General features: G+C 55.6%; 48 protein-coding genes and 2 tRNA genes (2 of these 50 only partly in view). 21 read left to right on the top strand and 29 right to left on the bottom strand.

What is annotated here, in order from left to right; translation table 11 throughout:
- Nucleotides 1-76 carry the 5' end (the start) of a glycosyltransferase family 2 protein gene (locus AMUC_RS11830; RefSeq protein WP_012419685.1) on the bottom strand. The gene continues 962 nt to the left of window position 1, outside the view, so the window shows 76 of its 1,038 coding nt (coding positions 1-76); its start codon is at nt 74-76; its stop codon lies beyond the left edge, outside the window.
- 555 nt (nt 77-631) lie between these two features.
- On the opposite strand from AMUC_RS11830, the gene AMUC_RS11825 reads away from it, so the two are divergent.
- Complete coding sequence (locus AMUC_RS11825; protein WP_012419684.1) at nt 632-1,696, top strand: glycosyltransferase family A protein; 1,065 nt, start codon at nt 632-634, stop codon at nt 1,694-1,696.
- A 307-nt stretch (nt 1,697-2,003) separates the two neighbouring features.
- Here the strand turns inward: AMUC_RS11825 and AMUC_RS03435 are convergent, their stop codons facing one another.
- From AMUC_RS03435 to ruvB, 3 genes are all read right to left on the bottom strand, one after another.
- Nucleotides 2,004-3,134 carry a sulfite reductase subunit alpha gene (locus AMUC_RS03435; protein ID WP_012419683.1) on the bottom strand — a complete coding sequence of 377 codons (1,131 nt, stop codon included), beginning with the start codon at nt 3,132-3,134 and terminating at the stop codon, nt 2,004-2,006.
- A 28-nt stretch (nt 3,135-3,162) separates the two neighbouring features.
- Complete coding sequence (locus AMUC_RS03430) at nt 3,163-4,182, bottom strand: beta-ketoacyl-ACP synthase III (protein WP_012419682.1); 1,020 nt, start codon at nt 4,180-4,182, stop codon at nt 3,163-3,165.
- 121 nt (nt 4,183-4,303) lie between these two features.
- On the bottom strand, nt 4,304-5,323 hold the full coding sequence (gene ruvB, locus AMUC_RS03425; protein ID WP_012419681.1) for a Holliday junction branch migration DNA helicase RuvB: 1,020 nt from the start codon (nt 5,321-5,323) through the stop codon (nt 4,304-4,306).
- 697 nt (nt 5,324-6,020) lie between these two features.
- On the opposite strand from ruvB, the gene AMUC_RS03420 reads away from it, so the two are divergent.
- Nucleotides 6,021-6,111 (top strand) — tRNA-Ser (locus AMUC_RS03420).
- 98 nt (nt 6,112-6,209) lie between these two features.
- On the opposite strand, the gene AMUC_RS12510 is transcribed toward AMUC_RS03420, so the two are convergent.
- Both AMUC_RS12510 and AMUC_RS03405 read right to left on the bottom strand, forming a co-directional pair.
- The gene (locus tag AMUC_RS12510; protein ID WP_012419680.1) at nt 6,210-6,935 is read right to left on the bottom strand and encodes an HNH endonuclease; all 726 of its coding nucleotides are present in this window, start codon (nt 6,933-6,935) and stop codon (nt 6,210-6,212) included.
- A gap of 640 nt (nt 6,936-7,575) precedes the next feature.
- Complete coding sequence (locus tag AMUC_RS03405; RefSeq protein WP_012419679.1) at nt 7,576-9,096, bottom strand: M60 family metallopeptidase; 1,521 nt, start codon at nt 9,094-9,096, stop codon at nt 7,576-7,578.
- A gap of 407 nt (nt 9,097-9,503) precedes the next feature.
- On the opposite strand from AMUC_RS03405, the gene AMUC_RS03395 reads away from it, so the two are divergent.
- A complete protein-coding gene (locus tag AMUC_RS03395) occupies nt 9,504-10,715 on the top strand; it encodes a sialidase family protein (RefSeq protein WP_042447674.1) in 1,212 nt (403 codons plus the stop codon).
- 109 nt (nt 10,716-10,824) lie between these two features.
- On the opposite strand, the gene AMUC_RS03390 is transcribed toward AMUC_RS03395, so the two are convergent.
- From AMUC_RS03390 to AMUC_RS03380, 3 genes are all read right to left on the bottom strand, one after another.
- Nucleotides 10,825-11,928, bottom strand: coding sequence for a substrate-binding domain-containing protein (locus AMUC_RS03390; protein WP_167525136.1), 1,104 nt, complete (start codon nt 11,926-11,928; stop codon nt 10,825-10,827).
- Between the two features lie 99 nt (nt 11,929-12,027).
- The gene (locus AMUC_RS03385; protein ID WP_012419675.1) at nt 12,028-13,338 is read right to left on the bottom strand and encodes a sialidase family protein; all 1,311 of its coding nucleotides are present in this window, start codon (nt 13,336-13,338) and stop codon (nt 12,028-12,030) included.
- Nucleotides 13,339-13,356: 18 nt separating this feature from the next.
- Complete coding sequence (locus AMUC_RS03380) at nt 13,357-14,070, bottom strand: PEP-CTERM sorting domain-containing protein (protein WP_012419674.1); 714 nt, start codon at nt 14,068-14,070, stop codon at nt 13,357-13,359.
- Nucleotides 14,071-14,382: 312 nt separating this feature from the next.
- Between AMUC_RS03380 and AMUC_RS03375 the strand changes: the two genes are divergently transcribed.
- Nucleotides 14,383-14,718, top strand: coding sequence for a DMT family transporter (locus AMUC_RS03375; RefSeq protein ID WP_012419673.1), 336 nt, complete (start codon nt 14,383-14,385; stop codon nt 14,716-14,718).
- Nucleotides 14,719-14,785: 67 nt separating this feature from the next.
- On the opposite strand, the gene AMUC_RS03370 is transcribed toward AMUC_RS03375, so the two are convergent.
- Entirely contained in the window at nt 14,786-16,720 is a 1,935-nt protein-coding gene (locus tag AMUC_RS03370) for an NAD(+) synthase (protein WP_012419672.1), read from the bottom strand.
- Nucleotides 16,721-17,038: 318 nt separating this feature from the next.
- Here AMUC_RS03370 and AMUC_RS03365 point away from each other — a divergent pair, with 318 nt between their 5' ends.
- Entirely contained in the window at nt 17,039-17,788 is a 750-nt protein-coding gene (locus tag AMUC_RS03365) for a class I SAM-dependent methyltransferase (protein ID WP_012419670.1), read from the top strand.
- Nucleotides 17,789-17,839: 51 nt separating this feature from the next.
- Here AMUC_RS03365 and AMUC_RS03360 read toward each other — a convergent pair whose 3' ends face one another.
- Nucleotides 17,840-18,235 carry a hypothetical protein gene (locus AMUC_RS03360; protein ID WP_143245834.1) on the bottom strand — a complete coding sequence of 132 codons (396 nt, stop codon included), beginning with the start codon at nt 18,233-18,235 and terminating at the stop codon, nt 17,840-17,842.
- A 333-nt stretch (nt 18,236-18,568) separates the two neighbouring features.
- Between AMUC_RS03360 and AMUC_RS03355 the strand changes: the two genes are divergently transcribed.
- Nucleotides 18,569-19,348, top strand: coding sequence for a PP2C family protein-serine/threonine phosphatase (locus tag AMUC_RS03355; RefSeq protein WP_012419668.1), 780 nt, complete (start codon nt 18,569-18,571; stop codon nt 19,346-19,348).
- A gap of 141 nt (nt 19,349-19,489) precedes the next feature.
- On the opposite strand, the gene carB is transcribed toward AMUC_RS03355, so the two are convergent.
- The gene (gene carB / locus AMUC_RS03350) at nt 19,490-22,684 is read right to left on the bottom strand and encodes a carbamoyl-phosphate synthase large subunit (RefSeq protein ID WP_012419667.1); all 3,195 of its coding nucleotides are present in this window, start codon (nt 22,682-22,684) and stop codon (nt 19,490-19,492) included.
- Nucleotides 22,685-22,938: 254 nt separating this feature from the next.
- Here carB and AMUC_RS03345 point away from each other — a divergent pair, with 254 nt between their 5' ends.
- Nucleotides 22,939-23,745: a hypothetical protein gene (locus AMUC_RS03345; RefSeq protein WP_012419666.1), complete on the top strand. Its 807-nt coding sequence runs from the start codon at nt 22,939-22,941 to the stop codon at nt 23,743-23,745.
- Nucleotides 23,746-23,757: 12 nt separating this feature from the next.
- Nucleotides 23,758-24,273, top strand: coding sequence for a DNA-deoxyinosine glycosylase (locus AMUC_RS03340; protein WP_012419665.1), 516 nt, complete (start codon nt 23,758-23,760; stop codon nt 24,271-24,273).
- 61 nt (nt 24,274-24,334) lie between these two features.
- On the opposite strand, the gene AMUC_RS11820 is transcribed toward AMUC_RS03340, so the two are convergent.
- A complete protein-coding gene (locus AMUC_RS11820; protein ID WP_012419664.1) occupies nt 24,335-25,303 on the bottom strand; it encodes a DNA polymerase III subunit delta' in 969 nt (322 codons plus the stop codon).
- A gap of 86 nt (nt 25,304-25,389) precedes the next feature.
- Between AMUC_RS11820 and hisI the strand changes: the two genes are divergently transcribed.
- From hisI to rsmI, 4 genes are all read left to right on the top strand, one after another.
- The gene (gene hisI, locus AMUC_RS03330) at nt 25,390-25,881 is read left to right on the top strand and encodes a phosphoribosyl-AMP cyclohydrolase (RefSeq protein ID WP_012419663.1); all 492 of its coding nucleotides are present in this window, start codon (nt 25,390-25,392) and stop codon (nt 25,879-25,881) included.
- 69 nt (nt 25,882-25,950) lie between these two features.
- The gene (locus AMUC_RS03325) at nt 25,951-26,895 is read left to right on the top strand and encodes an outer membrane protein assembly factor BamD (protein WP_167525135.1); all 945 of its coding nucleotides are present in this window, start codon (nt 25,951-25,953) and stop codon (nt 26,893-26,895) included.
- An 18-nt stretch (nt 26,896-26,913) separates the two neighbouring features.
- On the top strand, nt 26,914-27,429 hold the full coding sequence (gene lptE / locus AMUC_RS03320; protein WP_012419661.1) for an LPS assembly lipoprotein LptE: 516 nt from the start codon (nt 26,914-26,916) through the stop codon (nt 27,427-27,429).
- Nucleotides 27,430-27,458: 29 nt separating this feature from the next.
- The gene (rsmI, locus tag AMUC_RS03315) at nt 27,459-28,160 is read left to right on the top strand and encodes a 16S rRNA (cytidine(1402)-2'-O)-methyltransferase (protein WP_012419660.1); all 702 of its coding nucleotides are present in this window, start codon (nt 27,459-27,461) and stop codon (nt 28,158-28,160) included.
- A gap of 18 nt (nt 28,161-28,178) precedes the next feature.
- On the opposite strand, the gene AMUC_RS03310 is transcribed toward rsmI, so the two are convergent.
- Nucleotides 28,179-28,847: an endonuclease/exonuclease/phosphatase family protein gene (locus AMUC_RS03310; RefSeq protein ID WP_157738236.1), complete on the bottom strand. Its 669-nt coding sequence runs from the start codon at nt 28,845-28,847 to the stop codon at nt 28,179-28,181.
- A gap of 358 nt (nt 28,848-29,205) precedes the next feature.
- Here AMUC_RS03310 and AMUC_RS03305 point away from each other — a divergent pair, with 358 nt between their 5' ends.
- Nucleotides 29,206-29,508: a hypothetical protein gene (locus tag AMUC_RS03305; protein WP_012419658.1), complete on the top strand. Its 303-nt coding sequence runs from the start codon at nt 29,206-29,208 to the stop codon at nt 29,506-29,508.
- Between the two features lie 78 nt (nt 29,509-29,586).
- Here AMUC_RS03305 and AMUC_RS03300 read toward each other — a convergent pair whose 3' ends face one another.
- The 5 genes from AMUC_RS03300 to AMUC_RS03280 are packed head-to-tail and all read right to left on the bottom strand — an operon-like array spanning nt 29,587 to nt 33,408.
- The gene (locus AMUC_RS03300) at nt 29,587-30,651 is read right to left on the bottom strand and encodes a UvrB/UvrC motif-containing protein (RefSeq protein ID WP_042447666.1); all 1,065 of its coding nucleotides are present in this window, start codon (nt 30,649-30,651) and stop codon (nt 29,587-29,589) included.
- A gap of 39 nt (nt 30,652-30,690) precedes the next feature.
- Entirely contained in the window at nt 30,691-31,080 is a 390-nt protein-coding gene (locus tag AMUC_RS03295; protein WP_012419656.1) for a lysozyme inhibitor LprI family protein, read from the bottom strand.
- Complete coding sequence (locus AMUC_RS03290) at nt 31,061-31,591, bottom strand: hypothetical protein (RefSeq protein WP_143245832.1); 531 nt, start codon at nt 31,589-31,591, stop codon at nt 31,061-31,063. The genes AMUC_RS03295 and AMUC_RS03290 overlap by 20 nt, the downstream gene beginning before the upstream one ends.
- 11 nt (nt 31,592-31,602) lie before the next feature.
- Nucleotides 31,603-32,760 (bottom strand): MORN repeat-containing protein, encoded by a 1,158-nt coding sequence (locus AMUC_RS03285; protein ID WP_012419654.1) that lies wholly within the window; start codon nt 32,758-32,760, stop codon nt 31,603-31,605.
- 12 nt (nt 32,761-32,772) lie between these two features.
- Entirely contained in the window at nt 32,773-33,408 is a 636-nt protein-coding gene (locus AMUC_RS03280; RefSeq protein ID WP_012419653.1) for a hypothetical protein, read from the bottom strand.
- A 501-nt stretch (nt 33,409-33,909) separates the two neighbouring features.
- Between AMUC_RS03280 and AMUC_RS03275 the strand changes: the two genes are divergently transcribed.
- The gene (locus AMUC_RS03275) at nt 33,910-34,977 is read left to right on the top strand and encodes a tyrosine-type recombinase/integrase (protein WP_042447663.1); all 1,068 of its coding nucleotides are present in this window, start codon (nt 33,910-33,912) and stop codon (nt 34,975-34,977) included.
- 42 nt (nt 34,978-35,019) lie between these two features.
- Here the strand turns inward: AMUC_RS03275 and AMUC_RS03270 are convergent, their stop codons facing one another.
- On the bottom strand, nt 35,020-36,351 hold the full coding sequence (locus tag AMUC_RS03270) for a porin (protein ID WP_012419651.1): 1,332 nt from the start codon (nt 36,349-36,351) through the stop codon (nt 35,020-35,022).
- A gap of 143 nt (nt 36,352-36,494) precedes the next feature.
- Nucleotides 36,495-37,190, bottom strand: coding sequence for a ribonuclease III (gene rnc, locus AMUC_RS03265; RefSeq protein WP_012419650.1), 696 nt, complete (start codon nt 37,188-37,190; stop codon nt 36,495-36,497).
- A 163-nt stretch (nt 37,191-37,353) separates the two neighbouring features.
- On the opposite strand from rnc, the gene AMUC_RS03260 reads away from it, so the two are divergent.
- The gene (locus AMUC_RS03260; RefSeq protein WP_042448704.1) at nt 37,354-37,857 is read left to right on the top strand and encodes a flavin reductase family protein; all 504 of its coding nucleotides are present in this window, start codon (nt 37,354-37,356) and stop codon (nt 37,855-37,857) included.
- Between the two features lie 54 nt (nt 37,858-37,911).
- On the opposite strand, the gene recF is transcribed toward AMUC_RS03260, so the two are convergent.
- From recF to cmk, 3 genes are read right to left on the bottom strand one after another with little or no spacing between them, the layout of a single operon-like run.
- Nucleotides 37,912-38,967: a DNA replication/repair protein RecF gene (gene recF / locus AMUC_RS03255; RefSeq protein ID WP_012419648.1), complete on the bottom strand. Its 1,056-nt coding sequence runs from the start codon at nt 38,965-38,967 to the stop codon at nt 37,912-37,914.
- Nucleotides 38,968-38,983: 16 nt separating this feature from the next.
- Nucleotides 38,984-39,595 carry a lysophospholipid acyltransferase family protein gene (locus tag AMUC_RS03250; RefSeq protein WP_012419647.1) on the bottom strand — a complete coding sequence of 204 codons (612 nt, stop codon included), beginning with the start codon at nt 39,593-39,595 and terminating at the stop codon, nt 38,984-38,986.
- Nucleotides 39,592-40,233 (bottom strand): (d)CMP kinase, encoded by a 642-nt coding sequence (cmk, locus tag AMUC_RS03245; RefSeq protein ID WP_012419646.1) that lies wholly within the window; start codon nt 40,231-40,233, stop codon nt 39,592-39,594. The genes AMUC_RS03250 and cmk overlap by 4 nt, the downstream gene beginning before the upstream one ends.
- A 138-nt stretch (nt 40,234-40,371) precedes the next feature.
- Between cmk and AMUC_RS03240 the strand changes: the two genes are divergently transcribed.
- On the top strand, nt 40,372-42,213 hold the full coding sequence (locus AMUC_RS03240) for a bifunctional lysophospholipid acyltransferase family protein/GNAT family N-acetyltransferase (RefSeq protein ID WP_012419645.1): 1,842 nt from the start codon (nt 40,372-40,374) through the stop codon (nt 42,211-42,213).
- A 44-nt stretch (nt 42,214-42,257) separates the two neighbouring features.
- Here the strand turns inward: AMUC_RS03240 and AMUC_RS03235 are convergent, their stop codons facing one another.
- A complete protein-coding gene (locus AMUC_RS03235; RefSeq protein ID WP_012419644.1) occupies nt 42,258-43,154 on the bottom strand; it encodes a thiamine-phosphate kinase in 897 nt (298 codons plus the stop codon).
- Nucleotides 43,144-44,007 carry a CPBP family intramembrane glutamic endopeptidase gene (locus AMUC_RS03230; RefSeq protein WP_012419643.1) on the bottom strand — a complete coding sequence of 288 codons (864 nt, stop codon included), beginning with the start codon at nt 44,005-44,007 and terminating at the stop codon, nt 43,144-43,146. The genes AMUC_RS03235 and AMUC_RS03230 overlap by 11 nt, the downstream gene beginning before the upstream one ends.
- 200 nt (nt 44,008-44,207) lie before the next feature.
- On the opposite strand from AMUC_RS03230, the gene AMUC_RS03225 reads away from it, so the two are divergent.
- From AMUC_RS03225 to hflX, 4 genes are all read left to right on the top strand, one after another.
- Nucleotides 44,208-45,590 (top strand): ROK family protein, encoded by a 1,383-nt coding sequence (locus AMUC_RS03225; RefSeq protein WP_012419642.1) that lies wholly within the window; start codon nt 44,208-44,210, stop codon nt 45,588-45,590.
- 134 nt (nt 45,591-45,724) lie between these two features.
- Nucleotides 45,725-48,307 (top strand): serine/threonine-protein kinase, encoded by a 2,583-nt coding sequence (locus AMUC_RS03220; protein ID WP_012419641.1) that lies wholly within the window; start codon nt 45,725-45,727, stop codon nt 48,305-48,307.
- 208 nt (nt 48,308-48,515) lie between these two features.
- Entirely contained in the window at nt 48,516-48,647 is a 132-nt protein-coding gene (locus tag AMUC_RS13010) for a hypothetical protein (RefSeq protein ID WP_012419640.1), read from the top strand.
- Between the two features lie 9 nt (nt 48,648-48,656).
- Nucleotides 48,657-49,970, top strand: a complete 1,314-nt coding sequence (hflX, locus tag AMUC_RS03215) for a GTPase HflX (RefSeq protein ID WP_012419639.1) — start codon at nt 48,657-48,659, stop codon at nt 49,968-49,970.
- A gap of 103 nt (nt 49,971-50,073) precedes the next feature.
- Here hflX and AMUC_RS03210 read toward each other — a convergent pair whose 3' ends face one another.
- From AMUC_RS03210 to AMUC_RS03200, 3 genes are all read right to left on the bottom strand, one after another.
- A complete protein-coding gene (locus AMUC_RS03210; protein ID WP_012419638.1) occupies nt 50,074-50,643 on the bottom strand; it encodes a Maf family protein in 570 nt (189 codons plus the stop codon).
- A gap of 66 nt (nt 50,644-50,709) precedes the next feature.
- Nucleotides 50,710-52,269, bottom strand: coding sequence for a pyridoxal-phosphate dependent enzyme (locus tag AMUC_RS03205; protein WP_042448696.1), 1,560 nt, complete (start codon nt 52,267-52,269; stop codon nt 50,710-50,712).
- A gap of 143 nt (nt 52,270-52,412) precedes the next feature.
- Nucleotides 52,413-52,490, bottom strand: a tRNA-Asp gene (locus AMUC_RS03200).
- A gap of 375 nt (nt 52,491-52,865) precedes the next feature.
- On the opposite strand from AMUC_RS03200, the gene AMUC_RS03195 reads away from it, so the two are divergent.
- Nucleotides 52,866-57,146, top strand: partial view of an autotransporter domain-containing protein gene (locus tag AMUC_RS03195; RefSeq protein ID WP_012419636.1) — the 5' portion only. The gene runs 2,628 nt beyond the window's last position; 4,281 of the gene's 6,909 nt are visible here — the first part of the coding sequence; it begins with the start codon at nt 52,866-52,868; the stop codon falls past the right edge of the window.

Genomic DNA, 57,146 nt, shown 5'->3' with positions numbered 1-57,146 from the left:
CTGACTGAAGGGTGGCAGCAATATAATTCTCCAGATTATAGGCCGGGATAATAATGCTGAAGAACGGTTTCTGCATACAAGGGGAATGATGAACTGCTTCGTGAGTGGAACGGGAATCAGGATATGGAGGACATGATTCTGATGGGGCTGTAACCATTGCAACCGGTGAATGGCAGGGGACGAATCCATCGTTCCTCCCATGATTCATCAGTGCGCGAATGAACCTGTCATAGCGAATTCCAAATTCGATTGGGAAATTCCGGATTCAGCATGAATGAACAGAGAATTGTCCCAAGACCTCATGGAACCGGTGGGGTATGGAGGTATTCCGGCTAGGTCTGGTTCTAAGAGTTCTATGATTCTAAAAAATAATTGCTTATGAAAAAATGTGTATGTTGGGAGCAGTAAGGGAAAGCAGAATCTTTCGTCCTGTTTTCCCGGCTTCGGACTCCCTGCCCGCAAGGGGGAGATTCTTGATGACAAAACGTCCGCGCAACATAAGTTCCTTGGTATAAAAATCAACCCTTGACCCCGGATTTGGAATCCGGTATGAACGTGATGCCTTATTAATAAACAGAAAAGGACATGGTCCTCTTCATGTTTGACGCTTTCTTTTCCGTGCTTTTTCTTCATGAACCCTTCGGAACTCCCTTCCATCAGCATTATCCTGACCGGGCATAATGAGGAGAGCAGCATCAGGGATGCTATCCGGAGCGTATTCGGGCAGGATTATGAAGGGCCGGTGGAAATCATCCTTTCGGACGACGGCTCTTCCGACGGAACCTTCTCCGTCATGCAGGAAATGGCGGCTCAATACAGGGGGCCGTACCGGGTAATCTTAAACCGGAATGAAACGCCGCTGGGGCGCGGGCCTCATATCCGGCAGGCGGTTGGTCTGGCTTCCCATGAATGGATTCTCCGTCAGGATGGGGACGATTGTTCCTTCCCCTGGAGATGCAGGCTTTTTGCCTGGGCAGTGATGGAACGCCCGGATGCCGTGGCTGTGGTCAGCCAGATGACCAGCGTCTATGAGGAACCGGGCATTGCGTTTGAATTCCCGGCCTTTCCTGCTGCTCCGCGGGAAAGGCCGGCTGTTGTGCTTCAGGCGGGAGCTTTTTCTTCTTCCGCCCATTACGGAGGAAGCATGATGATCAGGAAGAGCGCCTGCGAATGGGGTAGCTCCCTGCGGATGACGGCCAGTTTTGAAGACGACTTGATGGGGTTCCACGCATGGCTTCAGGGCAACATTTATGAAATGCCGGGCATATCCTTATATTATTACCGGTTTGCGCTTAAAAATATTTGCGCTGTCAACAGCGCGTTCCGGTTTGCCGACATGCGGGCGGCGGCGGCCTTTGAAAAAAGGGAGCTGGAAATGAAAAGCCAGTTGAAAAAAAGCAAGGAGGCGGGGTTGGAACTGTGCGGGGAATTGCTGGAGGGCCTTGCTCCGGTTTTTCGCTCGCGGGAAGAACTGCTTGCCGAAATGGAGGAGAGGAGAAAAATCATAGACAGCATTGACCGGCAGCAGAATTGGTGGAGTTATCCCTTTCGGCGGAGATGGGCGTTGAGGCGGCCGGGATGGATGGGTATCGTCCACTGCCTGCCGCAAAAGCTGTATTTATTCTGCATGGTTTTCTTTTTCAAGCTCAGGAAAGTGAAACGGGCCGTTTGCGGTGCCCGGCAGGATTTGGAATAAGGGTAAGGAAACGCTTGAAGAAGGAGGGGAACTTTTGCTCGGACGGGTTCTCCCCGGTTCGGTGTTGTTTTTGATGGAGAGGGGGGCGGAAGATGGCTTCTCCGGCTCGAAAGAAGCCGGCGTGCGGACTGGGAAGGTGGCCTGTTCCGGCTGGGATTGACGGGAAAACAGCTGGAACCGTCATGAGGGAAGCCGGGAGGGGGAGCCGGAGTGATGATGCGTGGCGGGTTTTCTCCGGAAAAAGAAAAAGCGCCTTTCCAGAAAAAATGGAAAGGCGCGGTGACAGGTTCAAGGGGGAGATCCTGAATTAGTACACGTCCCGCTGGTAACGGCGGTGCTGTTTCATGTCCGCCACATATGCCGCGGCTTCCTCCGGAGTTTTATGGCCCCAGGTCTGGATGACTTCATGAAGGGCGTTGTCCACATCCTTCGCCATGCGGGAGGCGTCCCCGCAGACGTAGAAGCAGGCGCCGGCTTCCAGCCATTTCCAGAGCTCTTCGCCTTCCTGGACCATGAGGTGCTGCACATACACCTTCTTTTCCTGGTCTCGGGACCAGGCCACGGACAACTTCAGTTTGCCGGTGCCGGTCAACTGGTTCAGCTCGTCTTCATAACAGAAGTCGGTGGCCTTGTACGGATTGCCGAAGAACAGCCAGTTGCCGCCCTTGGCGCCGGAAGCGGCGCGTTCCTCCCAGAATGCCCGGAAAGGGGCGATGCCGGTGCCGGGGCCCACCATGATGATGGGGGTGTCCCCGTCTTCCGGAAGGCGGAAATTCTTGTTGGTATGTACGAATACCCTGGCCGTATGGCCCGGCTGGAGGCGGTCCGCCATATAGGTGGAGCAAACGCCGCCGCGCTTGCGGTCACGGGCCGTATAGCGTACCGCGCCCACGCACAGGTGAACCTGTTCGGGATGGGCGTTCGGGCTGGAGGCGATGGAATAAAGGCGCGGCATGATCTTTTTCAGGATGCCGACAAAAGCCTCCGCGGATTCGAAGGAAGCGGGGTATTCCGTGGCCAGATCCAGCACGTCCCGGCCCCACAGGAAATCGCTGAGGGCGTCCTTATCCCCGGCCAGAAGCGTGTCCAGCTCCTGGCTGCCGGAGGCGGCGGCCCACTTGGTCAGCAGGGCTTTGTTGACATTGGTAATGTCATAGCAGTGAACCAGGGCGTCTTTCAGGCTTGCGGTTTCCCCTTCGGGCGTGGGAACCTGGGAATCCGGGCTGAGGCCGAGCTTGTCAATCAGGGCGTCCGCCAGGGAGGGGTCATTGGCGGGAATGACGGCCAGGGCGTCCCCGGCAATATAATTCATCCCGGAACCGTCCAGGCTGTATTCAATGTGGATGGTTTCCTTGGGGCTGCCTTCCCCGGTGATATGCCTGACGGAGAGGACGGGAGCGGGAAACGGATTTTTTTTGCCGTATGGTTCAGTGGTCATGATGATGGAGGGGGGGTGAAAAAGAATATTACCAGCGGATAACGGCGGCGGACCAGGTAAGCCCGGCGCCGAATGTGACCAGGACGACGTTGTCTCCCTTGCCGAATCTGCCGGAACGGCGCGCTTCGTCAAAAGCGATGGCGACGGCGGCCGCGGACGTGTTGCCGTACTTCTCAATGTTCACGAACACCTTATCTTCAGGAATGGAAAGGCGCTGCGCTACGGCGTTAATGATGCGGAGATTGGCCTGGTGGGGAATAATCAGCTGGATATCGTCCGCCGTGAGGCCGGCGCGTTCAATGACGCTGGCGGCGGAAGCCTTCATGCGCGTGACGGCATGGCGGAAGGTCTCATTGCCGCGCATGGCCAGGGTAGCCAGGCGTTCATGGGCGTTTTCCGCTGTGGTGGGGCAGCGGGAGCCGCCGCCCGGAATCTGGAGCAGGTCATGCAGGGAGCCGTCCGAACCGATATCCGTGGCAAGGACGGAACCTTCTCCCTCTTCCCCTGTGGAAGCCTGGAGCACGGCTGCCCCGGCGCCGTCCCCGAACAGGACGCAGGTGCTGCGGTCCTCCCAGTTGACGACGGTGGAAAGTTTTTCAGCGGCGATGATGAGCGCCGTTTTCATCTGGCCGGTGCCGATGTACTGGACGGCGGTCTTCATGGCGAACAGGAAGCCGGAGCAGGCGGCGGAAATGTCAAAGGCGGCGGCATTCTTGGCGCCAAGGGCATCCTGGATATAGCAGGAAGTGGAAGGGGTGAACGTATCCGGCGTGATGGTGGCGACGATAATCAGGTCAATATCCTCCGGCTTCAGCCCGCAGGATTCCAGAGCGCGCTGGGCGGCCTTCGTCCCCATATGGGAAGTGTACTCGTCAGGGGCGGCGATGCGGCGTTCCACAATGCCCGTGCGTTCAATAATCCATTCGTGGGAAGTGTCCACCATCTTCTCCAGATCCGCATTGGTCAGGCGGCGTTCCGGAACATAGGAACCCGTACCGATAATCTTGACGGGCAGTCTTTTAAAGGGAATATCAGAATGTGCGGCCATAGCTTTGGGCGTATGATGAACAGAAAACGTCCTGACGTTTTATGTGGAAACAGTCTAAAAGAAAGAGGGCCTGATGACCAGCATAAAACGCAGGACTCCTTTCATGTCGTAAATGAATGGCTTACAACAGCCACCCCTGGCCGTTGGCGGGCGGCGCGGCTCCCATCTTGAGATAGGCGGAGGGCATCGCCACGCGCCCCCTGGGGGTGCGGCTGATATACCCCTGCATAATCAGGAAAGGCTCGTGCACGTCCTCCAGCGTGGAAGCGTCCTCCCCTACGGCCACCGCCAGGGAGGAAAGGCCCACCGGGCCGCCGTTGAACTTGTAAATCATCGCTTCCAGCAGGCGCTTGTCCATCTCGTCCAGGCCGTCGTCGTCAATCTCAATCATGGTCAGGGCATCGTGCGCCAACTGCTCCGTAATCACGCCGTCGCCGCGCACCTGGGCGTAATCCCGCACCCAGCGCAGCAGGGAATTGGCCACGCGGGGCGTGCCGCGGGAGCGCAGCGCGATCTGCAGGGCGCCCTCCGGGTCCACGGGCACGTTCAGCAGCCCCGCGGACCGTTCGATAATGGCGCACAGCTCCTCCCGCGTATAATAATCCAGCCGGTTCACCAGGCCGAAGCGGGAACGCAGCGGGCTGGTCAGCATCCCGGCGCGGGTGGTGGCCCCCACCAGGGTGAACTTGGGCAGGTTGAGCTGGATGGAGCGGGCGTTCGGCCCCTGGTCGATGATAATATCCAGCCGGAAATCCTCCATGGCCGGGTACAGATACTCCTCAATGGCCGGGTGCAGGCGGTGGATCTCGTCAATAAACAGAATATCCCCCTTTTCCAGATTGGTCAGCACGCCGGCCAGGTCTCCCGCCTTTTCAATCTGGGGGCCGGAAGTCGTATGAATGCGGCAGCCGACGGCATTCGCGATAATATTAGCAAGCGTCGTCTTCCCCAGGCCCGGCGGGCCGCTCAACAGGATATGGTCCAGCACGTCGTCGCGCTGTCTGGCGGCTTCCACCATCAGCATCAGGCGGTCCTTAATCTTTTCCTGGCCGCAGAACTCGCTGAAAGCGGGCGGTCTGAGGGACAAATCGAAGGCGGAGGAGGGGGCCTCCGTGGTGCGTGTGTAAAAGGACTCTCCCATGCGCAGGACTAGCAAACCCGTCTTTGGGGCATCCGTCAAGGGGGAAGTGCGGTCGGGAAACGCCTTTTCCGGGACATGCCGGAAGCCTTTGCCCTTTTTTGAGGACGGGAGGAATGCGGAGCCGCGGAAATGATGATACGCGGTGAAACGGCATGTTCCGCCTTCTCTTCTTACAGCATGGATTCCCATTCCTGCCGCGCCTTCCCGGAACTCTCGGAACCCTGGGCTTCCGGGATCCTTCAGTCTTCTCTTCCCGTCTCGCTCCTGAAACTTCTCAAACGGCTGCTGGTCAATCCTGGAGCCCGGACGGAAGCAAGCTTATCAATAGAGGTTTTTGCTTGAACCTTCCCCGATTACCCGGAAGCCGTAAAGGTGGAGAAAGAGAAAAATTCTTATTTGCCCCGTGGGAAAAACAGGGCAGGGAGGGCGAAAATCTGCCATGCCCTCATGGATAATTTTTGTGAACCACGGAAACCTGTTCCTTTCAAAACTTCTGAAAATACGCTTCGTTGCTGTTTATGCCCGTTGAAGATTTTCTCGCGCTGTCGGGGCACTTTTCATCCTCTTCGCGCAACCGCCGGAAACGTGAAAAAACTCGGGGAAAACGGGGAAATACCTTCCGGATGAAAAAAAGATTGCCAAACCTCTCTTCTGCCGTTATTCTATCCCTGCTTTCCTATCTAGCACAATCTCCAACGGGCAGGTGTCAGAGTGGTCGAATGAGCACGCCTGGAAAGTGTGTGTACCGCAAACCGGTACCGAGGGTTCGAATCCCTCCCTGTCCGCCATCAATTTTCTGCCGCAATATACTCGTGATGAGTATATTGCGGTTTTTTGTTTGCAAGGCTATAAGGAAGAAATGGGGAAATAAGTTGTTTTGTTTAGATTAATAAATATTCCATTTCTTAATTATATCATCCAAAATTTTCTTTTCTGAAGTAGAAGTGTAAATTGACCTTTCAAAAAGAACACCAAAATGCTGATCTTTATAAAAAGAAAAGAAAAAGAATCCTTTATCGAATTTTTGATCATGTTGATAAACATAAGAAAATATATGTTCCCCGTTATCATCTAAAAATGATCTTTTATCAGGATATTTCATCATTATATTGTATATTTCTGGATAATTATACAAGGGAAATACAACAAAGTCATAATTTTTATAATTATGTGAATCATACACTAAAAATCCTTTTGCTAGTCTGCTAAAAAAAGGAAGTATTTTTTCTGTGTAAGAAACTGTTATGTTGACCGCTTGTGAAAAAGAATCTTCCATTTGAAGAATCTCATATCCCCTGAAACCTCTTACTAGGTCTGCACAAAAATTAATTAGACTTTTTCCAATTTTAGGTTCGGATTTGTTGTTCCAAATCCAATCTCCTGCTTTTGAACGATAATTGCCACTAGAGAGCAAGAATCGGAATTCTTCATCAAGCCTAGCGTATGAGTTATTACATTTTCTACAACATAAAACAGTTGGTAAATTAACTTTTCGATCAAAATTTTCAGGAAAAAATCCTCTTGGTGGAATATGATCCACAGTTCTATTAGAAGAACCTCTAGATAGTTTCTTTCCACATAAATAACAAATTTGCTTATATCTCTTGTTCATCAACAATGATTTCAAGGAAAGATGAAACGTTAGAAAAATCAGTTATCTATTTCTTTTCGAGTTTTATTCAAATATGTTCTTATAATATTTAGTTTTTCAACAAAAAATTGTCACGAAATTCTGCTCGGTTAATAATTCATGACAATGGTAAATTTTTGATATAAAAATCTATCGTTATTTCAAATTTATTAATAAATTTAATTAATTCGTCAGATTGAATTCAATAGTTGCTGTGCGGAATCTCTTTATTTCTTGGTTTAAAAATTTGAGTTTTCAAATCTTTTGATACTTTGTAATAAATACATAAGGAAGTTAAAAGAGTCATGAAGTTTTTGTTCTTGAATAGTTGTATCCAAGGATTTGGTAGTAGCTTTCTTTATGGGAGAAAATATATCCTTGGATTTACTAATAAGCTCACTAAACCATCCACATATTTTCTAAATTTATAGGAATCATTTGAAATAAGAATATAATCTCTCAACATGTTCGTATTTAGTCTTTTTTGAATGATTATGCACATTTTATTATCTCGAGCTAAATCTTTTGAGAAACCTTATCTGTAATCTCTATAGTTAGTCTTTTTTACCAGTTTCAGATATATTTGATATTTAAAGGGAACCGTCGGGATTGCCGAATCACGTTACTCGCTTAGTTCGGTGATGTCGGTTTCGGGTTTCGGGTAGCCTTTGCCGGCAATCCACTTTTTCGTTTCCTCCACCATTTCAGGGGTGACGTTAAAGTCGTACTGGGCATAGTCGCCGATGTGGAATTTTCCGGGTTTGAAGAATCCCCATTTCTCAAAGAAGTCTGTCAGGTCGGTTTTTGTGACGTCACAGCATGCCTTGACGAATTCGAACTGGTATTTGACGGTGTCGTTCCCTCCGTAGTTTCCCGCGTTGTTGCGCAGGTACTCCATGACGTCAGGATAGAAGTCGGGGTGTCCGTTTTTGGTAAAGTAAAGATGGAGCTGCCACAGGGGAACCAGCTTATTGAAGACATCCTTAGATTGCAGGTAGGCGATTTCCCCTTCGATGATTTCCTTGCGCGCCTTGTCGTAGCTGCCCTGGCGCTTCAGGCGGCTTTCATTGCCTGTTTTGGCTGCGGCCTGCAGGGAAAAGATGTTGTTGCTGACTTCCGTCATGCCGCCCCAGGTCATCGGGCGCATTTGCATGACGTGTCCGACTTCGTGGGAGAATCCCCAGCAGGCATCGCCCTTGAGAACGTTTTCAGGGTCGGTTACCATGCGCATTGTCCCGTCGTTTCCGAGGTAGGCGACTCCGTCTCCGTCGCGGAACATGTAGTAGTTGAAGTTCACGCGGGCCAGGACGCGGTTTTCCGGGATTTTGCCGTATTTATCCAGGCCCATCAGCTGGTATTGGATGCCGATGAGCTTGTCGTAGGCGTTGATGAGTTCGGTTCCGCGGTCTTTGGTGAATTTTTTCAGGAATTCTACGGGGTAGGCAACCTGGATGTATTTTCCCCGGGCATCCATGATCGGAGAGACGGCCTGGTCAAGCAGGCGAACCCAGTCCTTGTTGGTGTCGCCCCGGGTGGTGTCAAAGTAGCCGTTGGCTTTGCCGGTTACGAAATGGACGGGGATTTTCGGCGCCTTGCCGGCGTCTTCGGTGAAATAGCTGATATAGGCGTTGGCGGGCGTTTCCACGTCAATGATGTTGATTCCTTCCTTGAGCGGAATCTGCTTTTTATGCAATCCCCAGCCGTTGGGGTCTTTTGTGGGCTGCACTCCTTCGGCCGGCTTGCGCATCAGGTTCGGCAGAAGGAGGCTGATTTCCTGCCCCTCCGTCTTGCCGACCAGGACGACATGCCTCCCCTTTTCCAGATAGACGCCCGTCATGTTGTCGTATTTGCTGAATCCGTCGCCGATTCTGAGATTTTTCCCCGTCTGGCGCGGTGAGGGGAGGGCCCGGTATTCGGCATACAGGTAGTCCGGCTTGTAATGGCCTGCCAGGATTTTGGTCGCGAGTTCCTTCATCGCGTCAGACTGGAAGGCGGAGGTGTTTTTCACATCCGGCTTCAGGGAGGTGCAGGAGGAGTCTTTGAACAGTTTGAGGTCGTTGCCGATGTGTTCCGGCGTATTAGCGGCAAATACCGCTGCGAGCGACAGCAGGGGAAGGGATAGTAATGGAAGGATTCGGTTCATGACAGTACGGGAAGCAGGTGATTCTGTGATGTTACAAGATACAGGTTCCGTTTTCTTCTTCTTTCACTATTTTTCTCTTGATGAATAAATAGGCAGGTAGTTCGTCAGAAGAGAGGCCGGGCGGTTGATGTGTGGAATGGCTTTGGCGGTGCGGCAGGGATTTTTCAGACGATTTCGCGTTTCCGGATATTTTCCCCGGTTCCGGCGGGCGCTTTTCCGGGGATCCGTATTCGGATGGGCACGTTTCTTGCTGGTTTGAATTTTGGGCCGAAGCCTTCCGGGCTGCCCGGCGGCGGTATCGCGTTCCTGCCGCGCGTTCCTCTTTAGTGTTCCTTTTTCTCTGGTCTTGGCGCACATGCATGACATGGTTGTTGTGCGGCAGGGGAAAATGGAATAAGGTGAAGAGGATGATGAATTCCGTATTCAAGTGTTTGATGAGTGCCGTATGCGCCGTGGCATTGCCGGCGTTCGGGCAGGAAGAGAAAACCGGTTTCCCTACGGACAGGGCTGTGACCGTATTCAGCGCCGGGGAGGGTAATCCCTATGCGTCCATCCGTATTCCCGCCCTGCTCAGTATCGGCAAGGGCCAGCTTCTGGCATTCGCCGAAGGACGGTACAAAAATACCGACCAGGGGGAGAACGATATTATCATGAGCGTCAGCAAGAATGGCGGGAAGACCTGGTCCCGTCCCCGGGCGATAGCCAAGGCCCATGGCGCCACGTTCAATAATCCGTGCCCCGTTTATGATGCCAAAACCAGGACCGTGACTGTCGTATTCCAGCGTTACCCTGCCGGGGTCAAGGAGCGGCAGCCCAATATCCCGGACGGATGGGATGATGAAAAGTGCATCCGCAATTTCATGATTCAGAGCAGGAACGGAGGTTCTTCCTGGACGAAGCCGCAGGAGATCACGAAGACGACCAAGCGTCCTTCCGGAGTGGATATTATGGCGTCCGGCCCGAATGCGGGAACCCAGCTGAAGAGCGGCGCCCACAAGGGCCGCCTGGTGATTCCGATGAATGAAGGGCCGTTCGGCAAATGGGTGATTTCCTGCATTTACAGCGATGACGGCGGCAAGAGCTGGAAGCTGGGCCAGCCGACTGCCAATATGAAGGGCATGGTGAACGAGACGTCCATTGCGGAAACGGATAACGGCGGCGTTGTGATGGTTGCGCGCCATTGGGGCGCAGGCAATTGCCGCCGTATTGCGTGGTCCCAGGATGGCGGGGAGACCTGGGGACAGGTGGAGGACGCTCCGGAGCTGTTTTGCGACAGTACCCAGAATTCCCTGATGACGTATTCCCTGAGCGACCAGCCTGCCTATGGCGGCAAAAGCCGCATTCTGTTTTCCGGGCCCAGTGCGGGCCGGCGCATTAAGGGACAGGTGGCCATGAGCTATGACAACGGCAAGACCTGGCCGGTGAAGAAATTGCTGGGCGAGGGCGGTTTTGCCTATTCCAGCCTTGCCATGGTGGAACCCGGCATCGTTGGGGTGCTTTATGAGGAGAACCAGGAGCATATTAAAAAGCTGAAGTTTGTTCCCATTACCATGGAATGGCTGACGGACGGAGAAGACACAGGGCTGGCTCCCGGCAAAAAAGCTCCTGTTCTCAAGTAGAGGAAAGCCGGCTAATACGTTTTTCCCTTCCGGAGGTGTCTCCGGGAGGGGGAGATTGAATGCTTTCCTCCGTAGCGGAGCGTTATGGAAGAAGGCAGATCAGGCCTTATTACTTGATGGATTCAAAGGCAGGAGGGGGGGAATTCAACGTACTGATGGATTGGCCGGGGCATAACTCCGGGAGGATGAGGCTATTGGAGATACGGCGATGTTCCAGCAGGGCTTCAATCATCCGGATAAGCCTGCGCGTCGTTTTTTCTGCAGGGGAGCGGTAGGAGGTAATGGGGGGAGTGACATGGTTCAGGTAAGGTTCATGAACCAGGCTGAGCAGGCTTATTTCCTCCGGGATGCTTTTAGCCATGGTGGCCGCCCAGGAGATGATGGATATCAGCATTCTGCTCCGGGTAGAAATTAAGGCGGTGATACCCGTATCCGCCAGGTCAATTCGGTTGAGTTCCTGGGCTGCCTTAATGGCATCCGACGGCATGCGGATGACATAGGGGGTATAATGTTCCCCCTGGAAGGAGAGGAACCCCTGTTCCATGAGCCTGTTGCCTCTCAGCTTGGAATCCGGTATGCAGAGCGCGATCCGACGGTGTCCTTTCTGGTACAGGTAGCCGGCCGCGTGACCGGCCAGCACTTCCCAATGCGTATCCAGATACGGCAGATTGGAGGAAGGGTAGGAAACTCCCCGGACCAGGCAGGGGATGCTTTTCCGCTTAAACCACAGTTGTACTTCTTCCGTGGTACGGTAGAGTATCCAGCAGGAGCCGGGATGTTCTGTTTCCAGTTTTTCCAGCCGCATGTCCGGATTGTTTTTTTCTGCCCATGTGGCTTCAACCAGCTGAAGCGCCATACCTTCGATTCGCAACGCTTTTTCCAGTTGGTAAAGTTCCACCCAAATGCTTTGGGGGATGTCCCGGATAGGAACGGAGGAGAGGAAGCAAACGCGTTTTTCCAGCAGGGGCAGAGGCTGCACAGGGCTTGTAGAAGTCCTGATGATTTTCCTGGCCCTGTTTTTATCCGGAGCCGCTATGAAGCCCTCTTCCTGCAGCTGCGCGAGGGCTTTCCGGATGGTTCCCCTGCCGGCGGCGAGCGCTTTGCTTAGTTCCCGTTCTCCGGGCATGGCGTTTATGAATTGCCCGGACCGGAGGCGGTGCTTTAATTTGGCAACGGTTCTTGACTGGGCCGTTTCCCCAGGCTGTGTATCCATGGGGGAATCATACTTTCTGGTTACTTCTGATGGCAAGCGGTCTTGCCGGTTGTGTTTTTTCCGTTCCGCGTTTTTCGGGAGCATGGAGGAATATGATGTTCAGGGACGTTTCAGAAGGCGATTAACGGAGTCCGGCTCATTGGGGTCAAAAACGGTTTCTCCCGCTCCTGTGTCATTTTTGATCTTGGGGTGATTGTTCCCCGCATATTGTTTGACCATCTTGTCCGTATCGCTGATTTTAAATCTGACGGAGAGGATGTATGGCAATTCCCCTTTGTCAAAGTGTCCGTAGGTAGTGCATACCAGGGTATGGTCCGGCAATAGTTCGGCGGCCGGGTAGGCGCAGTCCCAACCGTTGCGGTTGTCCTTAAAACGGATTTTATATGAGCCTTCCGTGCCGTTTTTCAGGTCTTCCCACCGGCCTATCCATGCTACCCAGTCTCCTTCCGTCGGGCTGGCGGCCTGCCCTTTCTTCCTGGTCGGGGGAGCATCCCTGAATTGAACCAGAAGCCTTCCGTCAGGCAGGGGAAGAATCTGGTGGCGGTCTCCGCACAGGGCTGCCGGCAGTTCTTTGGGGGGAGTCCATGTTTTACCTTCATCTTCGGAAAACATGATCTGGGAGTTATGGTGCCTGCTGTTTTCCCGTAACAGCAGCGCGATTGTTTTTCCGTCCGGGCTGCGGACAAAACCTCCCTCACACAGGTGCATGTCCCTTGTCCCTGGGAAAATGACCTGGGGGGAGGTCCAGGTCAGCCCACCGTCTTCCGTAAAGGTGACATATTGTTCAATGGTGTGAAACTCTCCATGTCCGTCTTTGCCCCGGGCATTGGCATGGTAGGAGGCCATATAATGCCCTTTTCCCGTTTTTAGAGGAATCAGGTCACTCATGACAACAATGCCTCCGACCTGGTTGGGAATGGGGGTCAGCTCGGACCATGTTGTTCCGTTGTCTTCACTGACCGCCATCCGGTTTCTGGGGGCTGTGTTTCTGTTTCCCCCCTGAATGCCGCTGAAAAGCAGAATGCGGCGCTTGCCCCGGGAGTCTTCCGTTTCATATAGTGTGGGTACTTCCCTGCTGGTTTTCCATGATTCTGGAACCGGCAGCCTTTCGCTCCATGTTTTGCCTCCGTCCGTGGATTTCTTCAGGATGATTTCCCCGGAGCCGTGCCCTTTAGGATAAACGCACAGAATGGTTTTTCCGTCTTTCAGCAATAGCGTCGTTGGATGTCCCAGGTATTTTCCTTTTTCCTTGTCGACTACTACCTGGGCTTCTGTCCATTGATCCAGATCAACGATCGGGAGGCCGCTCCGGATGAACGCTGTGGAAGGGGAATGGGCCGGTACGGTGGCCTGCGCCGGAAGGTATGATGCCAGGAGCAACGCTGCCAGGGATGATAGGTGCAGATTCATGGGAAATGGATGTTGTAATTAAAGTGTGGGAGATTTGCGGCGTCTGAAGGGCAGAAGCGCCATGCCAAACGTAAGCAGCAATGCGCTTGCCGGTTCCGGTACGGCCTGTGTATGGATTTGAAGACCTGTGGGAACCATGTTATCGTTACGGGCAATAAAGTCCTTTTGCCAATTGGAGCCGACTAAAGCGAGCTGGTTGACAGACGGCCCCGTTCCGGCTGCGTTATCCATGGAATTGTCGATACGCCGGGAACCGTTGATGGAGAAGAAATCGTTGTCCCAGCAGTCTCCTATGCTGATGGCGGACAGATCCGTTTCAGTAAACATGGCGTAATAAGTAGTGCCTGTGTTTAAAATTGGCCCGTTGGTAAAAGTCCATGTTCCGGAAACATAGTTTCCAGTAGAAATGGTATTGTCCGATTTGCCGATAATGGTTTGGATACCGCCTGAATGTTGCACGATGAGCAGGCCTGTTCCGTTCTTTCTGGCCTCTCTCAAATTGAAATCAATGGACGTTAGACGTACTTCTGCATCCATTGGCTGGGAATGCGGCGTGCTGGTCGTGATAAGCCTTGACCCTGCTTCTCCCAGGCAGAAAGACCATCCGGTGCACAGGTACTGGGATGTGGGGGAGAGATCGGGGGTGGCGCTTGTCCATGTAGTAGCCGCGATTCCCGTGGAAGCCATGCTTCCGGTCAGAATGATGGCGGTAAGTGAATAATGAATAGCCATAACGGAACCAATATCACAGGGCGGAGGCTTCCGGCTCAAGGATATTCGAGAAGGCTTGAAATAAGACCGTTTTTTAATTAAAAAGAACAGGTATGTGACTTATGGTAAATATGTTTTTGTAGATTTCATGTTTGAAAGAACCATTTTTCCGAAGCCGGTGAAACAGTGTGTATCCCATTTTATACGGGTTCATAAAAAATTATTGCCTTGATCGGAAACGCCGGGCAGATATTCTGCAGGGCATCCGTTGCCCTTGGAGCTTTTTCCGTTTGGGAAGGCCGGTGAGCGGAAGGTGATTCCCCGTTTCGATATATGTCCTGGATTTATCTGGTGTTGGCCGGTCTCTGCGAGATCGGATGGCCTCTGGGTTTCAAACTTTCTCAAACGCCCGGCACTGGGCCCGGCAAATTCGCCGCCTGTATCGCCTGCTCCGTTTTCAGCATGGTTCTGAGCGGTTTTCTTTTGTGGCTTGCCCAGCGGAACATCCCCATCGGCACCGCTTATGCGGTATGGACCGGCATTGGCGCGTTGGGCACGTTCCTGGTTGGTATTCTGTGGTTCGGGGATTCTTCCAATATCTGGCGCATGCTGGCGGCATCCTTCCTGCTGATAGGCATTATCGGGCTGAAGTTGGCCCCCGGGCATTGATGCGGTCTTCGGCATCCTTGCCGGGTTCCGGGAAAAGCCGTCTCCGCAACTTTCCGGATAGGAGGTCTCAGTAGTGGGGGATGGCTTTTTCCCACACGGTTCCGCAGGCGTCGGAAGGCATGCGCCAGTCCCCGCGCGGGGAAAGGGAAATGGTGCCCACCTTGGGGCCGTCCGGCATGCAGCTGCGCTTGAATTGCTGACGGAAGAAACGGCGGATGAAGATGCCGAGGCAGCGGCGGATGAAGTCCGGCTGAAATTCGCCGCGGAAGGCATGTTCCGCCAGGTGCAGGATTTTATCCGGTTCCGCACCGTATTTAATGAAGTGGAAGAGGAAAAAGTCGTGCAGGTCGTAAGGCCCAAGCACATCTTCCGTTTTCTGCTCAATGGTGCCGTCGTCCGACGGCGGCAGGAGTTCCGGGCTGACGGGAGTGTTGTTGATGTCCGCGAGGGTGGCTGCCAGTTCCGGGGATGATTCTTCCGCGATGTGTTCAATGAGGCAGCGTATCAGCGTTTTCGGAATGGAGCAGTTGACCGCGTACATGGACATGTGGTCCCCATTGTAGGTGCTCCATCCCAGGGCAATTTCCGACAAGTCCCCTGTTCCCACGACCAGCCCCCCGGTTTTATTGGCCAAATCCATCAGAATTTGCGTGCGTTCGCGGGCCTGGACGTTTTCATAAGTGGTGGTTCGTTCGGCAGGATCGTGCCCGATGTCGGCGAAGTGCCGGAGGCAGCATTCCGAGATGGGGATTTCACGAAGTTCCACGCCCAGAAGGCGGCACATGGTTACGGCATTGTCATGGGTTCTGTCCGTGGTGCCGAAACCGGGCATTGTCACGGCCAGAATGTCCGAGGCAGGGCGCTTCAGCGCACGGCAGGCGCGGGAGCAGATGAGCAGAGCCAGCGTGGAGTCCAGCCCGCCGGAGATGCCGATGACGAGCCGTTGCGCGCGGGTATGTTCCATTCTTTTGGCCAGACCTGCCGTTTGGATGGAGATGATTTCTTCACACCGTTCCCGGCGGCGGGACGGAGAAGGCAGAAAGGGCAGTGCCGGGTTGAAAGCGTATTCCAGGCCGGGCGCTCCGGGAACCTGTTCCGGCAGGGCCAGATGCAGGGCATTCCCGGCAGGGAAAAGGGATTTGCTGTCATTGAAGGAGCTTTCAGAGAGGCGCGCCGCCTCCAGCCGTTCAAAATCCACGTCCGCAAAGATGAGGGTGCTTTCCCTGCAGAACCGTTCCCCCTCCGCTGCTGGCCTGCCGTTGTCCGCAATGAGGGAATGGCCGCCGAATACGGTGTCTGTGGTGGATTCATGCACACCTGCGGAGGAAAGGACATAGGCGCAGAGGCATCTGCCGCTCTGCTGTCTGACCAGTTCCCTCCTGTATGCGGCCTTACCGGTGAGTTCCGTTCCTGCGGAAGGGTTGAGAATGGCTCTGGCACCCAGAAGAGCCAGTTTGGAACTGGGAGGAATGACGCTCCACAGGTCTTCACATATTTCCACGCCAAAACTGAAGGGAGACGATTCTTCATGAAAAACGATTTCCGTCCCGAACGGGATATGCACCCCATTGACTGTGACTTCCTTCACTCCTGTACCCAATTCCCTGCCGGAGGTGAATTGCCGCTTTTCGTAGAATTCCCGGTAGTTGGGGAGCACGGTTTTGGGCACCAGAGCCAGAATGCGGCCGGACTGCACTACCGCCGCCGTATTATACAGAGCGTCTTCATGAAGGAAGGGCAGGCCCACCACGGCAATCGTGCCGGAGCCTTCCGTGGCTTCCGTAAAGCGGAGCAGGCCGTTCAGGGCTGCTTTCCTCAGGTTCGGCTGGAAGAAAAGGTCTCCGCAGGAATAGCCCGTAATGCACAGTTCCGGGAAAACGACGGCCGCCGCCTGCTGTTCTGCGGCTTTCCGGAATCCCTCCGTAAGTTGGTCGACATTGTAGTCCACTTCAGCCACGCGGAGCTGGGGGACGGCGGAGGCAAGTCTGTAATATCCGAACATGGGCGGCGCAGTCTGAAAAATGGAACCCGCAGATGTTCGTTTTTCCCGTAGTCAGGACACAATCCGGGAAAGGCGGGCCTGAGCCGGATACTAAAAGTTCATGAAGGACTTGTAAAGCCATCTGTAGGGACTGCTCCGTCCATGTTGCCGGGAAATGGGCAAGGAACGCAATCTTTCCCGCATGCCTTTCTGCATGACGGTCACCGGGCAAATCCGTTTTTTCCCGGGCTCCCGCAGCATGGCGGCTTTTCTTGAGCCGGGTACGGCATTGAGGCTGGAACAGCGGGAGAAAAGGAGTAAACCATATCCTGAAAACTAATGAATAATACTGACCGATTTACTGGAAAAGCCCGGGCTTATGCCCAGGGCAGACCCGATTATCCCTCCTCCGTTGTTGGGCTTCTGACGCGGGAGAGCCGCCGGGAGAATCCCCGTCTGGCGGATATAGGTTCCGGAACGGGCATTCTTTCCCGCGCCATGCTGGAGCGCGGCTGGACCGTGTATGGCGTGGAGCCCAATGATGACATGCGGAAGGAAGCGGAGAAACGGCTGTCCGCTTTTCCCCGTTTTCATTCCGTGGCGGGAACGGCGGAGCGGACCGGGCTTCCCGGATCTTCGGTGGATCTGGTGACGGCGGCGCAGTCATTCCACTGGTTTGACGCCGCCGCGTTCAAGAGGGAATGCCGCCGTATTCTGTCCGGAGGAGGCAAGGTCGCACTGATTTGGAACTCCAGGGTGGAAGACAGTCCCGTTGTCCGGGAAGAAGGAAATATCCACCGTCTTTACTGTCCGTGTTTTTATGGATTCAGCGGAGGGCTGGCGAAGTTGACGGACAGCATTGGAGCGTTTTTCAACCACCGTTTCCAGATATTCCGCTTTCCAAATGATTTGTCCTACACGCGGGAGCAGTATCTCCGCCGCATGATGTCCACCTCCTATGCCTTGACGGAGGGCGGAGAAGAGCGGTCCTCCTGGCTGGACGCCCTGGAAAAGCTGTTTGACCGGTTTGAAACGGAGGGGCGCGTTACGGTTCCGAATGAAACTGTGGTGTATCTGGGGAAGTGCTGAGGATGCGGCGTTCATGCATGGCCTCCGGAAAAGGAAAGGCCTCTTTTCGGTTCAGGAACTGAAGATGATGACGGCAAGGACGGCAATGATTGCCAGAACGACAACGATGGCGGTAATATAGCCGGGTTTGTGGGCATCAAGAGTCCACTCCTTTTTGAGATGGGAAAGATCCTCCCCTGCCGCATAGCGTGAAAAAAGGTCATGGAGCCGGGAGTAGTCCAGGTCTTTGGGCGTCATGTAAAGCTCCCTGTCCTTTCCGCCGGCAAACGAAATTTCGCAATGGTAATTTTCCGGACTATTGCAGGTGGCCTGGAGGAATTCGTCACCACGGCTGCAGATAATGAAAGCTTCCGTGTTATTTTTAATGCCGGACAGGGCTTGATCCCGCGTTTCACAGGGCTCTCCGGAAAGTTCCCAAACGATGGAGGGGGCGGAATGAAGGCTCATGGAATAAAAAATCAGAAAAATATAGTAGAGAATTATTTTTTCTGCCACCAGTAAAAACTTTCCTTTCTTCTTCCTGGGCGGAAAGTGTTCCCTGGCGCAACACTCCGGAGAGCGCTGGGAGCGCTTGCGGGTTGGGGCATTCAATGGCTGTTTTCCGCTTATCATTCCGGTTTTGTATGGGTTCTTTCTGCCGGGGCGTTCCCTTCGCATTTCTTTGCCTATGCCGTGTCCGCCCCTTTGGAAAAAACATCCCAGGACTTCAGGAATGGCTTTTTCCTCCCGCTATTTTTGCTTTATTTAGTCAATCCTGCTGTGGTATAGTGTTTTATTAGCATGATGCAGCAGTCTTTTTACCAAGATACTGTTCTGGCTTCCGGATTGTATGGAGACCAGATTCAGGGGGGGCGCGATAATCAGCAGGATACCTTTTCCATTCTGGCTGAAGAGGATGCCCTGCTACTGGTTCTGGCGGACGGCATGGGAGGGTACACTGGCGGAGAACTGGCCAGTCGCGCGGCTGTAGAAGGTTTTTCCCGGGCTTTTGAGCGGGAATCCGTCTCGCCCGGAGAAAAAATGAAGGCTGCATTAGCCGCCGCAAATGAACAGGTGCTCGCTGTCCGGAAAAAAGAAGGAAAGGATGAGGAAATGGGAACGACGCTGGTAGCGGCCTGGATAGGGAGGGAAGGATTGCGCTGGGTCAGCGTGGGGGATTCCCTCCTGCTTCTTATTAGGAAAGAAAAAATGTTTCTGCTTAATGAATTGCATCAGTATTCCGAGGAATTGGACCGTATGGCGGATGAAGGAGTCATCAGCCGGGATGAGGCTTTGAACCATCCTTCCCGGCATTTTTTGACCTCTGCCCTGATGGGGAGGGAAATTTTTTTGGTGAATTTGCAGGAGGAATGCTTCCCTCTGGTTCCGGGAGACCGTCTTCTGGTTGCCAGTGACGGGGTAGAATCTTATCTGAATTCCATGGGGCCGGCACGGATACGGTATTTGTCCATGCTTTCCGCGGAGGAACTGGTGCGTTCCGTGTTGGATGGCATCAGCCGCGGCGGCGATCCCAACCAGGATAACGCTACACTGATTTGTGTGGAGATACCAGGGGCTTGATCTGCATTAGTGCGGCAAGGAGGTAATTTGCGGACAGGCGATTTTTGAGATTCACATCCTCCGTCTGCCGGACGATGAATAAAACCCCGCATGCGTTTCAGGCATGCGGGGTTTTATTGAAATAGCCGGCGTATTTCCCGTTCAGGAATGGTATTCCTGGAGGGAACGGGGTGATACCTTCACGTGCTGGGCGGAGCGGATGCCCTCCACCGTGGCTCTGGCGGCTGCGATGGTAGTCATGTACGGAATTTTCTTCTGGATGGACTGCATGCGGATGAAGGAGTCGTCAATCATACTGGTGCGGTCCACCGGAGTGTTGATAATCAGGTCGATCTGCTTGTTCGTGATCATGTCGCCCAGGTTCGGGCGGCCTTCATGCAGCTTGTTGACTACTTCCGTTTCCACGCCCTGGCCGCGCAGGTATTCTGCGGTGCCGCCGGTGGAGACAATCGTAAATCCCAGGGAAATCAGGTCCCGGGCGATGGGTTCGATGAACTTCTTATCCCGGTCGGAAACCGTGACGAGCACCTTGCCGGCGGTAGGCAGAATGCAGCCCGCAGCTTCCTGGGCCTTGTAGTAGGCCATGCCGAAGTTGTCCGCAATGCCCATGACTTCACCCGTGGCGCGCATTTCCGGCCCCAGTACGGGGTCCACTTCCGGGAACATGTTGAAGGGGAAGACAGCTTCCTTCACGCCGATGAAACGGCAGGCGCGCGACTTCAGGCCCAGCTCCTTGAGTTTCTTGCCCAGCATGATTTCCGTGGCGTAGCGCGCCAGGGAGATGCCCGTTACCTTGGAGACGATCGGCACCGTGCGGGAGGCGCGGGGATTGGCCTCAATGATGTAAACCTCATCGTTGCAGATGGCGAACTGCACGTTCAGAATGCCCTTTACCTGGAAGTCCTGGGCAATTTTGGCGGCATGTTCCTCAATGGTGCGGATGTGCTTGGGAGCGATTGTCACGGGAGGGATGGCGCAGGCGGAGTCGCCGGAATGGATGCCGGCCAGCTCAATGTGTTCCATGACCGTGGCTACAAAAGTGTCCGTGCCGTCGGCCAGAGCATCCACTTCCGCCTCAATGGCATTGTCCAGAAAACGATCGATCAGCATGGGATATTCCGGGCTGACCTGGATGGCCTCCACGCCGTAGCGCTTCAGGTTTTCTTCATCGTAAATGACTTCCATGCCGCGGCCGCCCAGCACGAAGGAGGGGCGCACCATGACCGGGTAGCCGATGCGGCGCCCCAGTTCCACGGCTTCCTCCAGGGAACGGGCCGTGCCGCTTTCCGGCTGGCGGATATTCAGGGCGATCATGCGTTCACGGAAATATTCGCGGTCTTCCGCCAGACGGATGCCTTCCGGCTGGGTTCCCATGATTTTCACGCCGGCGTCTTTGAGGGCCTGGGCGATGTTAAGCGGGGTCTGGCCTCCGAACTGGACGATGACGCCTTCCGGCTTTTCCTTCTCGTAAATAGCCAGCACGTCTTCCACAGTCACGGGTTCAAAGTACAGCTTGTTGGCCGTGTCAAAGTCCGTAGAAACCGTTTCCGGGTTGCAGTTCACCATGATGGATTCATACCCGTGGTCGCGCAGGGTGAAGGCGGCATGCACGCAGGTATAGTCGAATTCGATGCCCTGGCCGATGCGGTTGGGGCCGCCGCCCAGAATCATGATTTTCTTCTTGTCGTTCACGGGAACTTCGTCCGCCGCGCCGCTGTAAGTGGAGTAGTAGTATTCCGCGTGTTCCACGCCGCTGACGGGCACGATGCGGAAGGTGGCCGTGATGCCGTCTTTCTGCCGGCGGGCGCGGACGGCCTTTTCCGGTACCCCGAAAATCTGGGCCAGGTATTTGTCGGAAAAGCCCATTTCCTTGGCCTGGCGCAGGGTTTCCGCGGAAAGGGAATCCCAGTCCTGCCCATCCAGGGAAAAGTCAAAGTCCGCCAGTTCCTTCATCTGTTCAATGAAATACGGAGTGATGCGGGTCAGCTTCACGATTTCCTCCACGGCTACGCCACGGCGCAGGAGTTCGTAAATCTGGAAGAAGCGTTCGCTGTTGCCGTACGTGATTTTTTCACGCAATTCCGGGGTGGAGAGGGCTTCCAGCTTTTTCACGCGGCCCAGGCCGGCGCGTCCGATTTCCAGAGAGCGCACGGCCTTCTGGAAAGCTTCCTTGAAATTCTGCCCGATGCTCATTACTTCTCCCACGGCTTTCATCTGGGTGCCCAGCTTGTCGGCTGCCTTGGGGAATTTTTCAAAGGCCCAGCGTGCGAACTTCACGACCACATAGTCGCCGTAAGGTTCGTATTTTTCCAGGGAGCCTTTGCGCCAGTAGGGAAGTTCGTCCATCGTGACGCCGGAGGCCAGCTTGGTGGAGACGGAGGCGATAGGGAAGCCGGTGGCCTTGGAAGCCAGGGCGGAGGAACGGGATGTACGGGGGTTGATTTCAATAACGATGATGCGGTTGTCCTCCCGGTTGTGGGCGAACTGCACGTTTGTGCCTCCCGTAACGCCGATGGCGTCCAGAATGCGGTAGGAATAATCCTGAAGCTTATCCTGCACTTCCTGCGGAACGGTCAGCATGGGAGCCACGCAGAAGCTGTCTCCGGTGTGCACGCCCATGGGATCCACGTTCTCAATAAAGCAAACGGTAATCTTTTGTCCCTTGGCGTCGCGGACGACTTCCAGTTCCAGTTCCTCCCATCCCAGCACGCATTCTTCCACCAGCACCTGGTTGATGAGGGAGGCGGCCAGGCCGCGGGGGACTACCTGGCGCAGTTCTTCCACGTTGTAAACGATGCCGCCGCCCGTGCCGCCCATGGTGTAGGCGGGGCGCAGCACGACGGGATAGCCCAGTTCAGAGGCCACCTTTTCAGCTTCCTCCACGGAGTAGACGGGTTCGGACTTGGCGACCGGCACGCCGATCCTGTCCATGGTTTCCTTGAAAATGATGCGGTCTTCGCCGCGGGCGATGGCTTCCAGATCCACGCCGATGACTTCCACTCCGTACTGTTTCAGGATGCCTTCCTCATGCAGCTTGGAAGCCAGGTTCAGGGCCGTCTGGCCGCCCAGGTTGGGCAGCAGGGCATCCGGGCGTTCCTTCTCAATCACGGCCGTGATGCGGTCCACGGTCAGAGGCTCAATGTAGGTGTGGTCCGCCATGCCGGGGTCCGTCATGATGGTGGCGGGGTTGGAATTCACCAGAACGACGTCGTAACCTTCGGCGCGGAGGGCCTTGCAGGCCTGGGTGCCGGAGTAGTCGAACTCGCAGGCCTGGCCGATGATGATGGGGCCTGAGCCGATAATGAGGATTTTGCGGATATCTTCGCGTTTTGCCATGGTATGATGCCTCTATGTGGTCCGTGGTGGTTAAAAATAAATGCCGGAAACAAGGTCCGCCCAAGGTGCGTTGCCTCTCCGCTCCGCATACCCGGCGCGTGACCTGACGCACAGTACGGGACGCCGGGCGATAAGTCCAGACAAAACAACAGGAATTCCGGGGAAAAGGCTATGGCCTTCTTTCCTTTTCGTACAGTGCCGCACGCAATCCGCCCTTGATATTTTCCACCGTCCGTATACCCTGCGGAGCAAGGATGAGGAACGCCCTGACATTAATTTGCTGTCTTGGATTGCTGTGCTCCGCAGCATCGGCTGCGGACCTTTCTTCCACGGGGCGGGGGAGCGTTGTGCCTTCGGGGGCGGCTTCTTGGTACCAGGCCCTGCGGACCGGACTTTCCCAGTTCCGGAACGGCGGCGGCTACGAAACCAGCAGGGAAGCCATGCAGGCCCTTGCGGAGAAAGCCTGCCGCTGGGACCCCCGCACGCGCCGTCCCGTTTTTCTTCTCCGTAACGCCACGCCCTCCTTCTGTTCCTCCGCCTGCTACCTGCTCCTTTTGAAATCCCTGCAGATATGGGACTCTGCACAGCCGCGGCCCGTTATTTCCGAACGCGCGTGGCTGGCCCTCATCCCCCGCTTCGGCCAGCATGACGGGGAAGGGCCGTGGGGATGGGCGAACGCCAATGGCCCCGGCCTGGCCGTCCTGGTGCACAGGCTGGGAGCCGGCATCAACTTTGAGGACTGGAGGAAGGCCCGCCCCGGCGACTTCATGAAAATTTTCTGGACGGACCGCATCGGGCGCCGGGAATCCGGCCATCTGACCGTCCTGGTGAAGGATGGAGGGGATCAGGTAACGTTCTGGTCCTCCAACATTCCGGACGGTTACGGAGCCAGGACGGTGCCCAAATCGCGGATCAGGCGCGTCATTTTCACGCGCATCACCAGGCCGGAACGGTTCAACCTGGCCCCCTCCGTGGGAAGCCACTCGTGGCTGTCCTCCCTGCTTCGGCAGGAAGTGGGCATGAAGGAAGTGCGCAGGCATTCCGGCATGCAGAACCCCTGACCGTTTCCCGCCGTGAAAAAATGCTCCTTCCCTCCTTCCGTCACCCCGGACTGTTCCGTGCTGGTGCTCGGTTCCCTGCCGGGAGACGAATCCCTGCGTCAGGCCCAGTATTATGCCCATCCCCGCAACGCGTTCTGGAAAATCATGGGGTCCCTTCTGGGGTTCGATCCCTCCCTGCCATATGGGGAACGCCTGTCCCTGCTCAACCGGGGCGGGGTGGGGCTGTGGGACGTGGTGGCCTCCGGCGTCAGGCCCGGCAGCCTGGACCAGCACATCTCCCAGGAACGGCCCAATGACATTGCGGCCCTGCTGGATCGCTTCCCGGGCATCGGCGTGGTCTGCTGCAACGGCACCGCTTCCCATAAATACCTTAAACGGTATTTTCCCGAACTGTTCCTTCGGGAAACGCTTTCCGTCATTCAAATGCCTTCCACCAGTCCGGCGGCGGCGCGGCTGACGTATGAGCAGAAATTCCGCGCCTATGAGGAAATCATGGCGCCCCTGCTCCGGAAGGAAAGGGAAAAATAGAGACCTTCTGCGCCTTTTCCAATGCCGTGCGCGGCCCGACGGTAACAGGCGGGGTTGTTCGTCAGCAGGACCCGACGGCCGCCAGCAGGTGGACATCCAGGGCCAGGGCTTCGTGAATATTGAAATTCAAATCATCACGGAGCCTGTTGAGGGCCTCCATGCGTTTCAGCAATTCGTTCACGGGCATCTGGGCGGCCAGCGTGCGCACCTCCGGATGAATCGGAGCGACTTCCGGGGCTCCGGAGGCAATCAGGGCTGCCTGGCCAAACCAGCTGATGAGCAGTTCCAGGGCCTGATTGCGCTGTTCCAGATATTCCGTCTCTATCTGGGCGGCGTTCGCGTCCTTATTGCGGGCCTCCCAGTCGGAGGCGTCCGTACCCTGGGCTGCTTCCCTGGCTTCATCTTTCAGAGCCTGGTTCAGGTTTTTGGTGATGGCGGCCTTGGCCTCCGCCATGACGTCCATGAACCTGCTGCGGAAGGCCAGAGCGGCCAGGTCATTATTCAGATTGCGGCAGGTCTCCAGCCAGTGCGGGAGCAGGGCCTCCTGAATAGGAGTGAGCCTGAATTCTCCGGATTGCAGCAGATTGACGCGCACGCAGCGGGAAATAATTGTCTGGAGAAGCTGGTCCGGCTGGGAGGTGGACAAAATGAGCAGACACTGGCCGGGCGGTTCCTCCAGGGTTTTCAGGAAAGCGTTGGCGGCCTCGTCATTCATCCGCTCCGCATCCATGAACACGGCTATCTTCCATTTCCCCTCCGCCGCGCGCTGTTGCAAAAAGGGTTCCACGGCGCGGATATCATCCCGCAGGATGCGGCGCGACTTGGACTTGGGGCGCACCAGCCGGCAATACTCGTCCCTTACACTGTCCAGATGGTCTGCCCGGATGCCGTTTATCAGCTCCAGCAGTTGCAGGATCAGGCGGGAGGCTCCCTGGTGCTCGTCTCCCACGATGAGCAGGGCATGGGGAAGCCGGTTGCGGGAGAAGGCGGTGCGCAGCAGGTCGAACGCTTGGGATGCCGTAAATGCCATATGCTCCTATGAAAACATTTCGTTGCGTCAGGGCAACAGAAAAGATTGGTATATGTCGGATATTTCATGTACTAAGGGGGCCGGTTATGGAACAAAATGACATCTCATCCCGGATTGTCTTTGCCGACCGCGGCAAGGTGAATGTGGAAAAAGGCGTGGAATTCGCCCCCAAATTTGACCAGAACGGCCTGATTCCGGCCCTCGCCATGGATCATATTACCCATGAACCGCTGATGCTGGCCTATATGAATGCGGAATCCCTGCGCATGACCATGGAACTGGGGGAAGCCGTCTACTATTCCCGCAGCCGTCAGGAAATCTGGCATAAGGGCGCTACCAGCGGCCATGTGCAAAAAGTAAAGCAAATCCTGGTTGACTGTGACCAGGATGCCCTGATTGTGCTGGTGGACCAGTGCGGCGCCGGAGCCTGCCACACCGGGCACCACTCCTGCTTTTACCGTTCCGTTCCGTTCGGCGATGAACTGAAAGCCCAGCCCCAGGGGGGGGGCGTCACGCTGCGTGAAGCGGACGGAGGCGTCGTTTTTGATGCCGAAGCCGTGTACGGCAAGGGCCATTAACTCTTTTTGCGCGTCAATCTGCGTTCGCCGGATTGACGCGCCCTCTTTTTCTGCTGTAAAATCATGAATGTGAAAAAACTGTTTCTCATGATGGCTGCCGTTTCCGGGGCGCTGGCCCTGTGCCAATGCTCTTCGGAAGCGCCTCCTCCTCCCGGAACCGTCCGCATGGTGGATCAGCAGGCGATTGCCCTGATGCAGGAAGCCAGGGCAAAGGAAGCGAAGAATGATCTCTCCGGGGCCATCAAGAAATACAGGCGCGTGGTGGAAAAACACCCCCTTTCCAGGGAAGCTCCCCTGGCCCGGTTCAGAATGGCGGAACTCTATGAGGCCCGCAAGGAACCTGCGGAAGCGTTTGACCAGTACCAGAAACTCATTGACCGCCACCCGGACAGCCCCCTGTACAGGCAGGCCATGTCCCGGCAGAAGGAAATGGCCTTCGGCGCTGCGAGCGGCGCGCTGACCAACCGCGTGCTGTGGATGTTTGACGTCAGGATGGATCCCACGAACGTCACGGAATGGCTGAAGCATGTGCGCGACAACGCCCCGTATGCCCCTACCGCCCCGCAGGCCATGAACGTGCTGGGCAATTACCTGGCCGCGCGCGGCCGGATGAAGGAGGCCATAGAGGCATACCAGAACCTGGTGGACAATTACCCCAACTCTCCGCTGGCCCCCACGGCCCAGCTCCAGATAGCCACCCTGTATCGCCAGGCTGCTGCGGACGGAGACCGCAACCACGTCAATGTGGCCCGCGCTCAGGAAGCGTATGAAGACTACCTTCAGCGTTATCCCAACAGCGCCCGTGCGGGAGCCGCCCGTGCCGATCTGGCGGCCATGAAGCGTGAGCTGGTGGCCCAGCAGCTGGAAGTGGCGGAATACTACCTGACCAAGATGAAAGATGCGGATGCCGCCGTCTTCTGCTACCAGGAAGTAGCCTCCAAAGGCAGCATCAATCCCGCCGCCGCCGCCAGGGCGAAGGCCCGCCTGAAAGAACTGCGCGTGACCAGCAGATAACAGGAACTCTCCGTCCTCATGAACCGTATCCGGAACGTTTTCAAACTCTTCCTGCCCGTTTTTTGCCTCCTGGCCGGTTCTTGCGGTTACCAGCTTGGCGGCACCAAGCCGCCCAAGTTGGAACTGGCCCAGACCGTTAAGGTATGCCTTTTTGCCAACAACTCTTTGGAGCCCCGTGCCGCCACGCTGGTGACCGGCGCCTTGGCGGATGAGCTGCAGCGGGACGGCACCTACCGGTTAAGCTCCGGCGCGGATGCGGATATCCGGGTGGAGGGGGAAGTGTACTCCATCACCTTCGACCAGTTGCGATCCAGCCGGGAAGACACCTACAAGAGTACGGAACTTGGGTTGCGCCTGTCTGTCAAATACCGTGTGGTGGACGCCAGGACGCAGGAAATTCTGTATGCCGGCTCTGCGGAGGAAGTAGGTCAATTCTTTGACCAGGGCAACATTCAGTCGGCCCGCACGAATGCCCTTTCCTATGCGGCCCGTCTGGTGGCTACTTCCATTGCGGAAACCCTTACCAATGGCTAATCCCGCCCGGTTCAGGAAAATCTGTGCTTATGGAGAAAGTGGAATACAGCGTTTATTTTGTTCCGGTGCCGATCGGCAACCGGGCGGACATCACCCTGCGGGCGCTGGACGTGCTGCGCAAGGTGGATGTCATTGCGTGTGAGGACACCCGCCATTCCGGTCTTCTGCTTTCCCATTATGAAATCCGCAAACCGCTGGTAAGCATGCATGACCACAATGAGCAGCCGCGTGCCGGGGAAATTGCGGCGCGCGCGGCCGGCGGAGAAAGCTTTGCCGTGATCAGTGATGCGGGCATGCCTGGCGTGAGCGATCCGGGCTATCGTCTCATTCAGACCCTCAAGGAAAAGGGAGTAAGCTTCACCGTCCTTCCCGGGCCATCCGCCGTGGTGACGGCATTGGTGGGGTCCGGACTGCCTACGGACGCATTCTTCTTCGGCGGCTTTCTGCCCGTCAAATCCGGGAAAAAAAACGCTGTGCTCCAAACGGCAGTGGAAGCTTCCCATACCAGTATTTTTTATGAATCCCCCCATCGCATCGTCAAAACCGTGCAGGCTCTGGCGGCGTTGGATCCGGATATTCCCGTCTGCGTAGCCAGGGAACTGACAAAAACCTTTGAAACTTACCATCGCGGTCCGGCCTCCCGGCTGGCGGCGGAATTTGCGGAACGCCCCCCCAGGGGGGAAATCGTGCTGCTGGTGGGCGGCGTCAATGCCCCGCGGGCTACCCGGTGACGGGCCGGAAGCATCATGTCAATAGCTGACCGTCACCTTGACCGGGCGGTGGTCAGAGGCGGCGGGAGCTTCAATTACCCTGCGTTCCTTCACATGGAACGCCTCCGTCTTTTTTCCCCTGTACATCCAGATGTAATCAATGCATTCCTTCGGATGCCCGGCGGGAAACGTTTTTTGGGCCGGATCGCTCAGCAGGATGAAATATTTTTTCATCCGGGTTATCGGTTCCGAATCCGGCGTTAAATTGAAATCCCCTGCAATAAAAAAGGGCTTGCTGCATTTTGCGGCCAGGGCGGCAATCATATCAATGGAAGCGTTGCTGTCTTCCCTGGTCAGGGACAAATGCGTGACGCAAAACCAGTAATCCCTGAACTCGGCCATCAACAGTACACGGGCCTCCTCCCTGCCGGGTAAAGGAATCCGTTTGACGCTCAAAGGTTTTTCCCTGGATAAAATACCTACTCCATAGGAACCGCCTGAATAATCAATGGCCTTGGCATAGGTCCCCGTCAACGTTGTCCTTGCGGCCAATTCCTGCAGGGTATCCCTGCCGCCGCTTCTGATTGTCCCCTGGTCCAGCTCCTGAAGGGCCGCGACATCCGGTTTTTCCTCCGTGATTACCCGGGCCGTGCGGTCATAATCCCTCCTGCCGTCCATGCCGGTGCCGTTCTTTACGTTATAGCTCATCAGCGTGCATTCTCCGGCCTGCAGGGGAAAAAGGCTAAGAAAAAGCGCGGCTGCTGCACATAACCTGAAAATGAACCGTTTATTTCCTTTCATCTCTGTAAAAAGCTCCGTATTGCTGCCCGGGCTGCAGGTAATACGTGTTCCCCGTTCCCTTTTCTTGCAGAGAATCTTTTCTCCTTCTGGATAAGTAAGTCCTCCGGAGAGAAGGGGCGGCAACTCATTTCCGGTTTCCGGAACAGGCCTCATTCGCTGTCGGACCCTTCGCCTTTGGTACTTTTTGAGCCGTATGCCGGTGGAAAATGACGCAAATTTTATCAACTTGACGGCTGGAAGTGTGTCATGATAATATCCTATCATCATGCTGGAGGATAGGAGATCACGTTCCTCGCGCAAAACACCGGATTTGGTGACTGATGAGCTTATTCTCATTCTTCATGAAGCGGGCATGCTGGAATTCAATGACATTTTTCAGCGTACCGTTGTCGTGATGAAGGCAAAGCACATGTCCCTGGGCGGAGAGGAAATCCTGAGGCTGAGGATTTACGAAAAACTCCAGAATCTGGTGAGCGCCGGCGGCCTGATGAAAAAAGGCCGTGAATACACGGCTCTGCCCAGGCTGATGGCCTTAAAATCATCGACAGACGGGGGTGGGCTTGGGTAACCCTGATTCGGGAAAGGCATGGGTTGCGGTTTTCTGAAATGGGCTTCCCGTAAAAGAGAGGCTCTTTTACGGAAAAGCTCAGGGTTTCATAACCCCTTCCTGGAATGGCCCGCGGCAGTCATAAGGGATAATGAGAAGCAGGTTGTTAATCCGGGTTACCATTTTCTTCTGTTTGGTTTCCTGGATATGGAACAGGTGGACACTGTCATTTAAGGATCTCAGATACTCGAACGTCATGCTTTCCCCCTCCATTCGGAATTCTTTCGGATCCTTAATTTGAACGGTGCCTGAAGGGAAGTCCCATGTTCCGGTGATGTCCTGGAGTTGCTGTTTCTCCTTATGATTCCCCTTTTGCAATCCCTCGGCCCGTTTGCGCGCCCAGATGGCCGCTTCCAAATGACCGGAAACACCCCATTCCCTGCTCTTTTTTTGCAGGGCTTGAGCGTATTGCCGGGCCAGTTTTCCTTTGCCGGTTGCCATATCGGCATGGATTTTTTCAGAAAGAAGGTCGAATTTAGGGAAAGATGAGGAATAGGTGGAACGATTCGCTTCTTTTTCGCGCGCTCCCTTCCGCTTTAACAGGGAAACCAGTTTGGTAGCGTGGTTAACCTGGAAAATATGGTCGTCGCGGTCCGTTTTGATCCAGTAGAACCATACCGTCCGGGTTTCATTGAGCCTGATGATGTCAGGGGATGAAAAATCCTTGTCCACTCCGCCTTTGCCCAGCCATCCGGTATTGCCGGACTTCTGTTGCGCCTGCTTCCCATCAAAGCGGCTTAAATAAACGTATCCTCCCGCCGTTTCTTCCCATTGCCCGATGAAATGCGAGTAATCCTCTTTTTCCTCTTCCTGAATGCCGGGCAGGGACTTCCGTTCGAGAATATCCCTGATATGCTTGGCCTGTTCAAAATCCTCGTTTTTAACGCATTCATTCATGAGCCTGACCAGCTCCGGCTTGTACTTGGCAAAAGCCGCGTCGTTGATTTTCCTTTCCTGTTCCTGAAAAGTCAGTTCCAGCATCTTTGCCTCCGGCGGTATTTGCGCTGAAGCCGGGACGGTAAGAAGAATGAATGCGGCAGCTCGAATAATATTAATGGCTCCGCCTGTCCGGGAAAAAGTGCGGAATGTCTTTGCGATATTCATATGTATTTAATATGGTGATGGTTGGTAGTTTTCGTCCGGTTAAAGACCGTTCTGTTTGATCGTGTCCAGCAGTTCTTCCAGGATGCGGCAATGCCACTCGGTATTATCGCACTCCAGGCGGAGCATGTTAAACTGAAACCATTGGCTCTTTTGTTCTTTTTCATCTTCCTGCATCAGGCATGCGGCATATGCCTCTGCCAGGGAGTCCTGATAACTTTCCCATCCCTTCTGCGCCGCCTTCAATTTTTCCGCGATGGCCGGAACATGGGAGTAATGCTTCATGAGGGCCGAATGTGCTTTATGAAGTCGTTTTTCCCAATACGCGGACAGCTCCTGACGTACGTAATTGCTCTGGCGCCCCGTGAGTTCTCCTCCGTCAATCTGGTCGAGCAATGTTTCCAGTTCCGGGTCAGGAGTTTTTTTCTTCATCCAGCAAAATAGTTACCGGAATTCCGGTGAGGTCTTCCGCTTCCTGTTTTTGAGCACAAGTAAGATAGCCTTGAAGAATCCCTTTGTAATAGCAATAGCCTCCCTTGTCTGTGAACGTGATGGTGGCCGGCTTCGGGTTTTCTCCCTTTGCCTTTTCATAGGATTTCTCCCCTGATAAATAATAGCGTCTGAACAGGGATGGATTCTTTTCGTATATTTCCCCGGAAGAATAATCCTCTTTCCGCTTATCACAATGAACGACAATGATATGAGCGTTTTTCCCCTTGGGTTCGTATGTAACGATTCTATCTTCACTCCCCTCCCAGGAAATGCCGTCCTTTAAATTCAGAAAAACATCATGATGCAAATTTTTATATTCTTCCTTTCTTGCGGAAATTTCCAGCGATGCCCCCTCCAGAGACGGAGGAGATTGAACTTCTCCGGCAAATGACCGGCTCCAGCACACGGCGGCAATGATGAGGAAAGAAAAAATGGGGGGAATAGGTTTCATGAGTTTATTCATTAGTTGATGCTGGAAAAAATGCTATTCCAATGAGACAGGATTTTATTGGTGTCCAACCAGGGATGCAGAATAATGTAATTTATTGAAATGCCGGCTATGGCCAGCGTAAATGATTTATGAGCGGGAAAAAATCCGTTTTGCTCGTATTTAATGCGGCCCCATGCAAAACAGGCGAGCACCGATAGCAGCGGAAGAGCATAAGGCCAGCACATATTTTCAAAAAGATAATAGGAATTCCTGAAAAGTAACATGGACAGCCATGAGAACAGAATACCTGCAATGAGAGCAAATTCGAACCTTACGGACTGATAATAACATTTCGCCATAAAAATGAGAAAATATAGACTGAAAATGGATATCATGGTGTAAAAGAACTCTCCTTGGTAGGAGGTACGCAGAAATCCCATGGATCCGCCAATGAAAATGGATGACAAAAATATGGCTGTTAAAGGATTATGGTGAATTCCAGTAATTCGTTTAAAAACAGGGCTACACACGGAGAGCATAAGAAGGGCGGAACCTGATATGATGCAGGCCATATTGACGTAAGCGGCATTTTTTACTGACGGGAATAGATCGCCTGTAAGTAGAAAAATAATATACGGATCTGAAAATTCCGACTTTGCGTCAATAGTTATTCCAGGGATAAGCAGGGTAATGATAAGGAAAAAGGAAATCAGGGAAGAAACAGGATGTTTTTGGATGGGATAGATGATGTCGTAAAATGAATTTTTATAAGAAAAGCGTCTTTTCCATAAGCCGTTTATCCATTTTCCTGCTTCTTTTTTCCCCTCAGGGGAGAGCATGATTCCTTTGCCCTGCAACCCTTCTTCCGTATCGTTCCACGTACCTTTGTAGATATTGCCGTCTTTCCATGTCATCATTCCACGGCCTTTTCTGGCTGTTCCGCAAAAAGTTCCCTGATCCGTCCGCTGGTGCTGAGCATGGTAAAAGGTGGCATTTCCGGAAAGCTTGTCGTTTTCCCATGTCCCTTGTACCCAGGAACCATCGCTAAAATAATAGATCCCTTTCCCGTGGCGCAGGCCGTTCTTGCATTCTCCTGCATAGCTTTCTCCATGTGGATAGGTCTGCGTGTTGTGGGAATGTCCGTTGTTTTCCTCAGGACAGGTTTCCGGCGGTGTAGAGACGCTCAGCATAAAATAGAGGAATTATTCCGTTTTTTGGTTAAAAGCAATACATCCGGCATGGAATGCCTGCTTAATGCATACTATCCAGACAATAGGGCCGATGATGGCGGCCCCTATGGCGAGGCCGACTCCCAGCCCTCCAAGGCGAAATCCCCACTTTTCCATGGAAGATTCCATGTCGTTACCTCGGATAGTGCCTCTGGTGCCGTCTTTGAATACAATGCTTTTACCTTCGAGCGCATCCGCATATTTATCTTCCGCCTTCCATTCTTCCCTCGTTTCTTGAATGACGCTGCCGAAAGTGTCCTCTTCTGGGAGGAGTCCCGAACCCTTTCCTATCCCGATAGTAATGGCGCTGAAGATCCATAACAGAGTCATGCTTGCAAAAAAACCTTCCGTCACGTAGGCGTAAACGGTCACGATCAGACCTGTTCCCATCAAAGGGGCGATTAGCAGGAGGCCTATATTTTCAGCATTCGGCTTTAGTGTCTTCCTGCAAAAGGCCACAAAGCATAAAATCAAGGCGGCCAGCGAGACAGCCATGATGAACACGATGATTTCTTCCGCCAGCGTCAGGGAATACCCTCCTTCTAGGGATTTCCCGATGATCTGGACAATATTATGAAAGACGTCCATAAAGTTTTCCGACTTTTTCATGGAATAAACTCTATTCAGCAACAGGGTTGATGTAGAGGGGAAGATTTGGTTGCGAACCGTTCAAGCCGGGAACTCCGGATTAAAGATCGCAGCTTTGAATGGTGTTGAGCAGTTCTTCCAGAATGAGGCAGCGCGTTTCCGTCATTTCAATAATCATGAGGTTCATATGGGCGTTGAACTAGCCGTTTTCCCTGCCAGTTTCATTCTCTTGCCTGAGACACAGGCCAAAGGAATTATTTTGGCAGGCCTTCTTTTGATGGGAGATTCCGTGCAGCGTCATGCGACTGCGGATGCCCAAAGAAGAAGACCTGCATTTGCCAATAGCGGATTCGGAATCCGTATAGGAATTCCTGTGTCCTCTTTGTCATCAAACTGTCTGGAAGGGAATTGCTGATATGACGGGGCGGTGAAACGGCATCCATGGAATTGCCGAACATTTTGATTAATAAACGACTATTTTTGCTTGACTACGGATTCCGAAACCGTTGCAAAATAGATGAAATGAAAGAGGAAATTTTAGCAACGGATCATGCGGCGCTGGCCATTTTGAAAAAGACAGGGCTGGATGTGGTGGAAGCCGCCCAGCTGGCGCATGAATTGCTGCAGGCCAGCAAGGGGCGCGGCAACCGATGGAAGAGGGCAAGGGAATGCATCCGGCTGGGAGAGGAGGCCCTGGTTGCCAGAGGAAAAACCGTGGCGTTCAGGAAAGCCGTGGATGAGGCCATGGAGGCCCGGCAAGATCGCAGGAAAAGAACCAGGGATGATTTCCGTTATATCAGCCGGCGGTTGTTGAGGTTTTGTCCGGAAATGGCCCGGCGGCCCGTGCGCTTTATCACGCCTCGGGAATGCCGCGCCTGCCTGGAAAAATCATTTGATACCCTCAGGCAGAGGCATAAGGCCCGGTTGGTGCTCAGCGGTATTTTCGGAACGGCTGTGAAACGCGGCTGGTGCACGGAAAACCCGGTGGCGTATGTGGATCTGCCGAGGCTGAAGGAGCATTCCATTCCCGTGCTGTCCCTGGAAGAAATGCGCCGGTTGCTGGCTGCGGCGGAAGAGTATGACGGAGGGGCGTGCCTGGCTGCGGTTGGGCTGATGCTGTATGCCGGCATCCGCCCGGAAGAAGTGAGAAGGCTGGATTGGGCACAGATTAATTTAAGGGAGGGAATGGTTTCCCTGAGGGCGCGCCACAGCAAGACGGGAGGAGCCCGCATCGTGACGATCCGGCCGGTTTTGGGAAATCTGCTGGAAAGAGCGGTTGCTATGGGATTTGTGTCGGGAAGCGTATGCCCGCGCAACTGGCCGGCGAAGTGGAGGGAGCTGAGACGGTTGGCCGGGTGGGACGGGAAGGAAAAGAAGTGGCCTGCGGATATGTTAAGGCATACGTTTGCCAGTTATTTTGCCAGGCATTTCAAGAATTTGCATGTATTGCAGATGGAAATGGGGCATTCTTCTTCCGATTTGCTGAGGACCAGGTATTTGAATATGGAAGGCATTACGGAAATGACGGCCGCCGTTTTTTGGGGGAACTGCCATGCGGGGCGTCACACCATTAACAATGGCCGCCCCTGAACAGAAGCGGCCAGCTGTTGACGGGATGATACCGTCCGGCAATTAGAAGTTGGTGCGGAAGGCGATGTTGTAGCTCCATCCGGTAAAGCCTTTCTGCCGGCTGGCGTCCGTGCCGTTGGAATGGGCGTATTCGATGCCCGCCATGATCTTGGCCATGTTCGGGCTGCATTCGAAAATGTAGTAGTTGACGCCCAAGTACAGGGCCTGCATGCAGTCGGAAGTTCCGGAATAAGTGGAGTTCTGCGTATAGCGTTTTTCCCATTTTACGGCGTTGCTGCCCGCCGCCATCTGGTAGCGGACCACTCCTTCCCAGTGGGGGGTGAACTTGTAAGACGGCATGACGGTTACGCCGAAGACGTTTTCAGCCCCCGCTTTCATGCCGATGACGTTGAAGCCGGCCATGACTTCGGTCATCAGGGAGAAATCTCCCTCGGAACCTTCCCAGGTCAGGGCTACCACGTCCCTGGCTCCGGTACCCTGGTATTTGGATTTAAAGCCGTAACCGGTCAGTTTTTCATACGCCTTGTTTTGGGCGTCGTCCCCCCACTTGGTGAAATTGTGGGCGTAATCCAGCCACAGACGGCTTTTCTTCAGGAAAACGTCGTTGGACGTGTCATAGCTCAGCGTGCCGGTGATGAAGCAGTTGTCCCGGGAGTTGAAAGCGGGTTCAATGCGGTTGTTGAACGTGCCGGTTCCGGTGCCTCCGTTACCGTTCAGCCAGACGCCTGCGGCCCAGCCGAGCTTGTCCTTTTTGTCGGAATTGTTCACCTGGAATCCGTAATTGGTTTCCGGGCGGAGCTGGTTGACCAGCATGGAGCGTTCGATAGTCAGAATGGCGGAGGAGGACGTTCGGTATTCCCCGGTGATGCGCGGCTTTATTTTGCCGATGGCATAGGTGACGGGGCCTCCCTTGTATTCCAGATTCAGTTCGTAAAGGGAGTAGGTCAGGTCGGAGGTGTCCCATGTGTTGGTTTTCGCATTGTAGCTTTCCAGGCCGTCCATGCCGCCGATGTTCCAGACGTTGTTGATCTTGAAGTTGTTCAGAAACTTCATGTTGAACCCGGCGCGGAAGCGGCGCCATTCATCATTGAAGCGGCGACCGTTGCCTTCCTTTTCACCCATGACGCGGCCTTCGCCGTTCGGGTCAATCCAGTCCAGGCCGTACTGCATGCGGAGGGAAACGTTGAATTCCTGGATGTAGGGATTTTTGTGGTCCCGTTCCGAGTTGAACCACTTGAAACGGTCGCCGAGCCATTTGCAGGCGGAAAAGTTGTCGCGGGCCGGCAGGGAGTTTCCGGTAGAGGGCGCGGCAGCGGCAAAGGCGGAGGCTCCGAGAGTCATGAGGCCGATGACGGGGAGAGTATAGGTCTTCATTTGTTTTCTATGGTTGGTTTGTCTGTGAGAAGGTCTTCCGGGGAAGGTTCTTCCTCACGGAGACGGCTTCTGTCTATCAAACCAGCCACAGGAGTGTCCAAGGCTTAAGGGTGACAAAATAGCCACCCGTCCCCCTTTGGCGGTTACAAGGTCATGCGGAGCCATGCCCTGGCGTCCAGGGCGTCTGCGGCGGCGGCCACTTCCGCCTTCCTCTTGCTGGCCCCGGAACCGGCTCCAATGGCGTGACCATGCCAGAAAACGCGGGATTCAAAACGGTTTTCGGCGTCTCTCGGCCCTTTTTCTTCCGTTTCATAGGAAGGAGTTTCGGGCAGGATGTCCTGAAGGATAGCCTGGAGTTCCCCCTTGGGGTTGATTTCCTTGGGATGGCTGGCCGCGGAATCCAGAGCTTCATGGAGGACGCGCAGGGCTACAGCCTTGGCCGTTTCATAGTCGGAATCCAGGGACATGGCTCCGAAGACGGATTCAAATGTGTTGGCGATGATGGAATTTTTGCCCCGTCCGCCGGCCCGTTCCTCCCCTTTTCCCAGGGCAATGTGTTTATCCAGCCCCAGGATAAAGCCGTATTTGCCCAGATTGGCGCGGCTGACGGTCCGGGCGCGCAGCTGGGTTAGTTCCCCTTCCGGGGATTGGGGCATGTGGTGGTAAAGGTACTGTGTGACGGCCAGCTGCAGGATGGCGTCTCCCAGGAATTCCAGCCGTTCATACGCCCGGCGCGTTTCCGGCTTGCTGTCCGTGCTGGGGTGGGTAAGGGCCTGAACGAGCAGATCCGGATTGTTGAAACGGTAACCCAGCTTGTCTTCCAGCGCGGTGTGGTTCATCCCGGAAATGCTAGGGCCGCCGTTCCGGAAATGCAACTCCAAACGGAGGGAGCTTCCCGGCGGGGACGGAATTTGTTTTCCCGCGTCATCCCGGCCTCTCCACAGCTTTGACATATGGGAGGAGGGGTGTAGGATAGTTTGCGAACGAACGTTGGAGACGATGATGAAAAAGATTGAACCAAAGGAGATTCAGGATAATGCCGTACAATTGATTGGGGACGATTGGATGCTGGTGACGGCGGGTTCTCCGGAGCATTTCAACATGATGACGGCCAGTTGGGGCGGTTTGGGGTTCATGTGGAAGAAGCCTGTGGCGTTTGTAGTTATCCGCCCCCAGCGCCATACCTTCCGTTTTATTGAGGCCGGGGACGAGCTGACGCTTTCCTTTTTCAGCCATGAGTACCATAAGGCTCTGACCGTGTGCGGAACAACGAGCGGACTGGATACGGACAAGGTGGCCGCTTCCGGCCTGACGCCATACGTGACGGAGAACGGCAATGTAAGTTTTACGGAAGCGCGCCTGGTGCTGGAGTGCCGCAAGCTGTACGCGGAGCCTCTCAACCCGGAAGCTTTTCTGGATAAATCTATTGTGCCGGAGTGGTATGCCGCCGGGGATTTCCATAAGATGTATATTGTGGAAATCCTGAACGTATGGGTGAAGGAATAGCGCCCCGGAAATGCCGCAGGCGGACGCCTGTTCGTTGTTTCTGTCCGCGCTTTTTCAGAGGGGGGCAAGGGCGCCATCCTCCAGCCGGAAGGCTGGCAGGGGGCACGGAGCATTGTGCAGCCAGTCCAGATGGGTGGTGGTGATGAGGCTCTGCGCGTCCGCTGGAAGCGACTGCAGAAAGGCTATCCGGCGCGTGGGGTCCAGCTCCCCGAAGACATCGTCAATCAGGTGGATGGGCGTATGTCCCGTTTCTTCCGTCAGGAGGGAGGACTGCGCCAGCTTCATGGAGATGGCGGTGGTGCGCTGCTGCCCTTCGGAGGCGAATTGAGCGGCGTTTCTGCCGTTCAGCGTGATGTCCAAGTCATCCCGGTGGGGGCCGTTCTGGGTTTGTCCGTACCGGATATCCCGGTCCATGGAGGCGCACAGCCGTTCATACAGGTCTCCTTCCTCCGAGGCACGGTAAGCGATGGAGACCTGTTCCTGCCTTCCGCCGATATTGCGGTAGGCCAGGGCGATATGGGGCGCCAGAAGCGCCAGCAGATTGGCGCGCAGGTTTCTCAGTTCCGTGCCGTGCAGGGCCAGCTGTCGCGTGTAGGCGTCCAGCTGGAGTTTGTCCCGGTGCCTGTGCTTGAGCAGGTAATTGCGCGTTTTCAGCGCCCGGCGGTAGCTGAACAGAGCCAGTCTGTAGCCTGGATGCCACTGGCTGCCCAGAAAGTCCATGTATTTCCGGCGGGCGTCCGCGCCGGCCTGCACCAGGGAAAGGTCGTCATTCCCCATCCATACCACGGGATAGCTGTCCGCCAGGTAGCTGCGCTGGTCTTTACGAGGCTCTCCGTTGACGCGGAGGTCCGGAGCGTCCGGCGCCCACAGGATGCGCCGGATTTGCCCCGGAAGTTCTCCGCGGATGCCGAAGGATTGTTTTCCGTGGGAGACCAGCGGCCCGGTCCGGGCCGTGCGCGGGGATTGCAGGCGCAGCAGGAAGCAAACGGCCTCCAGCAGGCTGGTTTTTCCCCGGGCGTTGTTTCCCAGGATGATGGCCCCCTGCTGCGGAATCTGCCAGGAGAAGCTTCCGTAGCAACGGAAGTCCATTAATTTCAGCCTGGAGATCATGGGGCCGGGAAAGGGGTTATTCCGCAGGGAGGGAGCGGATGGCGTCCATGATTTTGTCCGTCAGGTGCTGGTATGCATCTTTTCCTTTGGCGTTGAGTTCCGCCGGCGTGAAGGGGATGGGGTCTCCCACCGTGACCGTGACGGGGCGGAGCCTGGGAAACCGGGCGCCGATGGGAAAGGCTTCATACGCACCGCTGATGCGCAGGGGCTGCACGGGAACTTTCGTTTTGCTCAGGATGAGGCCGATCCCGCCCATGCCGTCATGGATTTCACCATCCGGCGTGCGGGAGCCTTCCGGAAACACGAGTACGCGCTTGCCGGATTTCAGCAGGCGTATCACGTGCTTGAGGCTGGCGGCATCCGGGTTTTCCTGGTCAATGGGGATAGCCTGGCAGAGGGGCAGGGCCCATTTGAAAATGCCCTGGAACAGTGTCTTGCGTGCGAAAAAATAGATGCCGTCCTCATAGGAAATGCCCAGCATGGGCGGATCCAGAAAGCTCTGGTGATTGCTGACGATGAGCACGGGGCCGTCTTCGATGAGTTTTTCCCGGTTGACGACTTTCCAGGAGAAGAAGGCTTTGGAAATGCTTTTGAAGAGCGTGTAGAAAACCCAGTAGAAAGAGTTCATCTGGAGGAGAGTTTTTGTTGGATGTTGTCGGTGATGAAACGGACGACCTGGTCAATCGTCATGTCTGACGTATCCACCAGAAGAGCGTCAGGCGCCTGCGCCAGCGGGGCGGTGGCGCGGGAGGAATCCTTGCGGTCCCGTTCCGCGATAGAGTCCGTCAGTCCCTCCGCAGCGCGGCGCGCGGCCCTCACTTCCTCGGATGCGGTGACGAAGTACTTGAACGGCGTATCCGGAAAAACCACGGTGCCTATGTCCCTGCCTTCCATCACGACGGGTTCCCGGCGGTTATATTCCCGCTGCCGTTCCACCAGCAGGGCGCGTACTTCCGGGATGGCCGCAATGGTGGAAACGTGGTCGTTGACCTGCCGGCTCGTGAGTTCTTCGCCCAGCACATGCTGTCCGTACAGAACTACGGATCGGCTGCCGTCCTTGCCGAAGGAGAGAGGCACGGACGGCAGGGATTCCAGCACGGCCGCCGTGTCCGCAGGGTTGATGCCCTGTTCCAGCATGTACCAGGTAACGGCCCGGTACATGGCCCCGGTGTTGATGAACGTATAGCCGAGGCGGTCCGCGATGAGCTTGGCGACGGTGGATTTTCCGGAGGCGGCGGGGCCGTCAATGGCGATGGCTGGATGCATGAGTGTCTTCTGAGTTGGAAATGGGGGCTAAAGCCGTTTGAATTGTAGCTTTGAGCCCTGTGGAAATCAAGACTGCGTTCCGAAGGGCGTTGCAAAAAGAGTTTCACTTTTTCCCGTAAATCCGTTATACAGCGGGGCATGGCCCAGCTCAAGCACCCGAAGATGGTGGACATCAGAGACATTTTGGACGAGAATACGCGTCTGCCTGCTCTGGTGGCCGCGTCCGCCGAAAAGCTGCTGGGCCTGGAACGCCTGAACAAGGCTTATGACAAGATCGTGCGCGACAAGGAGTCCGGTTCTCAGGAAAATTTCTTTCAGCTTGCCTCCAGGCATTTGAATCTGAAGCTTCAGCTGCGCCCGGGGGACCTGGAAAATATTCCTAAGAAAGGGCCTGTCGTCGTCGTCGCCAATCATCCGCACGGCTTGTCGGACGGCATCATGTTCGGGGAGCTGCTTACCCGCGTAAGGGAGGATGTCCGCATCCTGGTCAACGAGCAGCTTTCCCTGTGCGGGGAGCTGGATCCCTGGCTCATCAAGGTGGACGTGTATGAGGATGAGAACGCCCGGCGCAAAAACCTTTCCGGCATGCGCAAGATGATTTCCTGGCTGCGGCAGGGCGGGGTTCTGGGCATTTTCCCCGCCGGCACGGTCTCCAGCTTTTCCCTGGCCCACAAAAGGGTGACGGACGACCCCTGGAACGCGAATATCGCCGCCATTATCCGCATGACGAAAGCGACGGTGGTGCCCGTATATTTCCCGGGGCGCAACAGCCTGCTGTTCCAGGGCATTTCCCTGATCAACCGCAAGGCGCGCGTGGCGTTCCTTCCCCGTGAAGTGGGTCGGGACGGCCGCCGGACACACCGCATTGTGGTAGGCAAGCCCATTCCGTTCAGCCAGCTTGGACAATATGATTCCGATGAAGCCATCGTCTCCCATCTGCGCCTGCGCACCTATCTGCTGGGCAAAAGTTATGAAAAAAGCCGCCGCCCCCATGTGCACAAAAAGGACCGGAAGGCGAAGATGGCCGCGCTGACCTCCCCCGTTTCCGTGCAGGATATGCAGGCGGAAATCGACGCGCTGCCCCCGGAGTGTCTGCATGCCCGTCAGGAAAATGGAGATTGGGACGTGTACGTGGCGGATGCCCTGCAAATCCCCAATATCCTTATTGAAATAGGGCGTTTGCGGGAATATACTTTCCGCCAGGTGGGGGAAGGTTCCGGCAACGCCTGCGACCTGGATACATACGACAACCATTACAAGCACCTGTTCCTGTGGGACAGAACGCACCAGAAAATTGTGGGCGCCTACCGCATGGGGGAAACGGACAAAATCCTTGCCCGCTACGGTGTGAAAGGGTTGTACAACGGGGAATACTTTTCCTTTTCCCCTGCCGCTTTGCGGGTGCTGGACCGCTCTCTGGAAATGGGGCGCGCCTTCATTGTTCCGGAATACCAGAAGAGGCCGCTGGCTCTCGGTTTCATTTGGGAGGGCATCGGCCAGTTCATGGCCCGCAACCACCATTACCGCTACCTGTTCGGCACAGTCAGCATTTCCCGGGATTACACCAACCTTTCCCGCGCCCTCATCGTCTCCTATCTGAAGGCGCATGAAATGGAGCCCGTGCTGGTGAGTGAGGTGAGGGCCTACAATCCGCCCCGTAAAGCGGACCTGAAGAGGTCGGAATCATGCATCCTCCCTCTGGGGCTGGCAGATGCCCAGGGGCTGTCCCAATTGGTCGCTGATATAGAAGAGGATGGCAAGGGTATTCCCGTATTGCTCCGCCAATATCTGAAATTGAACGGCAAAATTCTTTCCTTCAGCGTGGATAAGCATTTTGGCGACGTATTGGACTGCCTGATCCTGGTGGACATTTTCAAAACGCCGGAGCGTTCCATCAAGCGTTATCTGGGCAAAGACGCGTATGAACAGCTCCTGCCTTACATGCAGCGGGAGAAAGAGGAGGAAAAGGCGGCGGAATAATTCCGCAGGCGTTTTGCGTGGCTCTGCCCCCGGTTCTTAACGGGCTAGCTGAAGTGCCTGTAACCTGGGGGAAGGGCGGAGGCCGTTTCCGCAGTCATTTCCCCGATGACGGTGAGAGGCGTTTCCGGAAAATGCTCCGCGGCCAGTCGTGCCGCCCGTTCTCGGTCGCCGGGACGGAAGGTCACCAGCAATTCGTAATCCTCCCCATCCCCTACAGCCTGGGCCGCAGTAAACCCCGGGCGCACGGGAAGAAGCTCTTCATGAATACGGAACCCAAGCCCGGAGGCGGCCGCCAGCCGGGGGAGGTCGGTTCCCAGCCCGTCGGAAAGATCCATCATGGAGGTGGCTACGCCGGAGGCGGCCAGGATGCCTCCTTCCCTGACACGCGGCGTGAAGGAAAGATGGTGGCCGGTGGGGAAGCTGCCGCCGAGCGTTCCCGTTACGGCAATCAGATCCCCCGCCCGCGCCGTGCTGCGCAGTACGGCTTTGCCTGCCTCCACTTCTCCGGTCAGCGCCACGTTGATGATGAGCCCGTCCGCGGGCAGGCCGGAGCTTTCCCCCCCGGCGATGCTGATGCCGAACTGCCGTGCCAGCCGCCCCATGCCGCGGTAAATTCCTTCCACTTGGGAGATGGGGCGGTCTGCGTGCACGAACAGGGTCACCAGTGCGTGAAGGGGCGTGCCGCCCATGGCCCCTATGTCTGAAACGGCCCGTGCCAGCGCCTTCCTCCCGATCAGTTCCGGGTCCGTTCCGGGCAGGAAATGCATGCCTTCCACCACGCAGTCCGTTTTCAGGAGCAGCTGACGGTTTCCTGACCCCCGGATTATGGCGCAATCGTCTCCCGGCCCCGTCTCCAGGGACGGATTGGAAGGCATCAGGGGAAGGAGGCGGGCTACCAGCGCATCCTCTCCCATCTGCCGGATGCTGGGCTCAGGTTCCATACGGAAGAAGGATGCCGGGATACAGAATGTTGATGAGAGTGGCGGTGTTGAAAATGCAATGGGCGATGATGGGCGTCCAGATGCTGCCCGTGTATTCGTACAGCAGCACCAGTACGGCTCCGAAGATTGCCAGGGGGATGAACGGAACCAGGCTGACGTGGATGATGCCGAAGAGGAGGGAGGTGGTGATCAGGGCAAACCAGACGCCCGTGTATTTTTTCATGATCGGGTACAGATAACCGCGGAAAATAAGTTCCTCCACCAGAGGGGCGGCGATGGCGGCGCTGAAGCAGATAACCGTGATCAGGGGAATGTCGCTGGAGTGCCTCAGCACGGAAACAATGGATTGTTCGGCCGGGGCGTTGGTGGCGTGTTCAATCCACTGGAACAGGCCCGCCTTGTCCAGCAGGAAGTGGATGGCCAGCACCAGCAGATAACCTGCCGCCGGAGCGTAGAGGAGGACCTTCAGGGAATGTTTTTTCAATCCCAGCGCCTCCATCCGGCCCGTATGGAACATGCGCACCAGCAGGACGAAGGCCAGAATGAGATTCAGGCAGGTTCCGTTGAAAACCTTGTAGCTGTCCAGCTCCATGTTGGTTGTGCTGGGCGGAGCGGAAGCCCCCGGAGGCGTGGCTGCCGCCAACAGGGCCCCCAGGCTGAAGTAAAGCACAATGATGCCGCACATGGCGATGTCCAGCATGTCCAGATGGCCTACGGGAATACGCCATTTCAGCGGATGCCGGGTATCAGGCGCATGATTCCGGCGGAATATGTTTACCGCCACGGCGAGGAACATGACGGTAATCAGGATGGAAGAGAACAGGGTAATGAGCTGGTCCGTTAATTCATTCATGGAATAGGCATGTGTGGAATGGGCCGCCCTTCCAGAGTACCGCGCCGGAAGAAAAGCTCCTGTCTCTTTAGTGGAAACACGGTGATTTTCCAGCAGAAAATGAGCTATCTCCCCTCATTCCGCAAAAAAAATCATCAGGAAAGGGAATGAATACTTTTCAAGGAAAAGCGGGTATGCTACGTTTCCAACGGATTATCGCCATGAATATTCAACCCAAAATCACGCCTGTGCTGGACCCCGGCTTCGTGCCGGCCGTTCTTTGGAATCAAGCTTTTGAGGCCAAAGCCGCCGCCGATCCCGCTTCTCATCAAGTGGATATCGCTCTGACCCGCAATGACGGGACCTGTTTCCGCTGGTCCGGCAAGCTTCTTCCCCATACCGGAGAAAACATTGCCCTGAATGAGACCTATGTGGAGCGCATTGTGAAATTCCTGCTGTGGCAGAAGGGCGGCAATATCATCCTCGTCGCCGGGGATGACGCTATTGCGGACATGCTGGCCTCCCGCTATTGCAAAGGCGGTATCCGCGAATTCGACTGGGATTTCATCGGCAAGAAGATTTACGGCTCCCCGATTGAAGTGAAAAAGGTTTCCGTGGAAGAACTTCCCGAGGAATACTCCGGCTCCATGACACTGGGCCGCAACCTGGACGGCTGCCGCATTGGTTTTGACCTGGGCGGTTCCGACCGCAAATGCGCCGCCGTGGTGAATGGGGAAGTGGTTTATTCCGAGGAAGTGGTCTGGGACCCTTACTTCCAGAAGGACCCCCAGTATCACATTGACGGAATTCAGGATTCTCTGGAACGCGCCGCCGCTCATCTCCCCCGGGTGGACGCCATCGGCGGATCCTCCGCCGGCGTGATCATCAACAGTGAAGTACGCACTTCCTCCCTGTTCCGCGGCGTCAGCCAGGAAGACATTGAAAAGACTCTCGGCAAGGTATTCCGCACCCTCCAGAAGGAAAAATGGAACAACATTCCCTTTGAAGTGGTGAATGACGGTGAAGTCACCGCCCTCGCAGGGGCCATGGGCATGAACGATAACGCCGTGCTCGGCGTGGCCATGGGCACCTCCGAGGCCGCCGGCTACGTGGATCCGGAAGGCCACATCAAGCCCTGGCTGAATGAACTGGCGTTCGCCCCTGTGGACTACTCGGAGGAAGGCGGAGTGGACGAATGGTCCAAGGATATGGGCGTAGGCGCCCTTTACTTCTCCCAGCAGGCTGTGGCCCGCCTGGCCCCCCGCGCCGGTTTCCAGTTTGAAGGAATGCCCTTCCCGGAACAGCTTAAAAAGGTTCAGGCCGCCATGGCGGAAGGCGACGAACGCGCCCGCAAGATTTATGAAACCATCGGCGTGCACTTCGGCTATGCCATTGCCCATTACGCCAGGTTCTATGATATCCGCAACCTGCTCTTCCTGGGCCGTGTGGCTTCCGGAGACGGCGGCCAGATCATCATTGACAAGGCGGAAGAAGTGCTGCGCACCGAATTCCCCGAGCTGAAGATCCAGCTCCGCGTGCCGGATGAAAAGACCAAGCGCCACGGACAGGCCGTAGCTGCCGCTTCCCTTCCGGCTCTCTCCTGACGGGATTAATCAAATTTGCGGGAGGGGCCCTGGCTGGGGGCCCTCCCTGCTCATATTCGGAGGGGGGGGACGGCCAATCCGCGCCGTTTTTCCTCCTTCCTTTTTTCTGATTCCCGTTCCGCCGCCCTGCGTTCATGATTCCCCAGCAAGAAAACATCGTCAATTGCCCGGCGTGCGGACAGCCCATGGATGTTTCCCTGCTGCCTCCGTACGCCAACGCCATTTGCCCGGGCTGCCAGGCGCTGACGCGTGTAAAAACGCGCATGGGGCCTTATCGTATTACCGGAAAACTGGGAAAAGGCGGCATGAGCGTGGTGTTCCGGGCGGAGGATGCCGTTCTGGGGCGGGAAGTGGCCCTGAAAGTGCTGAATGATACTTATGCCGGGGATGCCCTGCGCTGCGAACGTTTTGAACGGGAGGCCCGGATCATGGCGCGGGTTTCCCATGAAAACCTGGTGCAGCTTTATGCCGTCGGACGTGACCAGGGCCTTTTTTACATTGCCATGGAGCTGGTGGAGGGCAATGGCCTGGATGCCCTGATTGCTGCGGAGGAACGTGTGCCGGAAGACAGGGTGCTGCGCCTGACGCTGGATATCGTGCGCGGGCTGGACGCCGCATGGAATGCGGGCCTCATGCACAGGGATATCAAGCCCGCCAACGTTCTTTTGTCCCCCGACGGAGCCGCCAAAATCGTGGATTTCGGCCTGTCCCTGCTTCATAGTGAATCCGACATGGAGCGGGAAATATGGGTTACTCCTTATTACGCCGCGCCGGAAACGCTGTTGCGAGGAGAGGAGGACTTCCGTACGGACATGTACGCTTTGGGTGCTACCATGTACCATTTGCTGGCAGGTGCGCCTCCCCGTGTGGACGCTTCCCAGTCTTCCGATATTCTTCTGGAGAACAAGAAAAATCTCCCTCGCCTGGAGCAGGTGGTGAACGACGTTTCCCCAATGACCTGTTTCATTGTGGACAGGCTGATGGCTTTTGATAAGGAAGACAGGTTCTCTTCCTATCCCGAATTGATGGATGCCGTGGCACAGGCGCAGGAGGAATACGCCCGGGCCATGCAGGAATCCGGTCTCACCTGGGCGGAACGGCGCGCGGTGGAGGCCCGGCGCGCACGGCGCAGGAAATGCCGCATCATCGTTGCCTCCTCCATTGCTTTCATAGTGGCGCTGGCGTTGGGCGTTTGGGGATGGACGAAATGGCGGGAGGAGGGAGCTCCTGCTCCCGCAACTCCGCCTTCGCCCATTTCTCCTGCGGCGGAAGCAGCCCTGGAAGACAGGGGGGCGGCGGAATCGCGGCTGGAGCGCAGCATCCGCTTCGGCAAACTGTTTAACGAAGCCCAGGAATCCCTGAACCGGGGGGATCTGGTGAAAGCCGCCGCCATGTTCGGCGATTTGGCGGCTCAGCCGGACTGCCCCCTGTCCACATCCCTTTGGGCCGGTTTGAACCAGGTTCTGTGCATGTGGGTGCGCGGTCAGTTCCCGGAAGGGGTGGAGCGTCTGGAAGAACTGGGCAGAAAAATGGAAGCCTGCGGGGACCCTGAGGAACTGGAACGTTCCAGGGATATTGGCAACCTGGTCATGTACCTGAGCTCCGCGGACTGGTCTTCCCGGATGCCGGGGCTGCGCTCCAATTCTGACCTGGCCGTGCATTATTATGTGGGCATGGCGCTGAAATCCTGGTACTTTGCCGGGAGATGGACGGAATACGGCGGCTTTCTGGACCGGGTGGCCGCTGATGCGGCGGATGACCGGGACAGGAACGTCCGTGAGCTGGCTTCCGCGTGGCTCAGCAACCTGGAGAGGTATACGGACCAGTACGCGCGCTTGAAACGTCTTCAGGACATGCCGGAAAAAACGGTGGCTGAAGTAGAGGCCAAACGGTCCGCGGCGGATTTCCTGCGGGGACAGATGGTCAGCGGGGAAGTTCCTTCCATGTCTCCGGCTTATGCCGCGCTGGAAGGAATACTGGATCATTTGAGGATGCAGTACCAGGCTGCGCGGGACTGGGAGGCTGCGGAAGCCGTGAAGGCGTCTGAAAGGAAAAAGGCGGAAGAGAGGCAAAAAAAACTGGAGGAGGAAAAGAGGAGGGAAATTCTGCTGGCCGCCCAATCCAGAAGTTATGAAGACGTCTGCCGGGAAGGGGAGGGCATCATGAAGGAAACCGGTGATTATGAGAAAGTTTCCACTGTTTATGGAGAGGCGGAAAAAGTCATTTCCTCTCCTGCGGTGAAAGCCCGCCTGGCCATGCGCCGGGAAATGACGGACCAGATGCTTCCGTTGTTCTCCCGCATGGAGAGACTTTTGCCCGCACTGCTGGAAAAGAAACCGGGGAAAACTCTGGTGCTCAGAGATGGCTCCAGGGTGCGCCTGAAAGGAATGAAGGGGCATCTGCTGACCGTGGAGCCTCAGGACAGCCGGGAAGGAAGCGGTGCGTACCAGGTCAGTTGGAACGAGCTTCCGTTCAACTCCCTGCATGCTCTGGCGCGGGAATGCCGCCAGAAGCAGCCTGCGGAATTTTCTTCCCTGGCGGATACGTATTCCAAGCCTTTGCTTATTTTTGGCAGGCTGACGGGAACCATTTCCGCCACACAGCAGGAAAAAGCATTGCTTCAGATGGACCGCTCTTTCATTGAAAAATGGAATTTATGGATGAACAGTCTGGAGGCGGAGGAAGGGCTGCCGGGAGACGATGGAAAATCAAGTTGATTCAGTAAGGGAATAAAGTCCCTTGAAAGGCGGCGGGTTGCTGCCGCCGGCAGGTTTCTGCCCCCGCCGCGTGCTTTGCCGGCTGCCCACGGGCTGGAAAAAAGGAAAACCGTCCGGGCAAATGCCTTTGTTCCGGATTTGGAGAAAAGTAATGGTGATGAAGTAAAATTTGCTTGCCTAGGGTACTTCGTGCGGGTCTCATAGCCGCATGAGACTGATCAGCTTTCTGACGCTGGCATGCGTGGCCGGCTTCCTCTCTTCATGCAGTTGTGATTGTCATAAGCCCGCGGACTTCGCTCTGAAGGATTACCAGCCTACCTCCAGCAAGCAATTCCGTTAAATTTCCTATATGTTTGAAATCCGCGAAAAACCGGAAATGGTGGAACGGGCCATGCTCGTTTCCGTTTACTTCGATCCCTCCGAGGCTGGGGAAAAACAGGCCATGCTGGATGAGCTGGAAGACCTTGTCTCCAATCTCGGCATCGGCATCGCAGGGAAGCACCTTATCAAGTCCAGGGACATGCACGCCAAATTCCTGTGCGGCACCGGAAAGGCGCAGGAAGTGAAACAGCTGGCGCTGGATTGCCGGGCGGATTGCGTTGTTTTTGACAATATGCTCTCCCCTTCCCAGCAGAGGGAATGGGAACGGCTTGTTGACGAATGCGTCATTGACCGTGAAGAGGTCATTCTGGACATCTTTGCCAGGCGCGCCCGGACACGGGAAGCCACCCTGCAGGTGGAACTGGCCCGCATGCAGTATTCCCTGCCGCGCATGGCCCGCATGTGGAACCACCTGGACCGCCAGGGCGGGGGCTCCGGCGGCGGCAAGGGAGGCGGCGGAGCCGCCAGGGGGGAAGGGGAAAAGCAGATTGAAGTGGACCGTCGTCTGGCGCGCGCCAGAATTGAGGCTATTCAAAGGGAACTGGTCCTGGTGACCCGTCAGCGTGCCACGCAGCGCAAGGAACGGGAGCGCCAGGCTGTCGCCACGGCCGCCATTGTAGGTTATACCAATGCCGGAAAATCCTCCCTCCTGTCCCTGGTGTCCGGGTCTGAAGTCATGGCCAGGGATATGCTTTTTGCCACGCTGGACACCACAACGCGGAAGATAGAGCTTCCCCATGGGCAGCCGCTGCTGCTGACGGATACCGTGGGCTTCATCCGCAACCTTCCGCACCGTCTGGTGGAAGCGTTCAAGTCCACGCTGGAGGAAGCCGTTCTGGCGGATTTCCTGATTCAGGTGGTGGACGCTTCCGATCCGGAAGCCGTGCGCCATTATGAAACGACTCTGGAGGTTCTCAATGAACTGGGTGCGGGTGACAAGCCCATGATCGTAGTTTTAAACAAGGTGGACCTGGTGCCGGAAGAACGGCGCGGGGCCCTGGAAACGCTGCTGGCGCCTCATTTCAGCGGCAGGGTGGTTCCCATGTCCGTGAAAGAAGGGAATGGTGAGGGAGACCTGCTGAATGCCTGCGTGGAAATGCTGGAAAGCCGTGTCCGGCGCGCCCGGTTCCTGATTCCCTATACCCGCAGCGACCTGGTGGCCGCCATGCATAGTGAAGGCAAGGTTTTCTCTACGGAATATGTAGAGGAAGGGACCTTGCTGGAAGCCGTGCTTCCTGTGGCCTTTTACAATAAACTGGAGTCATTCCTGGCAGACAGGTAATACCCTGTTCCTGAAGCCTGGGGCTTTGCCTTGCGTTCCGAAGGCCGTTCCGGGGCGGGAAGCGTTTTTTCTTCCGGAGACAGTATCCGGATTCCTGGACGGGTCAAGCCCGGTATCCCAGGCCGTTCAGGCATTTCATCACATCCCTGACAGGCAGTCCGATGACGTTGTCCGTATCCCCGCGCACGGAGGAAATAATCATCTCCCCGTGTTCCTGGAACGCGTAAGAGCCGGCCTTGTCCATCACGTCCACCAGTTCCATGTAATGGCGGATGTCTTTTTCCGTCAGCTCCCGGAACGTTACTTCCGTCAGCACGGCCAGGTTTTTCATGCCCAGCGGGGAACGGATGGCAACCGCCGTGCAGACATGGTGCGTGCGTCCGGACAGTTTCCGGAGCATGGACCGGGCTTCTTCTTCATCTTCCGGCTTGCCAAGAGGGAAGCCTTCCAGAAAAACGAGCGTATCCGCGCCGATGACGGTGGAATCCGGATGTTCCCGGAACACGGCTTCCGCCTTGGCGGCGGCATTGTGCAGGCAGAGTTCCTGCGGGGGCATGGAAGCCTCTTTCAGTTCTTCCGTGTCCCGGACAATAATGGAAAAAGGAATGCCGGTTTTCTCCAGTAATTCACGCCGCCGGGGCGATTGGGAGGCCAGGATGACGGGGGGAATCATGGGAGAAAAAAGCGGTCATGAAAAACAGGGAGCCAATCTTTCTCAAGCTCCCTGGATGATGGGCTGTCAATGATTGCCTGTCAACTGTCTGCTTCCCATAATCCTCTGGAAAGCCTCGGGGGAAATTTCCCGAATGGACCTGATAATGTTTTTGGAAAAGGCGCCCATGCGTTTCCGGATGGTTTCCCGGTCTTCCGCTGTATCAAATTCCATGCCCACCAGGGCGCGGCCTACGCGTTCCCCGGTGTAGGTATAGTTGAAATAACAGAGGGAAGCCAGATCCGCGATGCGTTCCATGAAGTCAAGGAAGGCGCCGGCGCGTTCCGGAAATTCAATGTGGACGAACAGGGGGTGTTGACACAGTTCCGGCTGGTAGTGAATCATGCGGAAGCGCACGTCGTCGTCCTCGCTGATGTCTTCGAATTCGATTCCTTTCTTTTTCAGTGTCGTGCGGATGGTATCCAGGTCTTCATCGGAAGCGGCAATGCCGAACACGGGGTGCTGGGTGTTTCCCTCCGTTTTGCCGTATTGCACATCCACCAGCGTCGTATCCTGCGGAATGTGGCGCAGGTATTTAAGCACCTGGCCGCGCTTGGAATCCATGGAAATGCGCAGATAGCGCGTTTCATGGTTGCCGATGCCCGCCTGCCGGGCAATCTGGGTAAGGTGGGTGAAATCCATATTGGCTCCGGAAATGACCACGAAACTCTTTTCCTCCGGCTTTACTTCGCCCCGGTTCCATTGTTTCAGGAATCCTGCCAGGCTCATGGCTCCGGATGGTTCCGGCACGACGCGGGAGGATTCCCACATGGCCCGGATGGCCTGGCAGACCTCATTATTGGTCACGGTCACGAACTCGTCAACCAGTTCCCGGCAAAGGGGATAGGTTAATTCTCCGGGGATGTGGACGGCTGTGCCGTCGCAGAAGACATCCACGTAATCCAGATTCACCCGGCGTCCCTGCTCAATGGAAGTTTTCATGGACGCCTGGTCGATGCCTTCCACGCCGATGACCTTGATATGGGGCCAGAATTTTTTCAGCCAGCACGCCACGGATGCGGCCAGGCCGCCGCCGCCGATGGCGACGTACGCGCGGTCAAAAGGGCCTTCTCCGCTCATCACCACTTCGTCCGCCAGCGTTCCCTGTCCGGCCATGGTCACCAGGTCGTCATAAGGATGGACAAAAGTGCAGCCGTGGGTTTCCGTGTATTCATGGGCGGCTGCGGCCGTCTCGTCATAGCAGTCCCCATGGAGCATGATCTTCACATGCCTGCCGCCGTGGCGGCGCACTTCCGTCTGCTTCACTTCCGGCGTGGAGCGCGGCATGAAAATGGTGGCATGGCAGTTCAGCACTCTGGCCGCCAGCGCCACGCCCTGGGCATGATTGCCGGCGGAAGCCGCCACAATGCCTTTGTCACGGGCTTCCTGGCTCAATGCGGCCATGCAATTAAACGCTCCGCGCCACTTATAAGCCCGGATGGGCCCCAGATCCTCCCTTTTGGCGTATACCGGGGCCTTGATGCCCGGCAGATTCAATCGCTGGAGAGGAGTCGGTTCGCCAACGGTATAGACGCGCTGGCGGGCTTGCAGTATTTCCTCGGAAAGACGGTCCGAAAGTATGCTCATGATTGTAATGCTGGCCCCCATTCTACTGAAGTCCAACCCCTTTTTCCAGTAAAACATTCCCGGAGGACGGCCTGTTTTCTGGAATTCAGGTTTTCTGGACGAAAAAAAAGCCGCCCGGAGGCGGCTGTTTTTCCTGAACAAGGTGGCGAAGCGGACGGGGCTCGAACCCGCGACCTCCAGCGTGACAGGCTGGCGCTCTAACCGAACTGAGCTACCGCTCCATGACCTTGGATGCCGTCCCTGCCTTGCGGCGGGGACGTGGAGGCTTATACAGGCACTCCCATGGGAATGCAAGACAAGAAATCATTTTTTCCTGCATGCGGGTTTCTCTTGCTGGGAGAAACAGGTTAAATAACCGGACGGATTAGAAATCCGTAAATGATATAAATGAATCCAGATAATGATTAAAATATTAATAATGCCGATTCTTGAAACGGACACCCCCATTTTCTCTCTTTCCCCTTTCAGGCCGTTCCATGCACCTAAAGGGCTTGGCCTCAAAAATTGTCATTGACTCCGGATTTCTAATCCGCTAATTATTAACAAGCATATAGTCTTGTAAATAATTTTATTCATTATCAATACGTTATAGTGTTATGCGACCGCGCTTGCCCCTTGTTCTTTTATCCGCTCTTCTGGCCTGTTTCATTTCTCCGTCATGGTCTGATTATACGTTGACGGGCAATGGAGATACGACGATTTCCTTTGCCGACGGCCAATACACGATTACGCCTCCGGAAGGGGATCCCGTGACTCAGGCGGATTCTCCCGGCGATATTTATCTAACGGATATTACGGCAAGCGGGACCTATGAAGACGGCTATAACCGGGTTCTCAATCTGGAGGGAGGAACCTATACAAAACTGCAATTATGGAATATTGCGGGTACTGCCTCCGGCGTCACCATCGGAGGAACCAATTCCTTTGTAATCAATATCGGGGAAGGTGCATCCCTGTTGAATACAAATGCCCAGTTGATGGGGTGGAGCAACCAGGACCGGATTGTGTCCGCCGACATTACCCTCAATGTAGACCGGAATGCCGGCACGATTAATGGTTTTTCCCTGGTGGGGGATGGAAACAAAAATGATGCCTACCAGACGACGGGGACATATACCGTCAACATTCATGGCGGGGAATGGGCCGGAATTTCTGTCTCCAACCCCAGTTCCAGCTGGTGCATAGGGCTGGGGCAGGAATCCTTCCGCCACACGGGGGATGTGACATTCACCATTGACGGCGGGACCTTCGCCCAGCTGGTAACGGCTGGAACGACACGCGGGGCGGGGCAGAAATCGACCATCGTCGGCAATGTCTCCCTGAATCTGGACGGGGGAACTTTTAACGGCTCCGTCGCCCTTCTGGGAAGAGGCCAAGTGCAGTTGGGAGATGGAACGAATGCCTGTACGGCCAGGTTGAGCATTACGGGAGGCCAGTACAACGCGAATGTATATGGCCTGTCCGATGCGACATCCTCAGGTTCTGCCGCAAATATTGCGGAGCATTCGTCCGCTTCCGTGGAAATCACCGGGGGGACTTTTGCTCAGAGTTTATTTTCGCAGGGCGTGGCGACAACGATCACGGGAGCTGTTTTTTCCGGAGACGGGACCAAGAAAATCTTTGCGGGCGCCCGTTTAAGCACGTCTGCCTGGAACCTGGCGGATACCAATATGACGCTGGACTTGGGCAGCGGCACCGTGGCGGCCATGATTGCGGGGGGAAGCTGGGTGGAAACGGGGGAGAGCACGTTGAATATTACAGGTTCCACCAATTTGACTTTCAAGTCCGGGACATATACGGGACAAATCTGGGGCGGCTCCTATATTAACGGAACCGCTACCGCCGCCCTTACCGGGAATATCGGTTCCACCAATATAACAATTACGGGCGGCACATTTGATGGAGCTCAAATATCCCTGGGCACTTATGTGGAACGCAACAATACCAGTTCCGCGTTGACGATTGGGGAAGCCAATCTTTCCATCAGCGGAGGGACGTTCAATAATGTTTCCATTTATGCGGGCGGCCAGAAGGTCAATGGCACTGCCCTGACTACGGCTTTGGCCAACGTGACCATTACGGGCAATGACGCCATTTTTACCGGAACGACAACTCTTTCCGGCCAGGGCCGGGGGGATACGGTTACCAGAAGCGTGTTGAATTTGAACGGAGTGACGCGCGCGGACATGTTCACGAACGCCTCCATTTCCGGGTTTGACGAAATTTCCGCTGGAGAAGGGACGGATGCCGTTATTGCCAACGCAACGGTGCTGGATGGCCGTAGTGCTTTTACCAAGAGCGGAGCGGGCAAGCTCACGCTCAGTTCTTCCACCGGATTTGCGAATGCGCTGACAGTTTCCTCTGGGGAGCTCAGTTTCGGGCTTGCCGGCGGAGTGGCCTTCGGCAACTCCATTACGATGGGCTCCGGAGCCCGTCTTACCTCTGCGGGCAATATGGCTCTTTCCCCGTCTTCCGTTCTGACGATGGATTTGACGGGGCTGAATTCCTCCAGCTCCGCCGTCATCCAGTCGGGAGGCACGCTCTCCTTTAATACGGAAGGCACGCTGACCCTGGCGATCAGCGGGGTGGACCAGACGATGGAAAATGACTACAGGCTGATTACGGCGGGCAGTTTCGGTACGTTGACGGCCAGCAATTTTTCTTTTGATTCCAGCGGCCTTTCCGAAGATTATACCTACGCCCTGGAGTTGTCCGGAAACACTCTTTACCTGCGAGTCAAGGCGTTGGGAGAAGCCCTCAACTGGAACGGAGGAAATGCGGGTATCTGGACGGCGGCAGGAGGTTCTGCCGTCTGGCTGGACAAGGATGGGACGGCAGTCGTTTATGACGCCGCCAAATCCGCCAATTTTGAAGATCTGGCTGGCATATCCGCCTCTGCCGTCACCATAGAAGGGAATGTTTCTTCCGCGCGTCTTACGGTCAACAATGGAGAAACGGCCTACACGTTCACGGGAACAGGGGCTCTTGTGGACGGAGCAGATCCGATGTCCCTCATTAAACGGGGAGAGGGGGTGCTGACCATTGAAAATACTGGAACAAATACGTTCTCCGGCGGCACGACCATTATGGCCGGTACCCTCAACCTCAATGCCGTCCAGGGGCTGGGCACCGGTACGGTGACGCTGAACGGGGGGGAACTGGTGCTGAATACGGCAGGCACGACGGAAGGAACGCTGGGGCTGGTAGCGGCCAACAAGATTGTTTTTGGAGGGGGTACCTTCACATATGGAACGGGGGCCACGCAGGATATTTCCGGGCTCATTGATTCAGCCGCCAGCACAAATGCCATCCGAGTGAATACGAACGGCAATCATGTGTCTTGGGCTGCATACACCCAGGAACTGGGAGATAAGGATATCGTCAAGCTTGGAGACGGCCTGCTGACTATCAATACAATACAAGGAGGAATCTTTGCCGGATCCATCACCGTAAGCGGAGGGACTCTGTTCTATAACATCGGAGACAACGGCGTTACGCGAACCTGGAGCGGAAACATTTCCATCGCTGAAAACGCGACTCTCCAGATACAGGACAACCGTGCCCATAACTCCGTAAATACGGATACTCTGTCAGGCCGCATTACCGGAGCCGGAACGCTGGTCCTCGGTAAGAAGGAAGGAGGTACCTTCCCCGGCGGCGGCCGCTATTCCGTTACCGGAGACAACAGCGGCTTTACCGGTACCATGAGACTGGCGGGCAACGGCACCAATGCTGCGTGGAATGAAGTCGGCTTTGCCAATGCCGCTGCAATCGGCAGCGCCAGATTGGAACTGGATGGGCGCGGCTTTTTTGTTAATTCCGCCGCCGATCCCGTTAATGCCGATATCCATGTGATGGCCGCTGGGGGATGGCTGAACGGCAGTTCCAACCAGACGCTGGTCCTGGCGGGAAGCCTGACGGGCGAGGCGGACGCCAACCTGGGAGTAACGGCGGCCGGTGACCCGACTCTGACGGCCATTTTTACGGGGGATCTCACCGGTTTTGCGGGAACGGTGCATTCCGGCCGTGGGAATGCCATCCTTTCCTTTGGCAACGGCGGTGCGGCGTCCACGCTGAATACGGGCGAATTCATCAAGGCAGTTTCCCTGGGAGGAACCGGAACCTACCGCGTCAACTACACGGGTACGGCAGGGAACCTGCTTTATGCCGGGAATGTGATTGATACGGCCTCCCTGAGCGTTCAGGGAAGCGACAAGCTGATTCTTACCGGGGCGAATACGACCACGGGAGAGTTGAATATTGCCCAGAATTCCTCTGTCCAGCTGGGCGACGGAACCGGGGACAACGCCGCCTGGGCCGGAACCATTGCCGGAGCAGGCAATCTTACGGTCAGCACTTCCGGCTCTTTTGCAGTGGGGGACCGTGCCAACGGCCTGACGGGGACGCTGACGCTGGCCAAGGGCACGCTGGACCTTTCCGGAGCGGCCGCCGCTACTAATATCCTTATTCAGTCCGGAGCGCTGGCGAACGCCGGAAGCTACGCGGGAACGGATACAAACAAGGTCCATGTCAATGCGATTGCCGATTCCGGCAATATTGCCCTGGGAGATCTGGATGCCGCCGGGCTGGGGTCAGTTGTCACCGCTTCTGCCGGAACGCAGCTCACCGGACTCAAGCAGGGTTCCATCTGGACGGTGAACGGCACGGACAGCAGTCTTGCAGTGGGAGCGGGCAATATTTCCGGAGACCCCTTCTCGGGAGAGGACTTTCTGATTCAGTTTGAGGGCACGGGGGATAATCTGGGCAGCATCTCCTTTGGAGACGGCTCCACGCTTACGCTGGACCTCACCAGCGTTATGGATGCCATGAAAACGGCGGGCGGAAATCTGGAGATACTTCTGACCAATGGCGGTTTT

The organism is Akkermansia muciniphila ATCC BAA-835, from assembly GCF_000020225.1.
Lineage (GTDB): Bacteria > Verrucomicrobiota > Verrucomicrobiia > Verrucomicrobiales > Akkermansiaceae > Akkermansia > Akkermansia muciniphila.
Note: the sequence above shows the minus strand (reverse complement) of the source record. Positions and strands in the feature narration are given on the sequence as shown.

What these genes read in the sequence shown, in the direction of transcription:
- AMUC_RS11825 (WP_012419684.1), top strand. Translation starts at nt 632, where the DNA reads ATGAACCCTTCGGAACTCCCTTCCATCAGCATTATCCTGACCGGGCAT.
- AMUC_RS03435 (WP_012419683.1), bottom strand. Translation starts at nt 3,134, where the DNA reads ATGACCACTGAACCATACGGCAAAAAAAATCCGTTTCCCGCTCCCGTC.
- AMUC_RS03430 (WP_012419682.1), bottom strand. Translation starts at nt 4,182, where the DNA reads ATGGCCGCACATTCTGATATTCCCTTTAAAAGACTGCCCGTCAAGATT.
- ruvB (WP_012419681.1), bottom strand. Translation starts at nt 5,323, where the DNA reads ATGGGAGAGTCCTTTTACACACGCACCACGGAGGCCCCCTCCTCCGCC.
- AMUC_RS12510 (WP_012419680.1), bottom strand. Translation starts at nt 6,935, where the DNA reads ATGAACAAGAGATATAAGCAAATTTGTTATTTATGTGGAAAGAAACTA.
- AMUC_RS03405 (WP_012419679.1), bottom strand. Translation starts at nt 9,096, where the DNA reads ATGAACCGAATCCTTCCATTACTATCCCTTCCCCTGCTGTCGCTCGCA.
- AMUC_RS03395 (WP_042447674.1), top strand. Translation starts at nt 9,504, where the DNA reads ATGATGAATTCCGTATTCAAGTGTTTGATGAGTGCCGTATGCGCCGTG.
- AMUC_RS03390 (WP_167525136.1), bottom strand. Translation starts at nt 11,928, where the DNA reads ATGGATACACAGCCTGGGGAAACGGCCCAGTCAAGAACCGTTGCCAAA.
- AMUC_RS03385 (WP_012419675.1), bottom strand. Translation starts at nt 13,338, where the DNA reads ATGAATCTGCACCTATCATCCCTGGCAGCGTTGCTCCTGGCATCATAC.
- AMUC_RS03380 (WP_012419674.1), bottom strand. Translation starts at nt 14,070, where the DNA reads ATGGCTATTCATTATTCACTTACCGCCATCATTCTGACCGGAAGCATG.
- AMUC_RS03375 (WP_012419673.1), top strand. Translation starts at nt 14,383, where the DNA reads ATGTCCTGGATTTATCTGGTGTTGGCCGGTCTCTGCGAGATCGGATGG.
- AMUC_RS03370 (WP_012419672.1), bottom strand. Translation starts at nt 16,720, where the DNA reads ATGTTCGGATATTACAGACTTGCCTCCGCCGTCCCCCAGCTCCGCGTG.
- AMUC_RS03365 (WP_012419670.1), top strand. Translation starts at nt 17,039, where the DNA reads ATGAATAATACTGACCGATTTACTGGAAAAGCCCGGGCTTATGCCCAG.
- AMUC_RS03360 (WP_143245834.1), bottom strand. Translation starts at nt 18,235, where the DNA reads ATGAGCCTTCATTCCGCCCCCTCCATCGTTTGGGAACTTTCCGGAGAG.
- AMUC_RS03355 (WP_012419668.1), top strand. Translation starts at nt 18,569, where the DNA reads ATGATGCAGCAGTCTTTTTACCAAGATACTGTTCTGGCTTCCGGATTG.
- carB (WP_012419667.1), bottom strand. Translation starts at nt 22,684, where the DNA reads ATGGCAAAACGCGAAGATATCCGCAAAATCCTCATTATCGGCTCAGGC.
- AMUC_RS03345 (WP_012419666.1), top strand. Translation starts at nt 22,939, where the DNA reads ATGAGGAACGCCCTGACATTAATTTGCTGTCTTGGATTGCTGTGCTCC.
- AMUC_RS11820 (WP_012419664.1), bottom strand. Translation starts at nt 25,303, where the DNA reads ATGGCATTTACGGCATCCCAAGCGTTCGACCTGCTGCGCACCGCCTTC.
- hisI (WP_012419663.1), top strand. Translation starts at nt 25,390, where the DNA reads ATGGAACAAAATGACATCTCATCCCGGATTGTCTTTGCCGACCGCGGC.
- lptE (WP_012419661.1), top strand. Translation starts at nt 26,914, where the DNA reads ATGAACCGTATCCGGAACGTTTTCAAACTCTTCCTGCCCGTTTTTTGC.
- rsmI (WP_012419660.1), top strand. Translation starts at nt 27,459, where the DNA reads ATGGAGAAAGTGGAATACAGCGTTTATTTTGTTCCGGTGCCGATCGGC.
- AMUC_RS03310 (WP_157738236.1), bottom strand. Translation starts at nt 28,847, where the DNA reads ATGAGCTATAACGTAAAGAACGGCACCGGCATGGACGGCAGGAGGGAT.
- AMUC_RS03305 (WP_012419658.1), top strand. Translation starts at nt 29,206, where the DNA reads ATGCTGGAGGATAGGAGATCACGTTCCTCGCGCAAAACACCGGATTTG.
- AMUC_RS03300 (WP_042447666.1), bottom strand. Translation starts at nt 30,651, where the DNA reads ATGAATATCGCAAAGACATTCCGCACTTTTTCCCGGACAGGCGGAGCC.
- AMUC_RS03295 (WP_012419656.1), bottom strand. Translation starts at nt 31,080, where the DNA reads ATGAAGAAAAAAACTCCTGACCCGGAACTGGAAACATTGCTCGACCAG.
- AMUC_RS03290 (WP_143245832.1), bottom strand. Translation starts at nt 31,591, where the DNA reads ATGAAACCTATTCCCCCCATTTTTTCTTTCCTCATCATTGCCGCCGTG.
- AMUC_RS03285 (WP_012419654.1), bottom strand. Translation starts at nt 32,760, where the DNA reads ATGCTGAGCGTCTCTACACCGCCGGAAACCTGTCCTGAGGAAAACAAC.
- AMUC_RS03280 (WP_012419653.1), bottom strand. Translation starts at nt 33,408, where the DNA reads ATGAAAAAGTCGGAAAACTTTATGGACGTCTTTCATAATATTGTCCAG.
- AMUC_RS03275 (WP_042447663.1), top strand. Translation starts at nt 33,910, where the DNA reads ATGAAAGAGGAAATTTTAGCAACGGATCATGCGGCGCTGGCCATTTTG.
- AMUC_RS03270 (WP_012419651.1), bottom strand. Translation starts at nt 36,351, where the DNA reads ATGAAGACCTATACTCTCCCCGTCATCGGCCTCATGACTCTCGGAGCC.
- rnc (WP_012419650.1), bottom strand. Translation starts at nt 37,190, where the DNA reads ATGAACCACACCGCGCTGGAAGACAAGCTGGGTTACCGTTTCAACAAT.
- AMUC_RS03260 (WP_042448704.1), top strand. Translation starts at nt 37,354, where the DNA reads ATGAAAAAGATTGAACCAAAGGAGATTCAGGATAATGCCGTACAATTG.
- recF (WP_012419648.1), bottom strand. Translation starts at nt 38,967, where the DNA reads ATGATCTCCAGGCTGAAATTAATGGACTTCCGTTGCTACGGAAGCTTC.
- AMUC_RS03250 (WP_012419647.1), bottom strand. Translation starts at nt 39,595, where the DNA reads ATGAACTCTTTCTACTGGGTTTTCTACACGCTCTTCAAAAGCATTTCC.
- cmk (WP_012419646.1), bottom strand. Translation starts at nt 40,233, where the DNA reads ATGCATCCAGCCATCGCCATTGACGGCCCCGCCGCCTCCGGAAAATCC.
- AMUC_RS03240 (WP_012419645.1), top strand. Translation starts at nt 40,372, where the DNA reads ATGGCCCAGCTCAAGCACCCGAAGATGGTGGACATCAGAGACATTTTG.
- AMUC_RS03235 (WP_012419644.1), bottom strand. Translation starts at nt 43,154, where the DNA reads ATGGAACCTGAGCCCAGCATCCGGCAGATGGGAGAGGATGCGCTGGTA.
- AMUC_RS03230 (WP_012419643.1), bottom strand. Translation starts at nt 44,007, where the DNA reads ATGAATGAATTAACGGACCAGCTCATTACCCTGTTCTCTTCCATCCTG.
- AMUC_RS03225 (WP_012419642.1), top strand. Translation starts at nt 44,208, where the DNA reads ATGAATATTCAACCCAAAATCACGCCTGTGCTGGACCCCGGCTTCGTG.
- AMUC_RS03220 (WP_012419641.1), top strand. Translation starts at nt 45,725, where the DNA reads ATGATTCCCCAGCAAGAAAACATCGTCAATTGCCCGGCGTGCGGACAG.
- AMUC_RS13010 (WP_012419640.1), top strand. Translation starts at nt 48,516, where the DNA reads ATGAGACTGATCAGCTTTCTGACGCTGGCATGCGTGGCCGGCTTCCTC.
- hflX (WP_012419639.1), top strand. Translation starts at nt 48,657, where the DNA reads ATGTTTGAAATCCGCGAAAAACCGGAAATGGTGGAACGGGCCATGCTC.
- AMUC_RS03210 (WP_012419638.1), bottom strand. Translation starts at nt 50,643, where the DNA reads ATGATTCCCCCCGTCATCCTGGCCTCCCAATCGCCCCGGCGGCGTGAA.
- AMUC_RS03205 (WP_042448696.1), bottom strand. Translation starts at nt 52,269, where the DNA reads ATGAGCATACTTTCGGACCGTCTTTCCGAGGAAATACTGCAAGCCCGC.